Source organism: Massilia frigida, assembly GCF_011682175.1.
Taxonomy (GTDB): domain Bacteria; phylum Pseudomonadota; class Gammaproteobacteria; order Burkholderiales; family Burkholderiaceae_D; genus Telluria_A; species Telluria_A frigida.
On record NZ_WHJG01000024.1, the window covers coordinates 1 to 56,955 of the forward strand.

At 66.0% G+C, this 56,955-nt stretch carries 51 protein-coding genes (1 of these 51 only partly in view); 20 read left to right on the forward strand and 31 right to left on the reverse strand.

Translation table 11 applies throughout. From position 1 onward, the window contains the following. From F2P44_RS20830 to F2P44_RS20905, 15 genes are all read right to left on the reverse strand, one after another. Nucleotides 1–3,360: contractile injection system tape measure protein (locus F2P44_RS20830; RefSeq protein ID WP_167088971.1), on the reverse strand; the 3,360-nt coding region annotated here is incomplete at its 3' end. A gap of 4 nt (nt 3,361–3,364) precedes the next feature. Further along, nucleotides 3,365–5,827, reverse strand: coding sequence for a baseplate wedge protein (locus F2P44_RS20835; RefSeq protein WP_167088972.1), 2,463 nt, complete (start codon nt 5,825–5,827; stop codon nt 3,365–3,367). Further along, the gene (locus F2P44_RS20840; protein WP_167088973.1) at nt 5,824–6,102 is read right to left on the reverse strand and encodes a hypothetical protein; all 279 of its coding nucleotides are present in this window, start codon (nt 6,100–6,102) and stop codon (nt 5,824–5,826) included. Before F2P44_RS20840 ends, F2P44_RS20835 begins: the two co-directional genes overlap by 4 nt. Further along, nucleotides 6,099–6,941 (reverse strand): hypothetical protein, encoded by an 843-nt coding sequence (locus F2P44_RS20845; protein WP_167088974.1) that lies wholly within the window; start codon nt 6,939–6,941, stop codon nt 6,099–6,101. Before F2P44_RS20845 ends, F2P44_RS20840 begins: the two co-directional genes overlap by 4 nt. Then, nucleotides 6,928–10,629, reverse strand: coding sequence for a baseplate J/gp47 family protein (locus F2P44_RS20850; RefSeq protein ID WP_167088975.1), 3,702 nt, complete (start codon nt 10,627–10,629; stop codon nt 6,928–6,930). The genes F2P44_RS20845 and F2P44_RS20850 overlap by 14 nt, the downstream gene beginning before the upstream one ends. Further along, on the reverse strand, nt 10,616–11,050 hold the full coding sequence (locus tag F2P44_RS20855; protein ID WP_167088976.1) for a GPW/gp25 family protein: 435 nt from the start codon (nt 11,048–11,050) through the stop codon (nt 10,616–10,618). Before F2P44_RS20855 ends, F2P44_RS20850 begins: the two co-directional genes overlap by 14 nt. A gap of 7 nt (nt 11,051–11,057) precedes the next feature. Continuing rightward, nucleotides 11,058–11,360, reverse strand: coding sequence for a PAAR domain-containing protein (locus F2P44_RS20860; protein ID WP_167088977.1), 303 nt, complete (start codon nt 11,358–11,360; stop codon nt 11,058–11,060). Nucleotides 11,361–11,418: 58 nt separating this feature from the next. Further along, nucleotides 11,419–13,248: a type VI secretion system tip protein VgrG gene (gene vgrG, locus F2P44_RS20865; protein ID WP_167088978.1), complete on the reverse strand. Its 1,830-nt coding sequence runs from the start codon at nt 13,246–13,248 to the stop codon at nt 11,419–11,421. A 17-nt stretch (nt 13,249–13,265) separates the two neighbouring features. Then, nucleotides 13,266–13,991: a CIS tube protein gene (locus F2P44_RS20870; protein ID WP_167088979.1), complete on the reverse strand. Its 726-nt coding sequence runs from the start codon at nt 13,989–13,991 to the stop codon at nt 13,266–13,268. After that, nucleotides 13,992–14,198 (reverse strand): DUF5908 family protein, encoded by a 207-nt coding sequence (locus tag F2P44_RS20875; RefSeq protein WP_167088980.1) that lies wholly within the window; start codon nt 14,196–14,198, stop codon nt 13,992–13,994. 2 nt (nt 14,199–14,200) lie between these two features. After that, complete coding sequence (locus F2P44_RS20880; protein WP_167088981.1) at nt 14,201–14,677, reverse strand: phage tail protein; 477 nt, start codon at nt 14,675–14,677, stop codon at nt 14,201–14,203. 13 nt (nt 14,678–14,690) lie between these two features. Continuing rightward, nucleotides 14,691–15,149 carry a phage tail protein gene (locus tag F2P44_RS20885; protein WP_167088982.1) on the reverse strand — a complete coding sequence of 153 codons (459 nt, stop codon included), beginning with the start codon at nt 15,147–15,149 and terminating at the stop codon, nt 14,691–14,693. A 49-nt stretch (nt 15,150–15,198) separates the two neighbouring features. Further along, a complete protein-coding gene (locus F2P44_RS35150) occupies nt 15,199–17,430 on the reverse strand; it encodes a phage tail sheath family protein (protein WP_229423660.1) in 2,232 nt (743 codons plus the stop codon). 23 nt (nt 17,431–17,453) lie between these two features. After that, the gene (locus F2P44_RS20900) at nt 17,454–18,311 is read right to left on the reverse strand and encodes a hypothetical protein (protein WP_167088983.1); all 858 of its coding nucleotides are present in this window, start codon (nt 18,309–18,311) and stop codon (nt 17,454–17,456) included. 3 nt (nt 18,312–18,314) lie between these two features. Beyond that, entirely contained in the window at nt 18,315–18,893 is a 579-nt protein-coding gene (locus F2P44_RS20905; RefSeq protein ID WP_229423661.1) for a Pvc16 family protein, read from the reverse strand. A gap of 284 nt (nt 18,894–19,177) precedes the next feature. Between F2P44_RS20905 and F2P44_RS20910 the strand changes: the two genes are divergently transcribed. Then, a complete protein-coding gene (locus tag F2P44_RS20910) occupies nt 19,178–21,082 on the forward strand; it encodes an eCIS core domain-containing protein (protein WP_229423662.1) in 1,905 nt (634 codons plus the stop codon). Nucleotides 21,083–21,103: 21 nt separating this feature from the next. On the opposite strand, the gene F2P44_RS20915 is transcribed toward F2P44_RS20910, so the two are convergent. Together F2P44_RS20915 and F2P44_RS20920 are read right to left on the reverse strand one after the other, a co-directional pair. Further along, nucleotides 21,104–22,252, reverse strand: a complete 1,149-nt coding sequence (locus F2P44_RS20915; RefSeq protein WP_167088984.1) for a branched-chain amino acid ABC transporter substrate-binding protein — start codon at nt 22,250–22,252, stop codon at nt 21,104–21,106. A 112-nt stretch (nt 22,253–22,364) separates the two neighbouring features. Continuing rightward, complete coding sequence (locus tag F2P44_RS20920) at nt 22,365–23,468, reverse strand: HAF repeat-containing protein (protein WP_167088985.1); 1,104 nt, start codon at nt 23,466–23,468, stop codon at nt 22,365–22,367. Between the two features lie 15 nt (nt 23,469–23,483). On the opposite strand from F2P44_RS20920, the gene F2P44_RS20925 reads away from it, so the two are divergent. Next, entirely contained in the window at nt 23,484–23,885 is a 402-nt protein-coding gene (locus tag F2P44_RS20925) for a hypothetical protein (protein ID WP_167088986.1), read from the forward strand. Between the two features lie 300 nt (nt 23,886–24,185). Here F2P44_RS20925 and F2P44_RS20930 read toward each other — a convergent pair whose 3' ends face one another. From F2P44_RS20930 to F2P44_RS20955, 6 genes are all read right to left on the reverse strand, one after another. After that, the gene (locus F2P44_RS20930; RefSeq protein ID WP_167088987.1) at nt 24,186–24,365 is read right to left on the reverse strand and encodes a hypothetical protein; all 180 of its coding nucleotides are present in this window, start codon (nt 24,363–24,365) and stop codon (nt 24,186–24,188) included. Nucleotides 24,366–24,735: 370 nt separating this feature from the next. Beyond that, the gene (locus tag F2P44_RS20935) at nt 24,736–25,125 is read right to left on the reverse strand and encodes a hypothetical protein (protein ID WP_167088988.1); all 390 of its coding nucleotides are present in this window, start codon (nt 25,123–25,125) and stop codon (nt 24,736–24,738) included. Between the two features lie 514 nt (nt 25,126–25,639). Continuing rightward, nucleotides 25,640–25,975 carry a hypothetical protein gene (locus F2P44_RS20940; protein ID WP_167088989.1) on the reverse strand — a complete coding sequence of 112 codons (336 nt, stop codon included), beginning with the start codon at nt 25,973–25,975 and terminating at the stop codon, nt 25,640–25,642. Between the two features lie 407 nt (nt 25,976–26,382). Next, on the reverse strand, nt 26,383–26,679 hold the full coding sequence (locus tag F2P44_RS20945) for a hemolysin XhlA (RefSeq protein ID WP_167088990.1): 297 nt from the start codon (nt 26,677–26,679) through the stop codon (nt 26,383–26,385). Between the two features lie 369 nt (nt 26,680–27,048). Beyond that, entirely contained in the window at nt 27,049–29,145 is a 2,097-nt protein-coding gene (locus tag F2P44_RS20950; RefSeq protein ID WP_167088991.1) for a TonB-dependent receptor, read from the reverse strand. A gap of 116 nt (nt 29,146–29,261) precedes the next feature. After that, nucleotides 29,262–31,601 carry a DNA polymerase II gene (locus F2P44_RS20955; protein WP_370662730.1) on the reverse strand — a complete coding sequence of 780 codons (2,340 nt, stop codon included), beginning with the start codon at nt 31,599–31,601 and terminating at the stop codon, nt 29,262–29,264. Between the two features lie 149 nt (nt 31,602–31,750). Here F2P44_RS20955 and F2P44_RS20960 point away from each other — a divergent pair, with 149 nt between their 5' ends. From F2P44_RS20960 to F2P44_RS21015, 12 genes are all read left to right on the forward strand, one after another. Then, entirely contained in the window at nt 31,751–32,344 is a 594-nt protein-coding gene (locus F2P44_RS20960; RefSeq protein ID WP_229423663.1) for a DUF302 domain-containing protein, read from the forward strand. Nucleotides 32,345–32,438: 94 nt separating this feature from the next. Continuing rightward, nucleotides 32,439–32,807 carry an ArsR/SmtB family transcription factor gene (locus F2P44_RS20965; RefSeq protein ID WP_229423664.1) on the forward strand — a complete coding sequence of 123 codons (369 nt, stop codon included), beginning with the start codon at nt 32,439–32,441 and terminating at the stop codon, nt 32,805–32,807. A 139-nt stretch (nt 32,808–32,946) separates the two neighbouring features. Continuing rightward, complete coding sequence (soxC, locus tag F2P44_RS20970) at nt 32,947–34,308, forward strand: sulfite dehydrogenase (RefSeq protein ID WP_167088992.1); 1,362 nt, start codon at nt 32,947–32,949, stop codon at nt 34,306–34,308. Then, on the forward strand, nt 34,292–35,350 hold the full coding sequence (locus F2P44_RS20975) for a c-type cytochrome (protein WP_167088993.1): 1,059 nt from the start codon (nt 34,292–34,294) through the stop codon (nt 35,348–35,350). The genes soxC and F2P44_RS20975 overlap by 17 nt, the downstream gene beginning before the upstream one ends. Before the next feature lie 74 nt (nt 35,351–35,424). Then, the gene (soxY, locus tag F2P44_RS20980) at nt 35,425–35,886 is read left to right on the forward strand and encodes a thiosulfate oxidation carrier protein SoxY (protein WP_167088994.1); all 462 of its coding nucleotides are present in this window, start codon (nt 35,425–35,427) and stop codon (nt 35,884–35,886) included. Between the two features lie 44 nt (nt 35,887–35,930). Continuing rightward, a complete protein-coding gene (soxZ, locus tag F2P44_RS20985; RefSeq protein ID WP_167088995.1) occupies nt 35,931–36,242 on the forward strand; it encodes a thiosulfate oxidation carrier complex protein SoxZ in 312 nt (103 codons plus the stop codon). Nucleotides 36,243–36,324: 82 nt separating this feature from the next. Beyond that, the gene (gene soxA, locus F2P44_RS20990; RefSeq protein ID WP_167088996.1) at nt 36,325–37,131 is read left to right on the forward strand and encodes a sulfur oxidation c-type cytochrome SoxA; all 807 of its coding nucleotides are present in this window, start codon (nt 36,325–36,327) and stop codon (nt 37,129–37,131) included. A gap of 10 nt (nt 37,132–37,141) precedes the next feature. Beyond that, nucleotides 37,142–37,765, forward strand: coding sequence for a sulfur oxidation c-type cytochrome SoxX (gene soxX / locus F2P44_RS20995; RefSeq protein ID WP_229423665.1), 624 nt, complete (start codon nt 37,142–37,144; stop codon nt 37,763–37,765). Nucleotides 37,766–37,793: 28 nt separating this feature from the next. Beyond that, nucleotides 37,794–39,506, forward strand: coding sequence for a thiosulfohydrolase SoxB (gene soxB / locus F2P44_RS21000; protein WP_167089093.1), 1,713 nt, complete (start codon nt 37,794–37,796; stop codon nt 39,504–39,506). Then, nucleotides 39,503–40,027, forward strand: coding sequence for a thioredoxin fold domain-containing protein (locus tag F2P44_RS21005; protein WP_167088997.1), 525 nt, complete (start codon nt 39,503–39,505; stop codon nt 40,025–40,027). Before soxB ends, F2P44_RS21005 begins: the two co-directional genes overlap by 4 nt. A gap of 22 nt (nt 40,028–40,049) precedes the next feature. Next, a complete protein-coding gene (locus F2P44_RS21010; protein ID WP_167088998.1) occupies nt 40,050–41,042 on the forward strand; it encodes an MBL fold metallo-hydrolase in 993 nt (330 codons plus the stop codon). A gap of 38 nt (nt 41,043–41,080) precedes the next feature. Beyond that, a complete protein-coding gene (locus F2P44_RS21015) occupies nt 41,081–41,491 on the forward strand; it encodes a DsrE family protein (protein WP_370662733.1) in 411 nt (136 codons plus the stop codon). Between the two features lie 35 nt (nt 41,492–41,526). Here the strand turns inward: F2P44_RS21015 and F2P44_RS21020 are convergent, their stop codons facing one another. Both F2P44_RS21020 and F2P44_RS21025 read right to left on the reverse strand, forming a co-directional pair. Beyond that, entirely contained in the window at nt 41,527–41,925 is a 399-nt protein-coding gene (locus F2P44_RS21020; protein WP_167089000.1) for a hypothetical protein, read from the reverse strand. Nucleotides 41,926–41,952: 27 nt separating this feature from the next. After that, nucleotides 41,953–42,585: a response regulator gene (locus F2P44_RS21025; RefSeq protein WP_167089001.1), complete on the reverse strand. Its 633-nt coding sequence runs from the start codon at nt 42,583–42,585 to the stop codon at nt 41,953–41,955. A gap of 190 nt (nt 42,586–42,775) precedes the next feature. Between F2P44_RS21025 and F2P44_RS21030 the strand changes: the two genes are divergently transcribed. Beyond that, nucleotides 42,776–45,787 (forward strand): sensor histidine kinase, encoded by a 3,012-nt coding sequence (locus F2P44_RS21030; RefSeq protein ID WP_167089002.1) that lies wholly within the window; start codon nt 42,776–42,778, stop codon nt 45,785–45,787. Between the two features lie 165 nt (nt 45,788–45,952). On the opposite strand, the gene F2P44_RS21035 is transcribed toward F2P44_RS21030, so the two are convergent. Continuing rightward, the gene (locus F2P44_RS21035; protein WP_229423666.1) at nt 45,953–46,225 is read right to left on the reverse strand and encodes a c-type cytochrome; all 273 of its coding nucleotides are present in this window, start codon (nt 46,223–46,225) and stop codon (nt 45,953–45,955) included. 120 nt (nt 46,226–46,345) lie between these two features. Between F2P44_RS21035 and F2P44_RS21040 the strand changes: the two genes are divergently transcribed. Both F2P44_RS21040 and F2P44_RS21045 read left to right on the forward strand, forming a co-directional pair. Next, nucleotides 46,346–46,924: a 2OG-Fe(II) oxygenase gene (locus tag F2P44_RS21040; RefSeq protein WP_167089003.1), complete on the forward strand. Its 579-nt coding sequence runs from the start codon at nt 46,346–46,348 to the stop codon at nt 46,922–46,924. A gap of 34 nt (nt 46,925–46,958) precedes the next feature. Further along, the gene (locus F2P44_RS21045; protein ID WP_167089004.1) at nt 46,959–47,210 is read left to right on the forward strand and encodes a DUF2164 domain-containing protein; all 252 of its coding nucleotides are present in this window, start codon (nt 46,959–46,961) and stop codon (nt 47,208–47,210) included. A gap of 500 nt (nt 47,211–47,710) precedes the next feature. On the opposite strand, the gene F2P44_RS21050 is transcribed toward F2P44_RS21045, so the two are convergent. After that, nucleotides 47,711–48,118: a response regulator gene (locus tag F2P44_RS21050; RefSeq protein ID WP_167089005.1), complete on the reverse strand. Its 408-nt coding sequence runs from the start codon at nt 48,116–48,118 to the stop codon at nt 47,711–47,713. Between the two features lie 311 nt (nt 48,119–48,429). Between F2P44_RS21050 and F2P44_RS21055 the strand changes: the two genes are divergently transcribed. Both F2P44_RS21055 and F2P44_RS21060 read left to right on the forward strand, forming a co-directional pair. Beyond that, the gene (locus F2P44_RS21055; protein ID WP_167089006.1) at nt 48,430–50,094 is read left to right on the forward strand and encodes a sensor domain-containing diguanylate cyclase; all 1,665 of its coding nucleotides are present in this window, start codon (nt 48,430–48,432) and stop codon (nt 50,092–50,094) included. Nucleotides 50,095–50,152: 58 nt separating this feature from the next. Further along, nucleotides 50,153–50,779 carry a GGDEF domain-containing protein gene (locus tag F2P44_RS21060; protein ID WP_167089007.1) on the forward strand — a complete coding sequence of 209 codons (627 nt, stop codon included), beginning with the start codon at nt 50,153–50,155 and terminating at the stop codon, nt 50,777–50,779. On the opposite strand, the gene F2P44_RS21065 is transcribed toward F2P44_RS21060, so the two are convergent. Beyond that, nucleotides 50,780–51,592, reverse strand: coding sequence for a TlpA disulfide reductase family protein (locus F2P44_RS21065; RefSeq protein ID WP_167089008.1), 813 nt, complete (start codon nt 51,590–51,592; stop codon nt 50,780–50,782). A gap of 80 nt (nt 51,593–51,672) precedes the next feature. On the opposite strand from F2P44_RS21065, the gene F2P44_RS21070 reads away from it, so the two are divergent. Continuing rightward, nucleotides 51,673–53,208: a phospholipase D family protein gene (locus tag F2P44_RS21070; protein ID WP_167089009.1), complete on the forward strand. Its 1,536-nt coding sequence runs from the start codon at nt 51,673–51,675 to the stop codon at nt 53,206–53,208. Here F2P44_RS21070 and dsbD read toward each other — a convergent pair whose 3' ends face one another. The 3 genes in view from dsbD to F2P44_RS21085 are tightly spaced (at most 33 nt apart) and all read right to left on the reverse strand, a layout consistent with a single transcriptional unit that may run on beyond the window. After that, the gene (gene dsbD / locus F2P44_RS21075; protein ID WP_167089010.1) at nt 53,209–55,068 is read right to left on the reverse strand and encodes a protein-disulfide reductase DsbD; all 1,860 of its coding nucleotides are present in this window, start codon (nt 55,066–55,068) and stop codon (nt 53,209–53,211) included. Nucleotides 55,069–55,101: 33 nt separating this feature from the next. After that, nucleotides 55,102–55,992 carry an FAD:protein FMN transferase gene (locus F2P44_RS21080; protein WP_167089011.1) on the reverse strand — a complete coding sequence of 297 codons (891 nt, stop codon included), beginning with the start codon at nt 55,990–55,992 and terminating at the stop codon, nt 55,102–55,104. Next, nucleotides 55,992–56,955: the 3' portion of a DUF3570 domain-containing protein gene (locus F2P44_RS21085; RefSeq protein ID WP_167089012.1), read on the reverse strand. 182 nt of this gene lie beyond the right edge of the window; only the last 964 of its 1,146 coding nucleotides appear in the window; the start codon falls outside the window, past its right edge; the stop codon is at nt 55,992–55,994. The genes F2P44_RS21080 and F2P44_RS21085 overlap by 1 nt, the downstream gene beginning before the upstream one ends.

Below are 56,955 nucleotides of genomic sequence, written 5' to 3' on the forward strand. Positions count from 1 at the left end.
CGCATCGCCGGCCAGCAAGGCCGAGAAAATACGCTGTTCCGTGTCCTCACCACTCGTCAGATGCATGAAGGTGGCGAGCCAGCGGTTCCGGTCATGAACCGGTAACTCGCGCTGCGGTGCCAGCAAGGCCGTCATCCGGCCAAGCACGTCAAGCGGGAAGCGCTGCGCCACGCGCTCCCAGACGTCGCCGCGCGCGCCGATGCGGGCGATGGCAGCGCGTGCCGCTTCGCTGTGCGTACTGAATACATCCGCCGGCAGGAGCGCCGCATCGCCGGCCAGCAAGGCCGAGAAAATACGCTGTTCCGTGTCCTCACCACTCGTCAGATGCATGAAGGTGGCGAGCCAGCGGTTCCGGTCATGAACCGGTAACTCGCGCTGCGGTGCCAGCAAGCCCGTCATCTGGTCGAGTACATCGAGCGGGAAGCGCTGCGCCAAGCCCTCCCAGATGTCGCGGCGGGTGCCGACGCGGGCGATGGCAGCGCGTGCCGCTTCGCTGTGCGTACGGAATATATCCGCCGACAGAAGCGCTGGATCGCCGGCCAGCAAGGCGGAGAGTATGCGCTGTTCCGTGTCCTCACCCTTCGTCAGGTGTATGAAGTTGGCGAGCCAGCGGTTCCGGTCACGCGTCGGTTGCTCTTGCTGAGGTGCCAGCAATGCCGTCATCCGGTCAAGTACCTCGAACGGGGAGCGCTGCGCAACGCGCTCCCAGACGTCGCCGTGCGCGCCGACCCTGGCGATGGCGGAGCGTGCCGCGTCGCTGTGCGTACTGAATATGTCCACCGGCAGGTGCGCCATGTCGCCGGCCAGCAAGGCCGAGAAAATACGCTGTTCCGTGTCATCGCCACTCGTCAGGTGCATGAAGTTGGCGAGCCAACGGTTCCGGTCATGAATCGGCAGCTCGCGCTGCGGTGCCAGCAAGGCCGTCATACTATGAAGTACATCGAGCGGGAAACGCTGCGCCACGCGCTCCCAGACGTCGCCGCGCGCGCCGATACGGGCGATGGCGTCGCGTGCGGCTTCGCTGTGCGTACTGAGCAGGTCTGCTGGCAGATTCGCCGCATCGCCAGCCAGCAGTGCCGAGAAAATGCGCTGTCTGGCGTCCGCACAGGTGTTCATGCCGATTGCGTCGGCGTAGCTGGCGGCGTCGAACGGCATCGCCGTCAGGTGCATGAAGCTGGCAAGCCAGCGCTCCGGCCCGCAGACCGCCAGCTCGCGCAAGATGTCACCGGCCTGCGGCGCCAGCAAAGCCGTCATCCGGTGAAGGATATCGGGCGCGAAGCGTTGCGTTATCCGCTCCCAGACTTCGCGGCGTGCGCCGATGCGGGCAATGGCGTCCCGCGCGGCTTCGCCGTGTGTGACAAAGGCATCCGGCGGGAGGCTTTCCGCGTCCGCAGCCAGCAAGGCCGAAAAAATGCGCGCTTGCGCCGCTGCGCCGACGGCATGCGTCATCGCAGCCGTGTAGCGGTCCGCGTCGAACGGCATGGCCACGAGGTACATCATGCTGGCGAACCAGCAGTCCCGCTCGGCCAGCGCGGCGCCGCCGAGGCGATGCAGGATGGCGGGCGCCTGCGGCGCCATCAGCGCGGTCATCTCATCGAGCAGCGCCATGGGAAAGCGCTGGGCCACGCGCTTCCAGGCGTCCGTATTGGCCCCGATATGCGCAATCGCCGCGCGCGTGGGTTCGCCGGGCAGGTCCGGCAGCGCGGATGCATCGGCATCGAACAGCGCGCGCAGCACGCATGCCGTCGCGGCGCGCGCTTCGACGGCTGCGGGATCGAAGGCCGTGCCCTGGCGCAGATCGTCCCACGCCGCGCGCAGAAAGTCCGCCGGGCTGACGCTGCCGGCCGCATGGGCGGCGATTTCCTGCCTGCGGATGCCGGATAGTTGCTCGCCTTGCGCGCTGGCCAGGCATGCGTCGATCCGCTGCCACAGCTTGACCACGAGTGCGCTCGGGGCGCGCAGCGCGGCGTGGTAGCGCGCGGCGTCGAACGGCACGGCGCTCAGGTGCATCACCCCGGCCAGCCAGGCGCTGCGTGCTTGTGCGGACGGGAGCGCCGCCACGCGGGCTTCTGGAATGGACAATGCCTGCGGCGCCAGGAGCATGGTCAGCTCGTCGAGCAGCGCCAGGGGAAAGCGCTGCGCGACGCGCTGCCAGAGGTCGTGGCGCGCGCCGATCCCGCGCATCGCGTCCGCCAGTGCGCCGGCATGGGCTGCGCGCAGGGCCGTCCACGCGGGTGGCAGGTCGTCCGGATTGGCTTGCGTGAGCATGCGAACGAACTGTTTGACCTTCACGTCTGCGGCGGCGGCGGGCGCCAGCGCCTCGAACATGGCGTCTGCCCAGCCATCGCGCCCGTGACCTGCGGCCGCCGATCCGGCCAGTGCCGCCATGTCGTCCAGCATGGACAGTGGAAAATGCGCGGCGATACGCTGCCATAAGGCCTGGTCCGCGCCCTGGCGCAGCATGACCGCGCGCAGTGCCGGGGCGCGGTGCGCCACCAGCTCGTCCCAGTCGGCGCAGATGGACGCCGCGTCGGTCACCGACAGCGCCTGTGCGAAGCGCGCCTGCGCATCGTCGGCGGGGTGGCCACGCCCGGCACTATCGATGCCGATCGCCCGCAGCAGTGCCGGGGTGTGCGCGCTGGCGCCAGGTTCGAGCGCGGCGGCGGCAGCGCGCAGTGCCGGCGTGGCCGCGCCCGATGCCGCGCCCAGCACCTGCGCCAGCACCAGTTCCCACAGCGTGCGCACTTGGTGACGACGCGCCCCGGCGTCGCCCGGAAGTGCGGCGCCGATCGCGTCCACCAGTGCCAGCCAGGCTTCGGCCTCGTGCGCCAGCAGCGGCAGGAGGCGGCGCAGCTGTTCCCCATCGAACTGCTGCGCCAGGCGCTTGACGGCACTCGGGGCGGCCGCTGCGCGGCGCAGGATGGCCGGCAAGGCCAGGGCCTCGTTGGCCAGCAGGCGCTCAAGCAGTGCGCCCGGGGTGTCGCCACGCCCGTCCATTGCGCCGCTGCGCAGGAAGCGCTCGAATAGCGCGCCATCGCTGCCCGCCGCGCCCGTGTCGGCGGCGACGCCAGGGTTGGCGCGCAAGGCTTCACCGAGCGCGCCGCGCAGCAGCTCGCGCAGGCGTTCGCCCAGTTCCGCGTCGAGCAGGTGCGCGGGGACGTCGCCCAGATCGATGTCGAGCCGCTCGATGCGGTGCAGGCGGCCGTCATCCATTTCGTCGAGCACCGCTTCCAGCTCCGGCAGCATGCGCCCCTTCACCAGTTCCAGCAGGCGCTCGTGCGGCACCGGCTGGGGGCGCGGCGCATCGCTTTCGAATGTCAGCTCGACATGCAGTTCTCCGATGCGGTGGAGGGCGCTCATCGGCTCATACCCAGTGACTGGCGGCGTCACGCTGCTGGCGCAGCAGGAACCTGGTCAGGTAAGCGGAGGCCTTGTCGAGGGCATTGTCGGCGTCCGCCGCGTCGTGGCCGGCCAACGCAGCATGCCGCAGCTTGTCGAGCCAGATGCGAAAATGCGTTTCAAAATCGTCCATCTGCACGTAGCCCAGCCAGTAGAAGGTGGGCAGGATGTGGGCCGGCAGGTTCAGGCTGACGGTTTCCTGCGCCAGCTTCTGGAATTCCGGGTCGTGAAAGCGCGCGGTCCAGTTGGGGAACACGACACTGACGCGGAACGGGTAAAAGTCGTCGCCGGCGGCGCAGGGCTCCGTGTTGCCGGTGCGGCGCGGGCGCAGCAGGGTGTGTTCGATCAGGTGAAAGCCTTCGCAACGCATGTTCAGCGTGCGCAGGGTCTCGCTCAAGTTTTTCAGTTCGCCGGCATCCTCGCCGGATGCGAGCTCGCCCAAAGGCCAGTACTCCAACGGCGCGTTCCTGACCTTGAAACGGACCACGTCGCGTCCCTCCGGGGTGCGGTCGATATCCAGCCGGCCGGGCGCGAAGGCCTTGCGCATCAGGGTCGCGGCGATCCTCATGGTGGCGCCGGGCCGCGCCGCGCGCAGGTGCCTGAACACGCCGGACAGCGCTCCCTGCGCCAGGTGCTCGTCGGGCACGATGCGCAGGCCGGCGCGCCGCATCGGCTCGCACAGCGAGCGGCAGCAGTCATGTTCGTGCAGTCCAAGCAAGATGGCGATCTTGCGCTGGGCGCCGCTGACGTTGTCGCTGTCCCAGGCTGGCAGGTCGTAGCGAAAGCCGGCGGCGCGCTGGCGCAGCAGCACCACGATGCGGGTGAGGAAGGCCAGTTTGTTATCGAGCAGCCAGGCTTGCATCGCCTGGCGCACCGGGAAGTACACATTGAATTTGCGTAGCGCCTGCTGCGTGTAGGACTCGCCGTACATCGCCAGCATGACGTCGATCACGCGCTCGCGCCGGTCTTCGAAGGGATCGAGGCGGCGCCGGATCGCATCGAGTTCCTGCGCCATCTGGTCAGGCTCGCGCGTGTACAGCGGCTCGATATCGGGCAGCATGGCGTTGTTCAGCGCTTGCGAAAAATACGATTGGGCCAGGTCCGTATCGATCGAAAACACGCTGGCGATGCCGGCCAGGTTTTGCAGGTAGTTCGCCATCACCTGCTCGAAGACATACAGGTAGGCCTTGAGCTGGCGCGCGTGGGCGTGGGCTTCGGGCGGGGCGCTGGCCGGCACGCCGTAGGCATTGATGCCGTAGATCGCCGGGAACTGGTGCTGGATCGAGTAGTACGGCGCCAGCGGCTGGCCGGCGCCGGCCGCAACCTCGCCCAGGTGCTCCAGCGAGGCGTGGCGCTGGCGCAGCGCGCGCGCTTCGAACTGCAGTTTGTTCAAATTGATCCTGGCGCTCGAGATCAGTGCGTTCAGGGCGTCGCTGTCACTCTCGGCGGCGCTGTCGGTGGCCATTGTCTGGCCCATGAAATGGACGTGCAGCAGGCGCTTTTGCTGTGCGTTGCCGGGGAAGCACAGGCGCGGTATCAGCCCGCCCGCGCCACCGGGACTGGCCGGCCGGCCGTCGGCGGTGCACAAGCTAAGCGCATGGACCTGGCGCACGCCATCGATGCCGCGTATCAGTCCGATCAGGCGTGGCAGCGAAATGGCGGCGTCGGGCTCGACCTGGAGGCTCTCGGTGATGTGGCCGTGCGTCGTGAACGGACCGGAAAACAGCTGGTCGGGCGGCATGCCGTCGGCCGCCGCATGCTCGTAGCTGTTCAATTGCAGGCCCGAGATGACGTGGTGGGCGCACCGGAAAAAAATGTCGGCGTAGATCGCGGCCGGATCGCGCCGGCTGTGCACTTCGATATCGCCTTTCAAGTAGAAATCCTCGGTCTCGAGTGCGGTGATGCGCCCGATGTCCTGGCACAGCGCGCGCTCGGTGCCGGCCTCGGCGCGGATGCGGCGCGCCACCCCGGCCGCCTGCGCCTGCGCCTGCGCCGGCTCCGTGCGCACGCCGGTGGCGGGATCGCCCAGCTTGAATGCGATGTCGATCAAGCCATCGCCGGCCTCGCTTACCCACACATCCTCGATGCCGGGAATGCGGTCGTACAGCAGGCGGCGCCAGTCGCCGGCGGTGATCGGCTCGCTCGGGAAAATCGCTTGCGGCAGGTGCAGCGCGTGCCGTTCCAGGTCGATCGCGCCATCGCGCCCGGCCAGGTAATCCTCGTGCCGGAAGGCGGAGCGGTAAGCCAGTTCGGTGAGCGCGTAGCTGAGCTGGTCGAGCATGGTCACGCCCGGATCGTGGGCGTTGTAATCGGTCCAGCGCTGCCCGCACAGCGCTTGCAGCAAGGTCGTGCCGGTGCGCTGGAGGGCCTCGAAATCGAGGCCGTCGGGATCTGGCCCGCGACTCGGAATGCTCAGCGCTGCGCTCATGCCTCGCCCATGCCGGCCACCTGCTCTTCCAGCGCGTCCATCAGCAGGTGCACCCGGTGGTAGGGCAGCAGGCGCAGGGCGCCGACGATCAGTTGCAGGTCGGGCAGGCTGACGCTGTAGGCCTGGGCGGCATCCTCGCCGGCGCCAGCGCCGGCATTGGCCTGGCGGTTCAGGCGTCCGATCAGGTCGAACACGGTCTTGAACGGCAGCTCGGCCAGCGCCTCGATCACCAGCGTGCCCTGGTCGGCGCGCAGCGACAGCGTGAGCGCGCTCACGGCTGGCCGCCGCGTGCCGACTTCGGCCAGCCGGCCTTCATCGCCGGGTCGAACCAGAGCTGGGTCAGGTAGACCCGGACCGCGGTGCGCTCGGCCGCCGTGGTGGCGTCGGCGTCGTAGGCGCAGCCGACCCGGATTTGCAGCCGGTAGGGCGAGGTGGCGGCCTTGCCGGCCCCGCTCCAGCGCAGTTCGAGGCGGCTGCATTTGCTGCCGTAGTGGGCCTGGTGATAGGTGATCTCGTTCTTGCCGCCCTGGAAGGCGGACAGCGCAAAGGCGTGCAGCAGCGCGTACTTGCCGGAATCGGGCTTGCCGGCGCCGGCCATCACCTCGAACGCCTGGCAGCCGGTGAGGTCGGAGGTGATGTCGTGCCAGTCGCCGTCGGCCGGCACGCTGGCGCAGGCGCGTCCGAGGCGGCCGTCGGCCACGATCCGCCCTTGCAGGTCGAGCTCGAACTGGCTGGTGGCCGCGCGCGGGGTTCCGGGCAGGGCGGCGAAGCGGACTTCGGCGCCGGCCGGGCTGAGCGCCATCGCCTTGCGGTAGCCGGGCGCGCCGTCCGGGCCGTCCGCCGTTTGCGGGCCGCCGGTGCCGAACACCAGGCTGCCGCCGCCCTTGTCCATGCGCACCGACCAGATCGCGCTCTTGTCGGCGATGTCATGGTAAAAGCTCATCAATCGGCCCTGGCCGATCTGGCCGACCTTGAGCCCGTCGTGGGCATTCTTGTCGAATTGCTGGTCGACGATGTTGAGCATCGATTCGATCAGGGCGCCAAACGCGTCCTGGGCTGGCATCGCGCCTTTCTGGAACAGCCGCTTGAGTGTTTCCCGGCTATGAAGCGCCATTGCTATCCTTTGGTGAAATAATGAAGGTGGAACCGATGTCGAGCGTGTTCAGGTCGGCCGCGCGGGCGGCGTCGCTGCTGCTGGCCATGCCGATCAGGTGGCTGTGCAGCGGCACCGCCACGCTCCACGGATACTGCGGCGTGAGCGCGGCCGCGGCGGCACCGGCGGCATCGACCCCGCTCGCCGTGTCCGACAGCACGAAGCGTGCGGCGCCGGTGGGCGCCACGCGCAGCATCGAGCAGCCGCTGACGTCGGCAATGTAGTCGAGGCCGATGATGAACGATTCGACGTCGTGCATGCGCACGCGCCAGCCGAAATGGGTTTGCGGTCCCGGCGCGCGCCATGGCGACAGGAAAGCGGAAATATCCTGGTTCAGGCGCGTGATGTAGTGGCCGCCGGCCAGCCCTTCCTTGAGGCGGATGCCGCAGCGCACCTGGATTTGCTCGTACACCGGCGGCTTGACCGCGATCGTGGCCGCCGGCGGCGCCACGCTGCGGATGAAGCGCGCGATGTCGTCGACCAGCTTGCCGTTCAGATGGGGCATGGCGTCGAGCGGCGCGCCGTCCGCCACATGCGGCAGCGCGACGATCAGCAGGTGGCCGGGGCGCACCCAGTCGCGCGCCGAGACGCCCTCGGTGACCATATTCGGGAAGCACTTGACCTTGTAGACGTCGGGAAATTGCTGCAGGATCAGCGCTTCGTAGTCGGCCGGCGTCACCGCGCGCCCCTTGTGGCGCAGGCGCTCGGCGATCCGGGTATGCATCTGGGTGCGGCTTTCCGGCAGCGCCCCGCCGGAGGAGGCGGCCACCTGGGTGATCTTGCCCAGGCCGGCAATGACGGTGCGGCTGCGTTCGATGCTGGCGGGCGGCAGGATCATGCTCTCCAGGGGCCCCGCGACGGCGCTCTGGCGCCGGATTTGCAGGGCGTGGGCGTACACCGTGTAGACGCTGCAGAAGTGCTCCAGCGCGGCCGACGCGCCCACCCGCAGCCAGTACAGGCCGGCCGGCATGACGGTATTGTCGAGGCTGATGTCGGGCGGCATCGACAGCGTGACCACGCCCGAGGTCATGAAGGCGCTGGTGCCGTCGGCGATGATATTGCGGCGCGCCAGCGGTTTCCAGCGGTTGCCGCTCAGGTAAGACCAGTTCGGCTCGCCCGGGTGGCCGGGCGCCGAATCGTCGCGCAGGTGGAAGAACAAGGTCAGCGCGGCCTCGAAGCCGCTGGCGGCCAGGCCGATATGCAGGTTGCCCAGGTACTCGCAGTCGGGAATCAGGGTGGCGCCGGTCTCGGTGGCGGCGCCGATCGCTTCCCAGCCGTGCGGGTGCAGGTGGATCAGCAGGTTGTTGGCCAGCGCCTTGGGCTGCGCGCGCTGGTGCAGGTCGATATGGGCGATGGCGCGGTAATTGAGCGCGATGGTGTTGACCAGCGGGGTGTAGGGCAGGTCGGGCACGCCGGCCTGGAAGTGGCGGCTCTTGTCGCGCAGGTTGCGCGTCATGGCGTAGCTGAGTGCGTACGGATACTCGCGGTGGCCGAAGGCGAAGCGCGGCGCGGCCAGGGTGAACTTGAAGAAACCGTTGCGCGCCGTGGCGCTGTAGCTGGTTTCGGGCACGGCCGGCGCGGCGACCGGCTTGACGCGCGCGATCACGCTGTCGCACGGCAAAGTGACGTGGCGCAGCACGCGCTTGCTGGCGCTGCCGTAGTTGGTGCGAAACAGGGGCAGCCAGGGCGCTTCGGTGTCGTCCGGGCCCCAGACGCCGTCGGCCAGGGCCTCGACCCGGGCGACATACTGGTCGCTGTCCTGGGCGCCCGGATAATCGTGGTAGTACTCCAGGAACCCGCCACTGTCGGGCGGCAAGTCGCCCCATTCGAGGTCGATGTCGGCGCTGGTGAGGGTCTTGACGGCCGCTTCGTCGCTGCCGACGATCAGGTAGGAGCCGACCGTGGGCAGGGCGCCGAAGGGCTGGAACGGCAGGGCCGGGCTGAGCATGCCGATGTGGTTGTGCAGCAAGAGCTGGCGGCAGCCGCACACGTGCACCGTTATCGTGGCGGCGGCCAGGTGCAGCGCGCGCAGCAGGCCGAAGGGGTAGACGTAGCTGTCCGGATTGAGGCGCAGGCGCAGCATCGGCACGGCGACCTGGTAATCCTCGCCGTGCAGCGCGGGCGCGTACGGTACCACCGGCGGGGCGTCCAGGCCCAGCTCGAAGTCGATGCGCAGCGTGGGCGGCGTCGCCGCGCCGTCCTGCGCGTCGCCCTCCCAGCAGGGATAGTAGGCCGGCACCGGCAGCCATCCGGCCGGGCCGCTCAGCTCGATCAAGAACAGGCCGCGCAGGATGCGGGCGCGCACATCCTCCTGGTCGATGCGCTCATCGCTGTCGGGGCCGTTCGGGCGCTTGTCGTGCAGCACCCTTTCCAGCGCGCCCAGGCGCTTGCCCAGGGTATCGTCGTCGAAGCGCAAGCCCAGGCTGACCCGGCGTATGCCTTCGCGCATCAGCAGCACCGTGCTGGCCAGGGCCAGCCCGAAGCGCGCATCCTGCACGCCGCGCTTGTCGCCCGGGTTCTTGGGCGCGCCCATCAGCGGCACGGCCGACAGCGGCGCCGGATCGGTGACGACCAGCTTGTCCGGCACGTCGAGCTGGCGGCACCAGATGTTGCTGGGCCAGGCGGCGTGGGGCGGCGCTTCGCCTTTCTGGTCCATGTCGGTTTCGGGGGCGATATCGGGGTCGCGGTGGCAGTACAGGGTGCTCAGCGAGCGCACCCGGGCGTCGCCTACCAGCAGGGCGCGCTCGGTCTGGTACACCAGCTGGGCGCCGGCGCCGCCGGGGCGCGCGAAAAACTCGGCGCCGGCCGGCACCTCCACGTACTGGCCGGGGGCGCACGGTGCCACCACCAGGCAGGCATGGTCGGGCACGGCCGGCAGCGGCTTCATGCGTAGCACGCGCTCGTAATAGAAGTCGAGGTGGGCGCCGGTGAAGCGGTTCAGGCGCCGGTGCAGGCGCTCGGCCATCTTGATGAAAGCGATCAGGAGCGCCACGCCGGGGTCGTGCTCGCCGCTCACCAGCGAGTCGGGCAACAGGCGCGCCGCTTCCTGCTGCACCATCTCGATCGCCTTCACAAAGGCGAAATAGCTGGCGCGCATGCTGGCCCGGCTCAGATGGCCGGCGGGCGCGCCATGCCAGTGCGGCCCCAGGCCCAGTCCGGGGGCCGGCAGGAAAGCGGCAAACCCGCTGCCATCCTCGCACAGGGTGGCGGTCACGCTCGCCAGCAGGGCGTGCAGCTTGCGTCCGGCGTTGCCGGGACTGGTTTCCAGCGCACGCGTCCAGCGGTCGAGAAAATCGGTGGCCAGGGCCGTCATCGGCAGCGTTTCGACGCGCCATTGCGTGATATCGGCGGCGCCGTCCCACCACTGCTCGAAGGCGCTTTGCAGGCGCGCCAGCCTGGTCGAGAGGATGCGCGCGATGACGATGGTTTCGTCGGCCGAAAAATAGGCTTCCCAGTTGCCGTTGACGCTGTTATCGAGCTGGTAGAACTTGACCAGGGCAGCGTACTCGCTGGCCATGGCGAGCAGGTCGGGAAAAGACATTTCGGCCAGCGAAAAATAGCCGTCCTGCAGTGCCGGCAGCAGGCGCTCGGCCTGGCTGGTGCCATCGCGCACGAACAGGCGCGGGGGATCGGCGTCAAAGGGTGGCATTGGTGCCTTCGACGAAGTAGAACGGATAGACCATATTGCTGCGCGTATTGGTCAGGCGCACCGTATAGACCAGGTGGATGTCGAGCCGGCCCTGTTCGATGCCGGCGTCGCTGACCACGATCCGGTCGAGCGTGATGCGCGGCTCGAAAAACAGGATGGCGTGCGCGATCATGCCCTTGATTTCGGTCAGGGTGTTGTAGCTGATGCTGTCGAACACATGCAGCTTGATGCCGCAGCCGAAGGTGGGGCGCATGACCCGCTCGCCCGGCGCGGTCGAGAGCAGGATGTGCAGGCTCTGGCGGATATCGTCGTCGCCCGAGACCATGGCCGCCTGGCCGCCGGCGCTGTACGGCCCCCCCGCTTTGGAGAACGCCGGCGGAAAGGCCCAGCCGCGTCCAAGGAAGGATTGGTCGATGCTCATGGCTGCCTTATCCGCCGATCATGACAGTGAGGCAGCCGAGCACGATGGTGCCGCCATGCTGGCACGGGTCGCCCACGCGCGCGGCCGCCTTGCCGCCGATGAACACAGTCATCGAGCCCTTGGAGATTTCATCCGGCGGGCCGACACAGGTGCATTTGTCGCCCACCACGGAGGCCACCAGTTTGCCGATCAGGACGCTGGGAATGCCGGGGCCGATCACCGGGCCGCCCACGTGCGGAATCGGGGACGGCACGGCGGGCGTCTGCATCGGGCACACATGCATATCAGTCTGGCGGGCGGCGGGCGGCATGGCGGCGTCCTTTCGGGAACGGTGGTCGGGGGCGGCGGATCGGGTCTCGGGCACGCGGTCAGTTGATGTTCACGGTCGCTCCCTTGATGGTGGTCTGGCCGCTGGCCGAAAATTCGGCGCTGGAGGCGCCTTTCGCCACCAGCGCCATGCCGGCCTTGATGGTGATATTCTGGCCATCGCCGGTCAGGTCCTTGGTGGCCTTGAGGGCCATGTCGCTGCCGGCCGTGAGCGTGACCTTGGCCTTGGCGGTGAGCACGATGTCGGAGGCGCTGTCGAGCAGGATGCCTTGTTCGCTGAGCGACACCTTGTTGCCGTTCTGGTCGGTGGCGACGATGGATTTGGCGTCGTCGCTCATGACCACCGTGTTGCCGGCGGGCGTGAGCAGGGTGATGACCTTTTTCTCGTCGTCGAACTCGACCTTGAGCAAGCCCTTGGTGACGATCGCCTTGGTATAGTTTTCGGCGCTCAGCGCGTAGGGCGGGGCGCGCATGCTGCTGTACAGGCTGGCGATGACGACCGGGTTGGACGGGTCGTTGTTGAGATAGGCGACGATCACCTCGTCGCCGATCTCGGGAATGAAGAAGGCGCCCACCTTGTCCGAGCCATAGGCGCTGGCCAGGCGCGCCCAGACGCCGCCGGCGTCGTCCTTGAGCACCGGCAAGGTGACCTGGATGCGGTTTTCGCCGGCCGGGTCTTCATCGAGCTTGGCGACCTTGCCGATGTGCAGGCCGGTCACGCCGGGCATCAGGCCGGAGGCGGCCTCGCCGGGGCCGCCGTGGCGTGCGCCGCCCCACTCGGGGTCGAGGCCGAAGTCGACATCGGTGACCCAGTTGCCGTCGGCGATGTGATGCTCGACCGAACTGACGAATACCTTGCCGCTGAAGCGCGTGCCCACGCCCTTGAGGTCGATCAGGGTGCCGGGCAAGGCCAGTGCGCTGCCCTGGAAAGCCATGCTGCCGCGCACCCGCGCCAGCGCGGCCTTGACCTGGCGCGCCTTGGTCCAGGCCGTCAGCGCCGCCGTTTCCAGCGGCACCGGGGTTTGCAGGCGCAGCGTGGCGCCGCCGCCCACCTTGCCCAGGGTGGCCGCGTCCAGGTTGCCTTGCAAGCCCAGGCTCTCGGGCGAAGCGTCCTGGCTGGCAATGGCCTGGGTGGCCGGGTCCCAGCTGACCCCGGTCACCTGGGTGTACTGGGTGCGGGCATCGATCTCGGCCTCGAAGCGCATGATGTCGGTGCCGTAGGTCAGGCTCAGCACGGCCGTGGCGCTGGTGTCGGGCGCCTTCACCGTAAGGCTCTTGTCGCCGGTGATGACCAGCAGGCCGTTCGCTTCGGCGCGCGCCAGCAGGAAGTCCCAGTCGCTGCTGTAGTACTGCACCAGCCCGTGATACTTGGTGGTGGTGGCGGTGACGTCAACCCCGGTGTAGCCTTTCAGCAATGCCTCGATGGCGTCGCTGTCGGTGCTGTCGACGTGGTTCTTGTTGTTGCGGCTCAAGGTCAGTGCGAAGGCCGCGTGGCGGCATTCGATGCACACGCGCACCCGGTTGCCGGCGTCGATGCGGATCCCGTGCTTGATGACGATGCCGGAAAAAATCGGCGAGGTCTTGTTGCCGTAGCCGGCTTCGATGTCGATGCGCGCTCCCGGCACCAGTTGCTTGGCGTCGCTGACGGCGAAGGTCTTGGCCGCCATGTCGCCGTCGGCCACGTAGACGCGCGCCTGCGCCAGCTTGTTGACGCTGCGCGACACTTCCACCGCGATCACGCGCATGCTGTCGGGCAGCACCGCGCCGTCGCTCTTGACGACCAGCTTGAACACGCCCTTGCTGGCCAGGGCGGGCGAGGGCGGACCACCAGCGGGCGCGGCATCGGGCAGGGAATCGGGCGGGGGACACATCGGCGCGGCCTTGTCCTTCAGTTAATCGGAGGAAAGCGCAGCAGCATGCCGGGCGTCAGGGAGCGAAAGCCGACCAGGCCGTTGACGCGGGCGATTTCCATGTAATAGCCGGGATCGTCGTAGATGCGCTCGCACAGGAGGGGCAGGGTGTCGCCGGCGCGCACGGCCACCAGGTGCGACAGGTCGGGCGAACTCCTGGTCGCGCTTTGTTCGATTTTCTTGGGGCTGGCCATGGCCAGCACGCCCAGCGTGACCTTGGCGCGCAGCGGCTGTCCGCTGGGCTTGAACAGGGTGTAGTCGATGTCCATCGACTCGACCACGCCGACGAAATTCATGTCGCCCCAGACAAAGCGCAGCACGTTCGGCTCGTGGATGTCGCCCTGGTAATCGTAGACCAGGGTGCGCAGGGCGGTGAGCATCTCGGTGACGCTGGGGGCGGCACTGGCGGCCAGGCTGCCGCTGCTCATCATCGCGCTGACGTCCGCATTGACCAGCGACACCACCCCGGTGCCGTCGAGGATCAGTTGGGGCAAGGTCAGCTTTTCCGGATTGACCGCGCTGAACTTGGGCGTGGCGCCCGGCTGGCCCAGGGTCGGGCACTGGTTGTACTGCACGCTGAGGCGATGCTGGTAGCTGGCCGGATTGATTTGCACCTCGAAGAAGGGGCCGGCGATGTCGGTGCCATCCGCATCGCACGGCGAAATCTTGAGCAGGTTTTTCGAGCCGAGGCTGATGCCGCCCATCTAGCGCTCCTGCATCTGGTTGATGGCGTCGCGCAGCAGGCGGGTGCGCTGGGCCACGGTCTTGTCGTCGGCGCCGAGTTGCGGGCCGCCCGGCACGCAGGTATCTTTCTTGACGGGCGCCGCTTCCTGCGCGCGCGCGGCGCCGGCACCGGACGCGCCCTGCACCACGTTCGACTTGATATTCAACTGGGCGATTTCAATAGGCATGGTCAGGTCAGTCGGTTGGAATAGTTATAGCTGAGGGTAATGTTCTCGATCGCGACTTCGTTTTTTTCCGAGCCGAAGGCCTCGACTTCCCATTTGATCGGATAGGCGTTGGCGAAACTCCAGGAGCGGATCGGCAAGCCGTCGGCATTCATCAGGCACACCACGATCGGCTGGGCCAGGATGGGGGTGACGAAATCGGCTTCGAACACCGAACGGCACCATAGCACCAGGGGCGAAGTCATCGGCGCGATGCCGCGCTTGAGCTGCAGGCTGCGCGACTTGTAGTGGGTCGGCAGGGTATGCACGTAGCGGTTTTCGCCGCCCTCGATCACGGTTTCCGTCTCCAGTTCCGCGGAAATGCCCGACACCTCCTTGAAGGAAGTGTCGACCAGACCCAGGGTCGCCCCGAACATGACCTTGAAGTAGAAGGCGGACGGCTGGTAGCCGTCCGACGTCAGCGGCGATAGCGGATTGAGCATGCGCGGGTTCCGCTTAGGCGTTCGCGATGGTCAAGCCCTCGTGCACGATCTCGATCGTCTCGATCGATGCCTCGTTGCCCTCGGCCTTGAGATCGGTGCCGGTGATCTTGGTCGGCCAGGCGTTGGCCAGGGTCCAGACCATGGTCGGGGCGCCGGTCTCGTCGAGCAGGCTGATGGTCACCGGCACGCGCTTGACGGTGTTCATCTTGATCTGGTTGAACCATTCCCAGAACTTGTTGTCCGACTTGAACACCCCTTTTTTCATGGTCACGTTGCCGACCTTTTTCAGGCCGGGCATCTTGATCACCGAAAACTCGGGACTGTCGCCGTGGCGGTACTTGATTTCCTCGGACTGGATATCGAGCCCGCTGACTTCCTGGAACGACATGACCTGGGAATCCCATTTCACCTGGAAATAGAATTTAGGGAGCGGCCATACCGCTGTTGATTGTTTTGAGCCATCATCTGCCATCGCGAACCTCTTTGGTAAGTCACATCAGGAAAGAACTGCCCTTGTTGCGTCAGGATTTTTGCATCTGTTGCTGGAAGGTGATCTCGATGAATTCGGCCGGCCGGCTGACCGCCACCAAAATGGTGACGCGCAGGATGCCTTCGAGGATATCCTCGGCGGTCATGGTTTCGTTCAGGCCGACCGCGACACTGAAGGCATCGTCCGGGCTGGCGCCGGCCAGGCCGCCGCGCTTCCAGATGCCGGTCAGGAAGTTGCGCGCCATGCTCTTGATGGTGACCCAGGTGTTGGCCACGTTCGGCTCGAACACATAGGCCTTGCTGGCCAGACGCAGCGACTCTTCCAGCATGATCATGGTGCGCCGCACGTTGATGTAGCGCCAGTCCAGGCTATTGCCGTCGAGGGTGCGCGCGCCCCATACCAGGGTGCCTTCGCCGATGAAGGTGCGGATCGCATTGATCGATTTGCCGGTGGTGCTGACGTTCAGGTCTTCCTGGTCGTCGTGGGTGATGTTCACCGAGGGCGAGGTCACCGCCGCCAGGCTGACGTTGGCCGGCGCCTTCCAGACCCCGCGCGTATTGTCGACCATGGTGTACAGGCCGGCCATCGCGGCGCTCGGCGGCAGCAGGTTGAGCTTGCGCTGCACGGCCAGCAAGATGCGCGAGTACAGCGGGCTGATCGCCACCAGGGTGTTGTGCACGGTGGCAATCTGGTGCAGCCGGTCGGCGCCGTCCTCGACTGTTTTCCAGTCCTTCACGATGGCGTCCAGGGTCTTGCCCACCTGGTTGGCCTTGATCCGCGCCGCCGGGCTCTTGCTGGTGTCGGCGTACAGCACGCTGGCCAGGTCGTTGCTGAGCAGGTCCTTGAGCTTGAGGCGGTTTTCCGCATCGAAATAAGTGAAATCGAGGTCCTTGGCGGCCACGATGGTGGTGTTTACCCATGGATAGTAGGCGGCGCCGAAGGCCAGGAAACTGGTGCCTACGCCTTCGCGGAACTCGTTGACGGGACCGTCGTTCAATTCCTTGTCGCCGTCGTACACATCGAGGATGGCGAAACGGCTCTTCATCTTGTAGCCGCAATGCATCAGCATCTGGGCTTGCAGGGAGTAGCAGTCATTTTTGGCCAGCAGCACGGCTTCCGGAATGACCAGCATGGTCGGCTCCTGCTCCTTGAGCAAGACATTGATGCCGGCCTGCAAGGCATCGCTATCGGGCATGGCGCTGTAGTCGCCCACCGAGACGATATGGCAGGCGCCGCCGCCGTTCTGGAAGAACAGTTTCATGCTGTGGTACAGCAGGTGCTTGCCGCCGGTCTTGGCCAGCTTGTAAGGTGCAAGCGGGCGCGCTTTTTCCGCTTTCAGTTTCAGCGCGTAGGCGGGGACTGCGACGAGGGCGGCGGCGTCGGCCGCGGCCTGGGCATCCTTGGCGGCCTGGTCCGCTTCCTTGTAGGTTTTTTCCTTGACCACTTTCTCCGCGTCGGTGGCTTTGTCGAACTCGGCCTTGGCAAGGTCCGCCTTCTTGCGCAGATCCGCTGCCTTGTTGGCGGCATTCTCGGCGGCAGTGACGAGGTCGGACGCATCGCCGGGCTGTGCCGGGGCGGCGCCGGACTTGGCGCTATCGCTGGCGGCCGCCTCAGCCTTTACAGCCTTGTCCTCGGCCGCAGCGGACGCGGCTATCTTCTCGGCGTTATCGGCATCGCCCTCTAGCGCGGCCTTGGCCGCGACCGCCTCTTCCCTGGCCTTGGTCGCCAGCTTGGGCAAGTCGGGTTGCACGGGGCTTTTGTCACCGGCGGCGCCGGATTTGGCACTGTTGACGGCGGCCTCCTCAGCCTTTGCCGCTTTGTCCGCAGCTTGTACGGACTTGGTTTTTTTATCGTCATCATCGGGGGCGGCGGCCGACGCGGCCTTGGCCGTTTCCGCATCTGCCTTGGCGGCGTTCGCTTTCTCGCGCAATTCAGGATTTTCGACGCCGGCCGCAGGGGCCGTGCCAAGGCCAGGGGCAGGGGCGGCGCCGTCCGCCGGCAGCGCGGCGGCCGAAAAGTCGGCGTCGTCCTGGAGCTTGGTTATACCGAAGGTAAACACCGGCGCTGGCGGCCCGCCGAAGTGGGCTTCGAATTCGGCCATCGAACTGATCCGCATGGCCTTGTTGGTCAGGGAGGAACCCTTGTAATCGGCAAACTGCGTATGGCCGACGAAGGCGGGCACCGCGGTCGCGACCTCGACCACGGAGTTGGGGAAAGCGTTCTTTTCAACGATGTAGACCCCGGGAGTTTTATATTGCGCCATCTTGCGTCCTTTCTGGTGGGTAATCAGGGGATGTAGATTTCCGACACTAATACTGGTACGGCACTTCCTTCTGTAATTTCCCGCCCGATGGCTGCCACACTGGCATTCGGCAGTCGCTTGATGAGAATTCTTATGCCCAGCTCGCCCTGGTCGCGCAGCTGAAGGCGCTGTTGCGGGGTCTTGCGCATCTCGATGGCCTGTTCGCTGGCAAAGGTCAGGGCCGAGCGGTTGCCGGGCAGCGGCGTGCGCCCGCGCGCGCTGAAGCGCAGTTTGCCGTCGAGGTCGACGATGACCGGATCAGGGGCATCCAGCTCGCTCAAGAAATGGTATGTCCAGACGCTGGCGCGGGCGCCGAAGCGCACCAGCCAGACTGGCGCGGCGGCCTGCGCCAGCGCGGCCGCCACGTCCGCCAGGGCCAGCACCATGAAAAACGCCGGCCTGGCCGGCGCGCCTGGCGCCGCCAGCGCCGCAGCCTTGTCCGGCACGCGCGCACGGCGCCAGGCCGCCGGCCCGGCCAATTGCTCCGGGTGCAGGCGCCAGCGCCCCGGGCCCTCGGCCTGGGCCCTGGCGCTGTGGAAAAACAGGCAGGCGTCGGGCGCGGGCGCATCGAGTCCGGTAAACAGGGAAAAGTGGGGATCGGTCGAGAGCACGCCAAATTCGAGTTCGGCCGCGTGCTCGTGCCCGCCCTGCAGATCGGCGCGGGCCGCGTCCTGGGCGACCAGCGCCAGGCCGTGGGCGGACGGGCGCGTGAGGATGCCGAAGCGGTCGAGCAGGGCGGCGCATTGCGCCGTCGGCACGAAACGGAAATTGCCGCTTGCCCCAGCGGGGAAATACGCATGCTCGGCGCATAATTCCAGGAGGAGGGAATAGGCGCCGCGCATGGCTTAGTGGCTCGCGCTGGTGATCGGTTCGGCCACTGTGCCGACCTGGTGTGTGATGGGGTCGCCGCCCACCGTAATCATGCGCACCTTGTACATGACGGATGGCAGGTAGCGCCCGCTCAGCATGGTCCAGAGATTGCTCAGCTCATGGGTCTTGAGGTTCTCGATATCGAGCAGCAGCCGTTCGATGCGCTCATCGAGATCGGGCGTCACCTGGTGGTCGAACACCGGCGTGCGCTGGAAGAAGGTGATCGCGCTGGAAATGAAGCGCAGCGCCTCGGGATAGTTTTTATCGCTGAAATTGGCGGCCACCACCACGTACAGATTGAGGAACAGCGGCCGGCTGTAGACCGGTGTGCGGCCGGCGCCGGCGCTGGGCGCGAATGCCTGCTGGGGCAGCGTGTCTTTCTCGATATTGGTCAGGCAGATCACCACCTTGTTGGCGATGTGCGGGGCGATGGCGCCATTCTGGCCGATGATATTCGAGACCACCACGATATCGTCGGTGAGCTTGTGGCTACGGCGCAAAAACTGGTTCAGCTGCTGCGCGAGGTGATCGATGGCGGCCTCAATCATCGGCATGCTCCGCGCCTGGAAAGCTTGGGCAAGACGATCGACAGGCTCATTCGAGATATCCCTTTTGTTGTAATTTCGGAAGACTTTATCATAAGACACTCTGTTGTTTTTTTTATTTTTGCGATGTCGCAATTGTCACATCAACGTGGTAATTTATGAGATTGGGAGGGCTATTCGGTGCTCGATATCGCTGGCGGAAACTGTGCCGTCACGACGCGGCGCGCAGGCGAGCGCGGCCGTAACGGCGGGCTCCGCGCCGTTTTCGTGGTTCTGTTCATGCGAGGTGAACGATGAGTTCTGGCGCGCCTTACGACGCGATACAAAGCGGTCCCGGATCGCAGCGAGAACGGCAGGCGCGCGACAGCGCGACGCCGGATCGCGCGGCCGGCATGGGTGTCGCGCAGTTGGTCGATGGACGGGCGCAATCGGCCGCGCACATGCGCTTGCAGGATCTCGCTGACAATCGGTCACAGGCGCGCCAGGGCAAGGCCGTCGGCAGCCTGATACAACATAGTGCGCGCGTACGACAGCTGCATGCGCTGGCCGCCATGGCGCAGCAAGCACCTGCGCAGCGTCAAGCCAGGGCGAACAATTCCGGCCTGCCCGATCAGCTCAAGGCCGGCGTGGAAAGCTTGTCCGGGGTGAGCATGGACCACGTCAAGGTCCACTACAACTCGGCGCAGCCGGCGCAGTTGAATGCGCATGCGTTCGCGCAGGGCAGCGATATCCACGTGGCGCCGGGCCAGGAACGCCATTTGCCGCACGAAGCCTGGCACGTCGTGCAGCAGGCCCAGGGCCGGGTCGGGCCGACGCTGCAGATGAAGGCGGGCGTGGCCGTGAACGACGATGCTGGCCTGGAGCGCGAGGCCGATGTGATGGGAGCGCGGGCTGCCGCGAGCAGTGCATCGCCAGGGCAATACGAAACCGCCACGGCGGCTGGCGGGGGCGCCGGGCTGGTTCAGCGCTATGTGCTCGAGATCGCGGACTACGAGGGTGCGGCGCTCGATACCGATCAAGCCGGCCTGGTGGCCATCAAGGCTTATCTGGAGCGGCTCATCGTTGCCCGCGATTCGGTGCGGATTGCCGGCTTGATGGATCAGCTGCATCAGCACGACCCCGGGCGCGTGGCGGCCGTCGATCAGCACCGGCAGGTGTACGTGGCGGGCTTGATGACGCCCCTGGGGCAGGACGACGATGCGCTGCGGCTGGGCATTCCCGTCGCGCCGAACGCCGCCCATCCCATTCCGCGAGCGATCCACCGGTTCTGGTCGGGCGGGCCGTTGACCGATTCCGCCCTGGCAACCTTGCTGGAATCTGCCGCCAAGACGCACAACACGCCGTGGACCCACACGCTGTGGCATTCGGATGCGTTTGAGGCGGGAATCAGGAAGCCGGAGCCGTCGGCATGGAAGTTCATGGGCGCCGAGCGCGACGCGTACGATGCGGACCAGGCCAAGATCCTTAAAAGGAATCGGCAACGGCAGCGGTTGCGGGACGCCGGCTACCAGACCCGGGCGATCGAGGAATTGGTGGCCAATGGGAATGCGACTTCCGGCGTGACTGCGCAAGAGCTCGGTACGGCATCGCGCATCGCGGCCAATTCGGTCAAGCAGGGCGGGCACGATGCCTGGAATGATTTGAAGTATTTCTCCGATATCGCCCGGCTGATGTATCTGCACGCGGGCGGCGGGCACCACATGGATGTCGATATTGGCTTGGGCGACATGGACATGGAGCGGCAATATACGCACAGCGACGCGGCCGGCGAAGTGCCGCTGATGGGCACGCTGGCGCGCGACATGAGCCTGGGCGGAGGCGGGCAGGAAGTCGCCCCGCGGCTGGAACATGCCAAGGCGTATCGCGACAATCCGTATTCCGGCGGCGTATCGGAAGATGAGTATGCGCAGGACGTCGCCGCGCTGGGCGAGCGCGCCCAGGCTGGCGCCGGCATGTACAACGCCTTGATCGCGACGCGGGCCGGGACCGGCAACGTGCGCGCCGCGGTCGACCGGATCATGCGCAGCATGCGCGTCGCCGGTCCCGGCTTATCGACCGGCATGGTGGCCAACCGGGAGTTGCTGGGCGGTGACAGGGCGAGTGACGGGCACGCGGACAGGCTGCAGGCTGGCTATGCGCAGTCGGTGCCTCCCTATCTGTTGAGGCTGCAACACCTGACCGACGACAGCGATCTCTGATCCGCCTGCCGGCCACGCCGCTTACTGGATGACGCTGAGACGGTGGCGCTTGCCGCCCTTGAAGGTAAACAGCGTCAGGCGGCCATCTTTCACGTCGCCCCGGGCATCGAAGGCGATCACGCCGGTCACGCCCTTGTACTGGCCCTTGGCCAGCGCCGGCAGATACACGGACGGATCGGTGGAGCCGGCCTGCTGCATGGCGGCCACCATGGCGTGCATGGCGTCGTAGGCATACGGCGCGTAGGTCATCACGTCGATGCCGTAGCGGCGCCGGTAGGCTGCGCGGAAATCATCCATGCCTTTCTGCTGTTGCGCGTCCACCCCGCCCGCTTCCGCGCAGATGACCTGGCCATCGGCCATGCCCTCGCCGGCGAGCCTGGCCAGCGAATCGGAACACATGCCGTCGCCGCCCATGAAGCGCAGCGGCATGCCCAGCTGCTTCATCTGGCGCAGCATCGGCCCGGCCACGGCATCCATGCCGCCGAAGAAAATCAGGTCCGGCTTGGTGGCCTTGATGGCGGTCAGGATGGCGCCGAAATCGGTGGCTTTGTCGGTGGTGTACTGTTGCGCGACAATGCGCGCGCCCTGGCCGGCGGTCTTGATGTTCTTGATGAATTCGTCGGTCAGGCCCTTGCCGTAGGCGGTGCGGTCGTCGATCACGGCAATCTGCCTGGCCTTGCCGGTCTGGACCGCGTACCTGGCCAGCGCCGCGCCCAGTTGCTCGTCGTTGGCGACGTTGCGAAACGCCGTCTTGTAGCCCTGGCGCGTGTACTTGGGGTTGCTGGCGGACGGCGAAATTTGCGGAATGCCCGCGTCGTGATAGATTTTCGAGGCCGGGATCGTGGTGCCCGAGGTTTCGTGGCCAATCACGCCGCGCACCTTGGCGTCGACCAGCTTTTGCGCCACGATGGTGCCTTGCTTGGGGTCGCCGGCGTCGTCCTCGGCGAGCATCTCGACGCGGTAGCGCTTGCCGCCGATCAGCACGCCCTTGGCATTGAGCTCATCGACCGCCATGCGCGCGCCGTTTTCATTATCCTTGCCGAGGTGGGCGATGGCGCCCGAGGTGGCCGCCACGTGCCCGATGCGGATCACGTCCTGCGCCTGCGCCACGCCGCCCGACAAGCTGGCCAGCACGGCCGCCCGCAGCACCCATCCAGAATTGAACCGCATAGCTTCCTTTTTTCGTTGACGCGGCCGGTACGCCGCAATGCGGCCAGCATACCATGCAGGGATTGTGCGCGCGCCTGCGGCTTTGCAGCGCAGGCGGGCCGCATCGGCCGTCTCAGTTGCCCGCGCCGGTGAGCTCGATGCCGCGGCTGCGCAAGCGGTACAGCACGGCCAGCCCGGCCATGGTCAACACCGCGGCGATCAGGGTCAGCAGCTCGCTGCCGCCGCGCGTCATGACGGCGGCCGCGTTCGAGGCCATGGTCGCGGCGGTCATGCCGTGGTCATAGGTGGCGCCGATGACGAATTCGCGGTCGTTGATGGCGTTGGTCAGGTGCAGGCCGTGGCCGCTGCGGTGCACGGTCATCTTCTTGTCGCGCCACACGAAGGACATGCGCTCAGTGCCGACCAGCACCGTGCCGACCACGTGGCCGGCGTTGTTGATATCGGTGGCGAAGCTGTTGTAGTTGCCAATCAGCGCACCCAGGTCGACCATGCGCTTGCCATCGTGCACAAAGGCGCGCCAGCGGCGGTCTTTGGTTTCCGACGCGCCGACCACGACGCCATCGTCGTTGATCGCCATGGCCGAGCTTTGGCGGCCACCCAGGGTACCCAGGTCGACCATGCCGCGCTCGGGCGTGTACAGGAAGGCGTGACGGTAGCCATCCGCGTTGGCGGCGGTGCCGGCCACCTGCCTGTGCTTGTTGATGCCACTGGCGTAGCTGATCTTGCCGCCCAGGGTGCCGAGATCCTGCAGTTGGGCGCCGCCGTCGTTGATGAAGGCATGCCAGTCGCCGTTCGGCATGTCGGCAAAGCCGACGCTGATGCCTTCCTGGTTGATGCCCATGCCGTAGCTGCTGGGGCCGCCGAGGGTGCCCATCACGCGCATGCCGCTGCTGCGATGGAACAGGAAGGCATTCCAGCTGCCATCCTTGTTGCGGACCGAACCGATGATCTCGCCGCGGTCGTTGATCCCGCGCGCATCGCTGTGCATGCCGCCGCGCGCGCCGAGGTCGGTGATCTTGCCTTTTTCGAACAGGACGCCGCGCGTGTGGCCGTCGCCGTCTTCCAGCACGGCGGCCACCTGGCCGGCGGCGTTCATGTCGTAGGCGATGGTCGACTCGCCGGGCGGCACGGCGATGCCGAGCGATTGGGGACGGGCACTGGCCTCGCCTCCCAGCAGGAACAGAACGGCGAGGCAGGCAGGCAGGGCAGGGCGCATGCGGAATTCCTTTCGATGATGGGCGTCAGTGTGGCATCCGTTGCAAAACGAATATCGGTAAATATACGCCAACATTGCGATCTTGAGGAATTTGTTTTGCTATGTCATGGCAAATCGATTGCGCAGGCGATGTGGGAAGAAAAAAACCGCGCAGGGCGGGTTGCTGGCGTCGATGGCAGGACAGGCTGGCTGTCAGATGTATTTTTCGATGACGCGGATCATGGCGGGCACCAGCTGGGCCAGGAAAACGAGGCTGGCAACCCAGATGATGATCGACGGTTTCGCCTCGGCTATTTTGGCGTGGACATCGGCGATGTCCGCTTTGGTCGCGCCATTGGCCTTGATCACCGCAACATCGATTTTGATGGCGGCCACATCGGCTTCCAGCTTTGTTATGCGGGCTTCCATGCCCCATGATCACGCAGTTCGTCGCTCATGTCCATACTGTTCCTTGATGAAGTTAAGGTTTTTGCCTGAGGATGACAGTCCGTTGCAAGTCAGACTTGCCGGGAGCCGGATGAACCGCCGCCATGCGATGTGAACAACTCCGTTCCACACGTTGCACAGTCCGCCGGTTCGACGATGCGTTGGTAAAAGTGGTTCCTACGGGGCGGCTTGTTGGTAGCTGGCAGTGCGGATGTCAGATGAGCTTCTCTATGAGGCGTACAACGACCGGCACCACCTGGGCCAGGAACATGAGGCCGGCTAACCAGATGATCATTGCGATTTCGCCTCGGCTACCGTACTGCGTATTTCAGTACCCAAATCGGCGATGTCCGATTTCGTTGCGCCATTGGCCTTGACCACCGCAACATCGATCTTGATGGCGGCAACATCGGCTTCCAGTGCTGTAATGCGGACTTCCATGCCACCATGATCACGTTGTTCGCCGCTCATGTCCATCGTGTTCCTCGAAGGTGTTATGGTTTTTTGCCCGTGGATGAGAGCCCATTTCCAGGACCGGCGTCACGGGAGCCGGATGATCAGCCGCCATTCGATTAGCGTGCGTCCGCTCAATGCCAGGCGGCCCTGCGGGATCGACGTTGGGTTGGTAAAGGTGGCTGGTACGGGGTCCGTACTGCTGATCACAGTAAGACCGCGTCCATCGACATTAGTTCTGTTCTTGCGGCGCAATGAAGCATGGTGTCGCCAGCCTGGCTGTCGAGCGTCAATGACCTTGTGCGCGTCAGCATCAGGTTCAAGGTCAATGTGACATGGATAAAACACCGCCACGGGCGGGTTATCGAGCGCCAACGATGAGCGCGTGTCAGATGTACTTTTCGATGAGATGTACCGCTGCGGGTACCAGCTGAGCCAGGAAAACGAGGCCTGCAACCCACAGGATAATTGCCGACTTCGCTTCGGAAACAGCGCTGCGTATTTCCGAACGTACCTGCGCGATCTCGGAATGCATCTCGGCCCGCACCGCCGCGAACTCGGAACGCATCTCCGCGCGCACTCTGGCGAATTCGGCATGCATCTCGGCCCGCACCTCGGTGAACCCGGAACGCATTTCGGCCCGCACTTCGGCAATATCCGATGTCGTTGCGCCATTGGCCTTGATCACCGCAACATCGATCTTAATGGCGGTGACGTCGGCTTCCAGTCTGGCTACGCGCGCTTCCATGTCACCATGATCGCGCAGATCCTCGTTCATGTCCATTGTGTTCCTTCATGATGTAAAGGATTTCGCCCGGTGATGACAAGCGCATGCATGGACACGGCACGTGGGGGAATAGACAATTGCCACGCTGAAGGCAGGCGCATATTCAGCCAAGGCCGGCTTTGCCGGCGGCGCATTGCGAAACGTGCTCGCACAGCGCCAGTTCCGCTTGTGACAGCAAGACCTCGTCCATTGAAGTTGGTTCAGTTGGCGGGACGCCTGCAAGCAGGGGGCACCCCTCAATCGCTAGTCTGCCGGCCAGCAATAAGCAGGCACGCGCACCGTTCATGTAGGTATGGGATGTGCGCTGCGTGCAGTGAAAGTAATTGGACAGTGCTGGCGCAGCATTGTTCCCCGGACCCGGCCAGCTTTGCGCGGCGTGCTTCCCGAACACACGGAAGACGCCTGCCGTGCATGGCGTCTTGGGCCTGGCCGTCCGGTTCCACGTCACGGATGGATGTGCAAAAACCGGCTTAAGGCGGGGCGTTGGCCGACACGGACGGGCGTGTCAGATGTACTTGTCGATGAGACGTACCGCTGCGGGTATCAACTGAGCCATGAAAACGAGGCCTGCAACCCACATGATAATTGACGACTTCGCTTCGGACACAGCGCTGCGTATTTCCGAACGTACCCCGGCGATCTCGGCCCGCATCTCGGCCCGTATTCCGGCGAACCCGGAACGCATCTCCGTCTGCAGCTCGGCACGCAATTCGGCGACATCCGATTTGGTCGCGCCATTGGCTTTGATCACCGCGACATCGATCTTGATGGCGGTGATGTCAGTTTCCAGTCTGGCTACGCGCTCTTCCATGTCGCCATGATCGCGCAGTTCATCGTTCATGTCCATCGTGTGCCCTCGTGATGTCAAGGATGGCGCCCGGGGATTGCAAGCGCTTGCGTGGACATGCTGCCCAAGGAGAAAAACAACTGAACTGCCACGCCATGCGATAAGGGCAGGCAGATATTGAGCCGGGGCCAGTCCTGACGGCGACGTGTTGCACGACGTGCCCGGACCGGGCCGGTTCCGCGTGTGATGGTAAGACCTCGTCCATTGAAGCTGGTTCTGTCGAGAGGGCGCCAGCATGCACGTTGTCATCTCTCAATCGCGTTGCCCGCCAGCCAGTCAAAAGCAGGCGCGCGCGTCATTCGCGGTGGTATGGGATGCGCGCTGTGTGGCGCAAAATGAAAGCAATTGGGATGTGTAAAAAACCGCCCGAGACAGGCTCGTGACCAGCGACGATGGACGTATCAGATGGTCTTCTCGATCAGGCGTACCGCTGCGGGTATCAACTGAGCCAGGAAAACGAGGCTTGCAACCCACATGATAATTGACGACTTCGCTTCGGACACGGCGCTGCGTATTTCCGAACGTACCCCCGCGATCTCGGAGCGAATCTCGGCCCGCACTTCGGCGATATCCGATTTCGTCGCGCCATTGGCCTTGATCACCGCAACATCGATCTTGATGGCGGTGATGTCAGCTTCCAGTCTGGCTACGCGGGCTTCCATGTCACCATGATCGCGCAATTCATTGTTCATGTCCATCGTGTTCCCTCATGAGGTCAAGGATGTCACCCGGTAATCACAAGCGCCCGCATGGACAGGACACCCGGCGTGATGGGCAAGCGCCACCCCATGCGATGAAGGCAGGCGCTTATGCAGCCGGGGCCGACCCTGCCGGCGCCGCGTTGCAAAACGTGCTCGCACAGCGCCGGTACTGCTTGTCACAGTAAGACCTCGTCTATCGTGTTTGGTTCGCCGCATGGGCGTCGTCACGCGTGCGGCGCCGCGCTGGCTGGCAGCCACCCGGCCAGCGATGAGCAGGCGCTTGCACTGTTCATCGTGGTACCGCTTGGCCTTGCGCGGATGCGCTGGGAAAGCAATCGTCCTGATTGCCTTGAGTTGGCGCAGGCCTCAGAACGCGTAGCGCGCCGTCAACTGGACCGAGCGTGGCGCGCCCGGCAGGTTCAGGTTGCCGTTGCTGCCGTGTCCGGCGACGATGTACTGGCGGTCGGCCAGGTTCATCGCGTTCAGCTGGATGTCGACCTTGCCCTGGCGGTAGTAGGCCATCGCATCGATGGTCGCATAGCCCGGCAGCGTCACGGTATTGCCCGGATTGGCGAAGCGCTTGCCGACGGCATTGGCGCCACCGCCCACGCCAAACCCGTTGCCGAGCGACTTGGTCAGCCACACGTTGGCGCTGTGAACGGGCGTCAGGGTAGGGCGCTTGCCCTGCACCGGCTGTCCGGCATCGACGGCGACCGACGACACCGAGCGCGCATCCAGATACGCGTAGCCCGACCACAGCTGCCAGCCATCGCCCAGCTTGCCGGCGAAGGTCAGCTCGATGCCATCGCTGCGCTGCGTGCCGATCGGAATCAGGCGGTTGGTGGCCGGGTCGGTGGCCTTGATGTTGGTGCGCTCCAGACGGAACAGCGACACCGAGGCGCTCGCATTGCCGTCGAACAGGTCGAACTTGGCGCCGACTTCCTTGTTGGTGGTTTCCTCCGGCGCGATCTGGGCATTGTTCGCAGCCAGCGCAAATGATTCGCCCGACGGCTGGAACGACTTGCTGAACGAGGCGAAGTACGATTGCGTCTCGCCCGGCTGATACACCAGGCCGGCGCGCGGACTCCAGGCACGGTCGACGCGGGCCAGGTTCGACTGGCCGGCACGGCGTTCGCGCGTTTCCTGTTCAAAGCGGTCGAAGCGCACGCCGGCCAGCGCCTTCCATTGGGCCGACAAGGCCGCCATATCCTGCACGTAGGCGCTGGCCACCGTCATCACGCCCAGGTTGTCGGTCGAGGGGGCGGCGCTGACGGTGAACGGCAGCACCGGCGCAACCGGATTGAACAGCTTGACCTTGGCGATATTGTTTTGCGAGCGGAACAGCTGGTCTTTTTCCTGCTTGCCGACTTCCACGCCGTACAGCAACTGATGGCGCATGCCGGCCAGCGTGGCGATCTGTTTCAGCTCGGTCTGGTTGAAATAGCCGCTCTCGTCGCGCAGCACATTGCTGCGGTTCAGCGACGCCGTCAGCGCCTTTTCATCGACCGCGCCGGCCAGCGTGTTGTTGCGGTCGAGCGTGTAGTTGTAGTGGCGGAAGGTATTGCGCAGCGACCAGGCATCGTTGAAACGGTGATCCATGGTGAAGCCGAAGGCCTTCACCTCCGCTTCGGAGTAATCGTTGTCCTTCGCGTTGGCCGCGCCGTAGTAGGTGCCGGCAGGCACATCGACCGGCTTGCCGCGATACGCGGGCACGCCGAAATCGGTCACCCGCTTGTCGTTCAGGTATTCGGCCTGCAGCAGCACCTTGGTGGCGTCGCTGATCTTGAGCGAGACCGATGGCGCGAACGCTTCGCGGTCGAGGAACTGCTGGTCGCGGTAGCTGTCGGCGCGTTCGATGGCGCCGGTCACGCGCAGCGCCACCGGGCTGGCGCTGTCAGCGCGGGCGACGTCGATTTCGGCGCGGCGCTGGTTCCAGCTGCCGACCTGCAAACTCACTTCGTTCTTGTTGATGCCGGGTTTCTTGCTGATGCGGTTGATCAGCCCCCCGGACGAACCGCGTCCGTACAGCACCGAGGCCGGCCCCTTGATGATCTCGACCTGCTCGGTGTTCGACAGGTCGCGGAAGTACAAGGCATCGTCGCGCATGCCGTCGACAAACTGGTCGGCGATGGCGGTAAAGCCGCGGATGGTCACCTGGTCGCGCTGGCCGTCGCCGTGCGACAGGCCGATGCCCGGCACCGCCTTGAGCACGTCCTGCAGCGAGCGCGCGCCCTGGTCGCGCAGCACGGAGAGCGGCACCACGTTGACGGTTTGTGGAATATCGCGCAGCGGCGCGTCGATCTTGGTCGCGCTGGTGGAGGTGGGCGGGTTGTAGCCGGCATCCTGGTCGCGCGTGGCGGTGACGGTGATTTCCTTGAGCGCGGTCTGCGCCAAGGCGGAACTGGACAGCTGGGGAAGTGCGAGCGCGATGATGACGGCCAGCCGGGTCTTTTGCATTGCCATGGTACGTCCTTGTTTTTACGTTGCTTAATAATTACTACGAATGATAATGATTCCTATTACTATTATTGCTGAGCAACGTCAATATGGCAAATTTATGTGAGACGCATGGTTTTTCGTCAGAACAAGGTCTGCTGCAAACTGGTGAGGCTGGCGAAATCGTCGCCCAGGAAGGGCAGGATGGCGTCGGCGATCGGCTGCAGCTGGCGCGTGACGTAATGGTCGTAATCGATGCGCGAGCGTTGCGTTTCCAGCGGTTCGGGGCCGGCCAGCGTCATCACGTACTGGATCCAGCCGCCTTTCTGATACTGGAGCGGACGGCCGTGCAGGCGATTGAAGTCGTCGGCAAGGCGCGCGGCGCGCACCGGCGGCGGCGTGCTGCCCTGGTAGTCCGCCAGCGGGCGGCGGATGCGCTTGCGGTACACCAGCAAGTCGTCGAAGTCGCCGCGCAAGGTGCTGTTGACGTACTCGCGCACATAGTCGCGGTAGCTTTCGCGCCTGAAGATGCGCAGGTACAGCGCTTGCTGGAATTGCTGCGCCAGCGGCGTCCAGTCGCTGCGCACCGTTTCCAGGCCCTTGAATATCATCTCTTCGGCGCCGTCGCTGTTGCCGACCAGTCCCGCATAGCGCTTCTTGCTGCCTTCTTCCGAATTGCGGATGGTCGGCATCAGGAAGCGCCGGTAGTGGGTTTCATACTGGAGTTCGAGCGCGCTGCCGAGGCCGAACTCCTGCTCCAGGTGCGCGCTCCACCACGCGTTGACGTGGACCACCAGCGCGCGCCCGATCTCGCCCGCCTGCGCGTCGTCGTGCGCGTGCTTGAGCCAGACGAAGGTCGAATCGGTGTCGCCGTAGATCACCTGGTAGCCGCGTTCCTCGATCAGCTCGCGCGTGCGGTGCATGATCTCTTGCCCGCGCAGCGTGATCGAGGATGCCAGGCGCGGATCGAAGAAGCGGCAGCCATCCGACCCGAGTACGCCGTAGAAGGCGTTCATGATGATCTTGAGCGCCTGCGACAGCGGCTGGTTGCGTTCGCGCTTGGCCGCCTCGCGCCCCTGCGCGATCTGGCTGACGATGGCCGGCAGGCAGTGCTTCTCGCGCGCAAAGCGCGCACCGCGGAAGCCCGGCACGGTGGCGCCGCTGTCGTCGCGCAAGCCTTCGACCAGGCCGACCGGATCGATCAGGAAGGTGCGGATAATCGAGGGATACAGGCTTTTGTAGTCGAGCACCAGCACCGAGTCGTACAGGCCGGAACGCGAATCCATGACGTAGCCGCCCGGGCTGTTTTCGCCGGCGATATCGCCCAGGTTGGGCGCCACGTAGCCCTGGCGGTGCATGCGCGGCAGGTACAGGTGCTCGAAGGCGGCCACCGAACCGCCGCTGCGGTCCACCGCCAGCCCGGTCACGCTGGCCCGTTCGAGCAGGAAGGGCAGCAGCTCGGTCTTGTCGAAAATGCGCGTGACCAGTTCGCAGTCCTTGAGGTTGTAGTGTGCCAGTGCCGGCTTGTCTTGGTTGAAGCGGCGTTCGATTTCGGCCATGCGCTGGTAGGGATTGTCGATCGCCTTGCCAACGCCGAGCAGGGTGCGCGCCACGTTTTCGAGGCTGAACGAGGAAAAACGCCAGGTCGCCGATTTGAGCGCGTCGATGCCGTCGATGATCAGGCGCCCGGCCGCGCCGGCGAAGAAGTGCTGCTGCTTGCCGTGTTCGCGCCATTCCATCGGGCTGCCGTCGCGCCCCAGGCGCAAGGGCACCTGGCAGCGCTGCGCATGCTGTTGCAGCACGCGCAGGTCGAACTGCACCACGTTCCAGCCGATGATGGCGTCCGGATCGTGCGTTTCAAGCCAGGCATTGAGGCATGCCAGCATGTGCGCGTGGCTGTCGCAGTAGTCGAGGGCGAAGTCGCGTGGCACATCGTTGCCGTTCGGCGGTCCCAGCATGTAGACCTGGCGCTGGCCGCAGCCTTCGAGCGCGATCGAATACAGCTCGCCGCGCGAGGTCGTTTCGATGTCGAGCGAGACCAGTTTCAGGCGCGGGCGGTAGCCCGGCCCCGCTTTCAGGGGGCTGTCGGGCGCATCGTGGAACAGCACCGGCGCGGTGATGAAGCGCTCCATCAGGTAACGCTCGGGCGGGCGGATATCGGCTTCGTAGACATCGATGCCGAACTCGCGCAGGCGCTTGGCCTGCCTGGTCAGCTGGCGGTACTGCTGGCAGTACAGGCCGAACACCGGGCGCTGGCTGAAGTCGCGCAGGTCGAGCGAGCGCAGTTCGCAGCCGCGTTCGCCCTGCAGCAGCGCGGCGACCTGGGTGCGCCACTGTTCCGGAATGAAGGCGACCGAGAGTTGCTTGGACAGGCGGATGCGGCGCGGCCCGGCATCGGTGGCAAGCCAGAAGTCGACCTCGGTGCCGGCGGGGGTGTCGCGCCAGTGTCGGGTCAGGAGAAACCCCTGCTGCGGTGAATTCACAATGCTACCTTGAAAGCGCTTGCCGGATGGCGCGCATATTCTAAGCCATCCCGGGTGCCGGCGGTAAGGGGAGGGCGCGGCGCCGATAAAATCGCGGCCGGCGCCGATCCGCATTATCATGCCTGCGTACCGACCACCTTTCACAGCTTATGTCCGACCACGCGATGACCCCGACCTTCCCGGCCCTGCCCATGCGCCTGCTGCTGGCTGCCGCGCCGCTGCTGCTGGCCGCCTGCGGCACGCTCAACGCCGCCGCGCAGGCCGAGCAGGGCGCCGGCGCCGAGCTCGGGCGGGTATGGGATCGCTGGGTCGACTCCGGCGGCGACATCGCTGCCGCCGTTACGTGGGAACGCAAGGTGCGCGCCGGCGTCAGCGTGGCCGAGATCGAGGATGCCTTCGCCAGCGTCGCCGCCGAAGACAATGTGAAGATGGTCGGCACCCTGCCGCTGTCGACGGAATTGCAGGCGCGCTCCGGCAGGCCGGAGAGGTTCCTGAAAGTCTATTCCTACTGCGACCCGGAGACGGCGCGCGCGATGGTCGATTTCAGCCCGCCCATGGCGGCCTTCCTGCCCTGCCGCATCACGGTGCTGGAAAAGGAGGATGGCTTGTGGCTCTACACCATGAACATGGATATGCTGACCAAAATGGGCCGCACGCTGCCGCCCGAACTCAAACCGCGCGTGACGCGCATGCGCGACGCCATGTGGAAGATGCTGGAGCGCGGTTCACGCGGCGAATTCTAGTGTTGTTTTCCGCATTGCAACATCGAAATCGCTTGTGCGACAGGTGCGGATTTGGTTATATGCGTATATCGGCATAGATAAGACGCATACCAGCATGGATCCGGAACTCGACAGTGAACAGATGAGCGAAGTGTTCGAAGAAGTGTCGAACTATTTTTCGCTGCTGTCCGAGCCGACCCGGCTCAAGATCCTGCACGCGCTGTGCCATGGCGAGCGCTCGGTGGGCGCCATCGTCGGCGAGATCGGCGCCACCCAGGCCAATGTGTCGCGCCAGTTGAACATGCTGTACCGGGCCCGCATCCTGGGACGGCGCAAGGAGGGGGCGCAAGTGTATTACCGCATCGAAGACCAGAATACGATCGCGCTGTGCCGCACGGTGTGCTCCCAGATGGCGGAAAAGGTCAAGAACAGCCGCCGCATGGGGCAGGGCGCGATCCAGGGCTTCATGGGAGCGGACGCCTGACACGGTGGCGCACGCGCAGGTGGCGTGGAGCATATGCGCGCATGGTTATATGCGTATGTGCTCATATAAGTAAGCGATTGTACGGGCGGGTCGGAAGTTCCGATGCCGTTTTCAACAAGGCAAGCGAGAGGCAGCGGCAATGACGACTCCGATACGCAAAAGCGGCCGTGTGCAGGCCGCCCCCGAGCATTTCCTCGACGGCGGCCTGGTCGACGAGATCAACCGCGCCGGCATGGATAGCGCGCGGCGCGGCTTCCTGCGCCGCAGTTTCCTGGCGGCCGCCGGTGCCGCCGGCGCCGCCATGGCGGCGGGATCCGCGCTGGCCCAGGATGGCGCGGGCGATCCCAACATCCTGATCCTGCCCGAGCATTCGCGTACCCTGGGCAAGCCGGTCGTGACCAATCCCTACGGCCAGCCCTCGCAGTACGAGGCCAATCTCCAGCGGCGCGAATCGCCCGGGCTGACCCGGGTGGCGGCGGCCTCGGTCTCGTTCACGCCGCTGCAAGGGCTGTTTGGCATCATCACCCCGTCCGGGCTGCATTTCGAGCGCCATCACCAGGGCTGGCACGATATCGACCCGACCAAACACCGGTTCATGATCAACGGCCTGGTGAAAACCCCCAAGGTCTACAGCATGGATGACTTGATGCGCATGCCGTCGGTGTCGCGCATGCATTTCATCGAGTGCGGCGCCAACACGGCGATGGAGTGGGGCAATGTGGCGGTGCCCTCGGTCCAGTACTCGCACGGCATGCTCAGCTGCAGCGAATTTACCGGCGTGCCGCTGCCGGTCCTGCTGGACGATTGCGGCTACGACAAGCGGCGCGCCAAAGTCGTGCTGGCGGAAGGGGCCGACGGCTCGTCGATGACCCGCACGATCGGGCTCGACCGCGCGCTCGACGACGTCATCGTGGCCTGGGCCATGAATGGCGAAATGCTGCGCCCGGAACACGGTTATCCCTTGCGCCTGGTGGTGCCCGGCGTGCAGGGCGTGTCGTGGGTGAAATGGCTGCGCCGCATCGAGGTGGGCGACCAGCCGTATGCCACCAAGGACGAGGCGCTGCACTACATCGATGCGCTGCCGGACGGCACCTTCCGCCAGTACACTTCGATCCAGGAATGCAAATCGGTGATCACCACGCCGTCGGCCGGCCAGCGCTTGCTCGATACCGGGTATTACAACATCACCGGGCTGGCCTGGTCCGGGCGGGGCAAGGTCAAGCGGGTCGACGTGTCGGTCGACGGCGGGCGCAACTGGCGCACGGCGCGCCTGGAAACGCCGCTGCTGTCGAAATGCCTGACCCGCTTCAATATCGATTGGAACTGGGATGGCGCGCCCGCCGTGCTGCAATCGCGCGCCATCGACGAAACCGGCTATGTGCAGCCGAAAATCAATGAATTGCGTGCCGTGCGCGGCACCCGGTCCATTTATCACAACAATGCAATCCAGTCCTGGCAGGTTGCGCAATCGGGCGAGGTGTCGAATGTCCAGGTCTATTAACGCCGCGCTCGCGCTGGCCATTGCCGTGCTGGCCTGCGGCGCCGGTGCCGCTCCCCCGGCCATGCCCGGCCGCCCGGCCACGGCGCAGGAAGTGGCGGCCTGGGATATCGATGTGCGCCCCGATTTCACAGGCTTGCCCAAGGGTTCCGGCAGCGTGCTGGCCGGCCAGGCCGTCTGGGAAGGCAAGTGCGCCTCCTGTCACGGCACCTTCGGCGAGTCGAACGAGGTATTCACGCCGCTGATCGGCGGCACCACCGCCGCCGACGCGGCCAGCGGCCGGGTAGCCTCGCTCGTGAGCGGCCGCCAGCCCCAGAAAACCACGCTGATGAAGCTCGCCACCGTGTCGACCCTGTGGGATTACATCAACCGCGCCATGCCCTGGACCGCGCCCAAGTCGCTCACCACCGACGAGGTGTACGCGGTCACCGCCTACATGCTGAACATGGGCGAGGTGGTACCGGACGACTTTGTGCTGTCGGACCGGACCATGGCGCAAGCCCAGCAGCGCATGCCGAACCGCAAGGGCATGGTCAGCAAGCACGGCTTATGGGACATCAAGGGCAAGCCCGACGTCAAGAGCGTCGCGTGCATGACACATTGCCCGGTCGAGGCCACGGTGCGCTCGTCGCTGCCGGACGGGGCGCGCAATGCGCACGGCAACCTGGCGCAGCAGACCCGTGGTTTTGGCGCCACCCGTGGCGTCGATACAACGCAGGCGGGACCAACGGCGCGCCTCGCGGCCGTCGCGCCAGCCGTCGCCACGGCGCCCGCAAGCGGACCCGGTAAAGCGACCCTGGCGCTGCTCCAGCAGCACGCCTGCATGGCCTGCCACGCGCTCGATACCAAGGTCGTCGGCCCCAGTTTCAAGGCGGTGCGCGAGAAGTACCAGGGCGACAGTGCGGCCGCCGCCCGGCTGGCGGACAAGATCAGGCAGGGCAGCGCCGGGACCTGGGGCCCGATCCCGATGCCGGCGCAGGGGCAGGGGCAGGTCACGGATGCCGATCTTGCCGCGATGCTAGCCTGGATCCTGGCAACACCCTGATCAACGAACATGGCCAGCGGCGACCCGGATCGGGTAGTCTTGGTGTGAAGCAGTCATATACATTGGAGAAGATGATGAATCAAGATCGACGCAAGCTCATGCGCATTACCGCGGTGCTGGGCGCGGCATTCGCCGCCGGGCTGCTCAAGCCGTCCGACGTGTTCGCTGCCGAATGGAGCCAGAAGGTGTTCGATGCCAAAAGCCTGGAAGCGGCCCTGAAGGAACTCGGCGGCGACAAATTCACCGTCAGCGCCGACGTCACGATCACCGGGCCGGACATTGCCGAAAACGGCGCCGTGGTGCCGGTCTCGGTGGCCAGCAAGGCGCCCAATACGGATTTCATGGCCATCCTGGTCGAAAAGAACCCCAGCAGCATGTCGGCCAGCTTCAACATCCCGCCCGGCACGGAAGCGGCCGTCACCACGCGCGTGAAGATGGGCGGCACCTCCAATGTGCACGCCCTGGCGCGCGCCGACGGCAAATGGCTGCTCGCCTCCAAGGAAATCAAAGTGACGCTCGGCGGCTGCGGCGGCTGACTTGTTTCCCTCATCTTCTCCCCACATCAACAAAGGAAACGATCATGGCTGATCCAATGCGCATTCGCGCCAGCGCCACCGGCGAGCTGGTGGAAGTCAAAATCCTCATGCGGCACGATATGGAAACTGGCCAGCGCAAGGACGCGGCCGGCAAAGTCGTCCCCGCCCATTTCATCAAGACCCTGGTGGCCAAGGTCGGGGAGAAGGTGGTGTTCGACGCCAACTTCGGCCCCTCGGTGTCCAAGGACCCCTACCTGTCGTTCAAGTTCAAGGGCGCGGCCAAGGGCGACAAAGTGAGCGTGACCTGGGTCGACACGGCGGGCGATACGCGCACCGACGAAGGCACGATCACCTGACCGGACGCCTTACCGGACGCCGTACCGGACGCCTGAAGCAAATGCGGCGCAGACCGCCCATGACAACAACAAGGAGACGACCATGATCAACCAGCGCACATTGGTGCTCGCTGCGGGACTGCTGGCCACGACCGGCACGGCGCTCGCGCAGACCTCGGCCACCGACGAGATTGCGAAGTACCGCCAGATGCTGGCCGACGGCAATCCCGCCGAGCTGTGGGAAATGCGCGGCGAAGAGCTGTGGAAAACCAAGACCGGCCCGAACAAGGTATCGCTGGAGCAATGCGACTTCGGCAAGGGGCCGGGCGTGTTGAAAGGTGCCTACACCGAACTGCCGCGCTACTTCAAGGACGTCAACAAGGTCATGGACCTGGAACAGCGCCTGGTGCACTGCCGGGTCACCCTGCAAGGCTTGAGCCCGGCCGAGGCCGTCAAGACGCCGTTCGGCGCGGCCGGCAAGAAATCCGACATCGAAGCGCTGGTATCCTACATTACCTCCGAGTCGCGCGGCATGAAGATGGCGGTCTCGACCGCGCACCCGATGGCGCTGCGCGCTTACGAAACCGGCCGGCAATTGTTTTTCTACCGGGGCGGCTCGCACGATTTTGCCTGCGCCACTTGCCATTCGGTCGACGGGCAGCGCATCCGCCTGCAGGAATTGCCGAACATCCTCAACACGCTCAACGCCCAGGCCGCCTACACCACCTGGCCGGCCTACCGCGTCTCGCAGGGGGAAGTGCGGACCATGCAGCACCGCCTGACCGACTGCTTCCGCCAGCAGCGCTTTCCGGAACCGCTATACGCGTCCGACGTGCTGACGGCGGTGACGATGTTCCTGGCAAAAAACGCGAACGGCGGCGTGTACGCCGGACCGGCCTTGAAACGATAGGGGAGACGAGATGACACCAATCGCACGCATGATTTGCGCCAGCCTGGGCGCCGCCAGCATTGCCGGCTGCGCCACCGTGGCCGCCGATACCGATTACCGCCAGGCTGCGCTCGACATGATCCGCCAGGATTTCCGTTCGGCCGGGCCGGCCACGGTGGAGCGGGTCGCCGTCAGGGACGAGGCGCAGCAACTGTGCAGCCAGTATCCCAAGGAGCGCCCGCCCGAGGTGGCGGCGCGCATCGAGGCGGCCCAACTGGCGGCGGTCAAGCCGCCGGCCGATGGCAAGTACATAGGCAACTGGCAGGAAGGCGAAAAGATCGCGCAAAACGGGCGCGGCATGCAGTCGTCGGACGCGCTGGGCGCGGTCAACGGCGGCAATTGCTATGCCTGCCACCAGATCAGCAAGAAGGAAATTTCGTTCGGCAATATCGGCCCATCCCTGTACCAGTACGGCAAACTGCGCGGCAACAGCGACGCCATCCTGACATACACCTGGAACAAGCTGTATAACGCGCAAGCCTACAGCGCATGCTCGAACATGCCGCGCTTCGGCCACAACGGCGTGCTGACCGAAGCCCAGCTCAAGGACGTGATGGCGCTGCTGCTCGATCCCAAGTCGCCTGTCAACGAGTAGCCGCCCCAACCGAGGAGCCAGCATGGGAATGAACCGGCGCGAATTTGCGCAACTGATGGGCATCGCCGCCGCCGGCGGCATGCTGCTGGGCGCGAAAGGGGCGCTGGGAGCGCCTGCCCCGGGCCACTTGTACGACCTGGCGCGCTTCGGCAACGTGCATTTCCTGCACTTTACGGATTGCCATGCGCAGCTCAATCCGGTGTACTTCCGCGAGCCGAGCGTCAATCTCGGCATCGGCCAGGCGGCCGGCAAGATGCCGCACCTGGTCGGCGAAGCGCTGCTGAAACAGGTGAACATCAAGCCCAACACGGCGCAGGCGCACGCGTTCACCGCGCTCAACTTCGAGCAAGCCGCGCGCACCTACGGCAAGGTGGGCGGCTTCGCCCATCTGGCCACCCTGGTCAGGCAAATGCGCGCCAGCCGTCCCGGCGCGCTGCTGCTCGACGGCGGCGACACCTGGCAAGGCTCGGCCACGGCCTTGTGGACGCGCGGCCAGGACATGGTCGATTGCGGCCTGCTGCTGGGCGTGGACGTGATGACCGCGCATTGGGAAATGACCCTGGGCGAGAAGCGGGTGCGGGAAATCGTCGGCACGGATTTCAAGGGCAAGGTCGATTTCGTGGCGCAGAATGTCAACACCACCGATTTCGGCGATCCGGTGTTCGCTCCATACGTGATCAAGGAAATGAACGGCGTGCCGGTGGCCATCATCGGCCAGGCGTTTCCCTACACGCCGATCGCCAATCCGCGCTACCTGACACCCGACTGGAGCTTCGGCATCCAGGAAGAAAACATGCAGAAGATGGTGGACGAGGCGCGTGCCAAGGGCGCCAAGGTGGTCGTGGTGCTGTCGCACAACGGCATGGACGTGGACCTGAAAATGGCTTCGCGCGTGCGCGGCATCGACGCCATCCTGGGCGGCCACACCCACGACGGCGTGCCCGAACCGGTGATCGTGGCCAACGGCGGCGGCAAGACCCTGGTGACCAACGCCGGCAGCAACGGCAAGTTCCTGGGCGTGCTCGATTTCGACGTGCGCGGCGGCCAGGTGCGCAATTTCCAGTACCGCCTGCTGCCCGTGTTCTCCAACTTCCTCCCGCCCGACAAGGACATGGCCGCGCTCATCGGGAAGATCCGCGCGCCCTACGAAGCGAAGCTGAACGAAAAACTGGCGCGCACCGAAGGCACCCTCTACCGGCGCGGCAACTTCAACGGCACCTTCGACCAGTTGATCATCGACGCGCTGATGGAGGTGAAGGGCGCCGACATCGCGTTTTCGCCGGGCTTTCGCTGGGGCACGTCGCTGTTGCCCGACAGCCCGATCCGGATGGAACACTTGATGGACCAGACCGCCACAACCTACTCGTACAGCACCCTGAACGAGATGAGCGGGAGCACCATCAAGACCATCCTCGAAGACGTGGCCGACAACCTGTTCAATCCCGACCCCTACTACCAGCAGGGCGGCGACATGGTGCGGGTGGGCGGCATGACGTATGCCATCGACCCCGGCGCCGCGATGGGCGCGCGCATCAGCGACATGCGCCTGCACGGCAAGCCGCTCGAGGCCGGCAAGGCGTACAAGGTGGCCGGCTGGGCGCCGGTGGCCGAGGGCGCCAGCGGCGAGCCGGTGTGGGACGTGGTGGCGCAGTGGCTGCGGCAGCAGAAAACCGTCAGCCCGCGCAAGCTCAACACGCCGCGCCTGATCGGCATGCAGGGCAATCCGGGCTTGATGGGATGAGCCAGCGCGGCACGCTGATGCGCCTGCGGGCGGCCGCCGCCTGGCTGCGGCGCAGCGCGGCCGTGCTGGCGGCGCTGGCGCTGCTGGGGACCGATACCATGGCCGCCGGCGCCCAGGCCCTGGATGCGCCGCGCGCGCTGGCTGCCGAGGCGGCGCAGGCGGCGCAGCGCGGCCAGCCGCTGCTGCTGCTGTTTTCGCTGCCCGGCTGCGGCTACTGCGACGTGGTGCGCCGCAATTACCTGCTGCCGCTCACGCGCGACGGCGATGAACAGGCGCGCCCGGTGGTGCGCGAAGTCGGCCTGGCCGGCACGGCGCCGTTCACGGGATTTAATGCGCAAGCGAGCAGCGGCGCCGCGCTGGCCGCCCATTACCAGGTGCGCATCGCGCCGACCGTGCTGCTGCTCGACGCCCGCGGCGCACTGCTGGCGCCACCGCTGGTCGGCGGCGACGTTTCCGGGATGTACGGCGCTTACCTCGACGCGGCGCTGGCGCAGGCCCAGCGCAAGATCGCCAGCCAATAGCCATATCGAGAAAGGACCTGCCATGAACTTCGCTACATCGACCATCGCCTGCCTGTGCGCGGCCTTGCTGGCGCACGCCGCCCCGGCTGCGGCGGCCACGCCGGTGCTGGTGCCAATCAAGGTGTCGCCGCACGTGTATTACTTCCACGGCGACTCGGGCATGGCCGATGCCGCCAACCAGGGATTCATGTCGAATGCGGGCTTCGTGGTCACGCGCGATGGCGTGCTGGTGTTCGATGCGCTCGGTACGCCGGCGCTCGGCGAAGCCATGATCAAGGCGATCCGCAAGGTGACGCCGCAGCCGGTGCGGCGCGTGATCGTCAGCCACTATCACGCCGACCATTTCTATGGATTGCAGGCGTTCAAGGCGCGCGGCGCGCAGATCTGGGCCCACGAACAGGGCCGCAGCTATCTGTCCTCGGACATGGCGGCGACCCGGCTGGCCCAGCGCAAGCAGGCGCTGGCGCCGTGGGTGAACGACGCCACCCGGCTGACCGGCGCCGACCGCTGGCTCAGTTTTGCCGGCGGCAAGAGCATCGCCTTCGAGATGGGCGGCATGCGCTTCCGGATCATCGACATGAGCGGCGCCCACGCGCCGGACGATATCATGCTGGCGGTCGACGACGACAAGGTGCTGTTCGCGGGCGACCTGTTTTTCGGCGGCCGCATTCCTTTCGTGGGCGAGGCCGACAGTCGCGTCTGGCTCGACGCGCTCGAGCGCATGCTGGCGCTGGCGCCGCAGGCCGCCATCCCCGGCCACGGCGAACTGTCGCGCGCGCCCGCCACCGATATCGCGCTGACCCGCGATTACCTGACCTTCCTGCGCCGCGTGATGGGAGAGGCGGTGGCCGAGCTGACCCCGTTCGACGAGGCATACGGTAAGATTGACTGGAGCGCGTTCGACAAATACCCGGCATTTGCGCAAGCCAACCGGCTCAACGCCTACGGCACCTATCTGTTGATGGAAAGGGAAAGCCTGCAGCAACAGCCGCATCCCGGCGCGCCCCCACCTTGATCGTTTTTACAGGAGTTTCTATGCAAATGTTACGCACCATGGCAGCCGTGATGATGGTTGCCGCCGTCGCCAGCACACCGGCCAGCGCCTTCGCGCGCGAAGAAAAAGTGGTCTATCACGTGACCGACAGCAGCAATGCGATGGGCGTGCTCGGCAACGTGCGCAATCACCTCAATGCCAGCCCGAAAGCGAAGATCGTGATCGTCACGCACGGCCCCGGCATCGATTTCCTGCTGGAAGACGCCAAGGACAAGAACGGCAATCCCTACGACGCGGTGGTGCAGGAACTGTCGAACCGCAACGTCAAGTTCAGGGTCTGCAACAACACCCTGGAAGGGCGCAAGATCGACCGCAAGCGCGTGCTGCCCGAAGCAACCATCGTCCCTTCGGGCGTGGCCGAAGTAGCGCGCTTGCAAACGCAAGAAGAGTTCGCCTACATCAAGCCCTGAAGCGGAGCCGCAGGCGTGGCTCCGGCCGCGCTGCGCTAGATCCGGCCCAGCAAGCGGCGCAGCGCGCCGTGCGCCATTGCCACCTCGGGCGAGTCGTGCAGCAACACCAGGTATTTGGTCCGGAACGGCGCTCCTGCCGGCGTGCCGGGCCCCACCAGTTCCTCGATCGCCGCGCGCCATCCGGCGGCGGCTTGCCTGGTCAGCTTGCCGGGTTCGTCCAGCGCCTCGTCCAGCGCGGCCATCAAGGCCGACATCGGCTGCAGCCAGGCGAAGTGGGGGTGATGGGTAATCAGTTGCAGATGCTCCAGGGCACTGCCGAGCGCGCCGAAGTACACCGTTTCCACGTCGATCAATGCCTTGTGCAAGGTGCGCAGGGCGCGCGGCAGCGCCTCCAGGCTGGCGCGCAGGGCGCCGTTGTCATGCTGTTCGTTCATCGTATTTCCGTGTTCCGCACTCATTGATTACAAACTCAGGATGCCGCGCCGTAGTGCGATCGTGGTGGCATGGGTGCGGTCCTTCGCCCCCAGCTTGGACAGCACGGCGCTGACATGCGCCTTGACCGTTTCTTCCTTGATCGCCAGGCGCAGGCCCACTTCGCGGTTGGAATTGCCGTCGGCGACCAGGCGCAGCACTTCCAGTTCGCGTCCCGACAAGTTGTCGCTGCCAAAATAAGCCGCCATCTCGGCCGCCACCTCGGCCGGAATATAGCGGTGGCCCGCATGCACCCGGTGGATAGCATCGGCCAGGTTGAGCCGGATCGCGCATTTGAGCAGGTAGCCGGCGGCACCGGCGCTTAGCGCGCGGGCGATGCGGGCGTCACCCTTGTAGGTGGTCAGCACCAGCACGCGCGCATGGCGGTCGAGCGCGCGCATGGCCAGCATGGCGTCGTACCCGCCCAGCACCGGCATCTGCAAGTCCATCAAGGTCACGTCCGGACGCAGGGAGATGAAGCGCTCGAGCGCTTGCTCGCCGTCGGCAGCCTGGCCGACGATCTCGATGCCGCTGTCGCCGGCCAGCAGCGCTGCGATGCCTTCGCGCAGCAGGCTGTGATCGTCGGCGATCAATACGCGGATGGGAAGGGCGGCGGGAGTCAAGATTAAACTTTCTTTAAGAAAATACTTCCGATGATGCCATGCGGGCCCGCCCGCCGCTTGGATCAGTTTGCTGCGTCAGCTTGCTGCGTCAGCTTGCTGCGTCAGCTTGCTGCGTCAGCTTGCTGCGAAGATATTGCCGCATCGCCACAATCCCGTATCACGCTGGCATTTTTCGCAACATGGAGTAAGTATGAAGGCATTTCCACGCTGGCAGCGGGCGCTGGCGCTGCTGCTGGCACTGGCCGCCGTACTGCCGGCCACGGCCGCCGTTGCCGCCGCGCGGCCCAGCGAGCCCCTGCCGCACGTCAAGCCGGGGCCGGCCCCGGCCCCGGCGATCACCCTGCATCACACCAGCTGGAGCGCGCGCGACGGTGCCCCGACCATCATTTTCGCCATGGCGCAGTCGCCCGACGGCTGGCTGTGGCTGGGCGCCAGTACCGGGCTGTTCCGTTTCGACGGGGTCAGGTTCGAGCGCTACGTGCCGCGCAGCGGCAGCCTGGCCTCGCCGGGCATCTCGTCGCTGCTGGCCCTGCCATCGGGCGAGGTGTGGATCGGTTACCGCAGCGGCGGTGTCGGCCTGCTCAAGAATGGCGTGCTGCGCCATTACGGCAGCGCCGAGGGGATGCCGCCGGCGTCGCCGCACGCGATCCGGCGCGACGCCCAGGGCCGCATCTGGGTGGGCAGCAAAGCCGGCCTGTTCCGGCTGAACGGCGCGCGCTGGGACAAGATGCCCGGCTTCGAGCAACTGGCCAACCAGCCGCATGCAATGATGACGGACAGCCATGGCCGCTTTTGGGTCGGCAACGTCGACACCGCCTTCGTGCTCGAACCGGGCGCCTCCGCATTTCGGCGCCTGCCGAATCTCCTCGACCTGAGCGGCAACCTGATCGAATCGCCCGACGGCACCATCTGGAGCAATGGCGGGCGCAACGACAGCCTGGACATCGTCGACCGGCGGCCGCTGGGGACGGCGCGCTTTCGCCGCGTCGGCGGGGAGTATTCCTCGCACATGCTGTACGACGCCGAAGGCGAGCGCTGGCTGCTGCGGCGCGAAGGCGTGGAGCGCAGCTTCAGCGTCGACGGCCGCACGCTCACCGAGCGCCTCACGCCGCAGCAGGGCTTGAGCGGCTACATCGTGTTCACCGCGCTGGAAGACCGCGAAGGCAATATCTGGGTCGCCAGCAACAGCGGCCTGGACCGCTTCCGCCGCACCAAGCTCGACGCCGCCGCCTTGCCGCTGTACTACGGCGGCGAAGCGCGCGCGCTGGTCGCCGCCGACCAGGGCGCCGTCTGGACCGATGGCTTCTATGTGCCCGGCGCGCGCTCGGTGCCGGTTCCCGCGGCCGAGATGCCCTCGAACGGCATCGCCGAGCTGACCTGCCTGTACCGCGACAACGACGGCATCATTTGGGCGGGCGGCCACCGCGGCGTCTCTTACCTTGACGGCAGCACCTTCAGCAAGCTGGCCGGCCCACCCGACACCGAGGGCCGCCCGGTGCACGCGGTCGCCAAGGAAGCCGACGGCACCATGTGGATCTCGTTCAACGGCGGCGGGGTCTACGAACGGCGCGACGGCGCATGGCGCAAGGTGGTGCCGTACGCCGACTATGCATCGCGCGGCGCGATGAGCGTCACCGCCATGGCCGATGGCCAGTTGTGGCTGGGCTACATCGGCAACCGCATCGCGCTGCGCGAGCAAGGCAAGTTCCGCCTGCTCGGCGCCGCCGAGGGCTTGCAGGTGGGCGTGGTGTTCCAGGTGTACCGGCACGCGGGCCAGACCTGGATCGGTGGCGACAGCGGGGCGGCGTACTTCGATGGCAAGCGCTTCCATCCGCTGCTGGGCGTGAATGACGAAAAATTCATGGGCGTCTCCGGCATCGTGGCGTCCGCCAGCGGCCAGTTGTGGCTCAATGGCAGCGAAGGCATCAGCGTGATCGAAGCCGCCGAGCTCAAGCGCGCTGTGGCCGAGCCCGGCTATCGGGTGCGCTTCGTGCGCTACAACCAGGAAGATGGCTTGACCGGTACCGCGCCGCAAATGGTGCCGGTGCCGTCGGCGGTGGCGGCCAGCGATGGCCGCCTGTGGTTCACCACCGCCAACAGCGTGGTCTCGGTCGACCCGGCCCGGCTGCGCCGCAACCAGCTGGCCCCGCACGTGGAAATGCGCAGCGTCACGGTCGAAGGCCACGACTATGCGGCGCGCGACGGCTTGCGCCTGCCGCCCGGCACGCAGCGTTTGCAGCTCGATTACACGGCCCTGAGCCTGTCGATGCCGGAACGGGTGGCATTCCGCTTCCGCCTGGAAGGGCAGGATGCCGGCTGGACCGATGCCGGCACCCGCCGCAGCGCCTTCTTTACCGGCATGGGACCGGGCCAGTACCGCTTCCAGGTGCAGGCCTCGAACGAAGATGGGGTCTGGAGCGGGACCGGCGCCATCTTCCAGTTCAGCATCGCGCCGACCATGACCCAGACGGTCTGGTTCCGCGCCGCCTGCGTGCTGCTCGCGCTGGCGCTGCTGTGGGCGCTGTACCGCTGGCGCATGCGCCAGCTGGCGGCGCGTATCCAGGGCCGGCTGCAAGTGCAGGTGGACGAGCGCGAGCGCATCGCGCGCGAGCTGCACGATACCTTGCTGCAAGGCGTGCAGGCACTGATCCTGCGCTTCCACATGGCCGCGACCAGGGTTGAGGCGCAGGAACCGGTCCGGCAACTGATGGACAGCGCGCTCGACCAGGCCGAGCTGATGCTGCAGGAAGGGCGCGACCAGGTGCAGGACTTGCGCGCGCATGACCATTTCCAGGCGGGCATGGCCAGCATGCTGGAACGCGAAGGCCAGCGCATGGCCGGGGAGCGCGGGGTGCGCTTTGCGCTGCGCGAGGAGGGCCGCGTGCGCGCGCTGCCGCCGCTGGTGGCGCACGAGGTGTACCGGATCGCCAACGAGGCGATCCTCAATGCCTTCCAGCACGCCAAGGCCAGCAAGATCGAGGTGGAACTGCTGTACGAGCGCAAGGAATTGACGGTTGTGGTGCGCGACAATGGCTGCGGCTTGCCGGCCGACGTGCTGCGCGACGGCGGCTTGCCGGGCCACTGGGGCTTGCCCGGCATCAGCGAGCGCGCCGAGCGCCTGGGCGCGAAGGTGCGCTGGACGTCGGCGCCGGGGCAGGGCAGCGAGATGCGCCTGCGGCTGCCCGGCACGCTCCTGATGTAAGGCGCTTAGTCGCCCTGGCGCGCCTGCGCCGCCAGGTGTTCGCCGATGAACCAGCTGTGCAGTTCATTGCTGCGCACCACCTGGCTGACGATCAGGTCGCTGCTGCCGTCGTCGCCCGCGTCGGCGCTGGCGCGGGCCAGCGGGCGCGCTTCGATCAGGATGGTTTCATGCGCGTCGAGCAGGCGCGCATCTGCGCATGGGGCCGCTCGCCGCTGCGGATTTATTCAATTGCAGTTCGATGTAGGCCGCTGACTGGCCCGCCAGGTTGGGATAGAGCGCGGCCGATGCCGTGTTGCCGCTGGCGCCGTGGCAGGCGGCGCAGCGTTGCAGCAGGGCTGGCGATGGCGCGCCGGCTGCGGCGACGCTGGCCAGCATCAGTCCCAGCGCGGCGGCGAGGGCGCGGGCAGCCGGCCGGCGACGGGGAAGGGAGGTCTGCATGATGGTTCCTTTTCGCCCGCGCGAGGCGCCATGGGTAGCGCCCGAGTATATGGCCGGCGCTGGAAGCGGTTCTTATACTTTGGTATAGTGCATTTCATTCCACCCGCACGGAAACATTGAATGCATATCGAAAAATTTGGGATGGGTGTATTTTATCTCCATGACTTTCTCAGCCCGCAAGAATGCGCGCGGCATATCGCCGAGAGCGAAGCGATCGGCTACACGGCGGCCGGCCTGACCACCAGCGAGGGTGACCGGATCAACCGCGATTACCGCACCAACGACCGCATCATCTATGACAATGCGGCGCTGGCCGACCAGCTGTACCAGCGCGCCGCACCGGAGTTGCCGCCGGCGCAGCGCGACTGGACACTGAGCGGTTTCAACGGGCGCTTCCGCTTCTACCGCTATCAGGGCGAGCAGTTTTTCAGCGCGCACAAGGATGGCAGTTTTGCCCGCAGCCCGTCGGAGGAAAGCTTTCTCACTTTTCTGATCTACCTGAATGACGATTTCACCGGCGGCCATACCGATTTTGCGTGGGAAAGCATCAAGCCCAAGGCCGGTTCCGCGCTGGTGTTTCCTCATCGCCAGATGCATCAGGGGTCGGCGGTGCAAGGCGGTACCAAGTATGTCTTGCGTACCGACGTCATGTATCACGCCCCGGCCGGCTACCTGCCGGAGCAGGATCAAGCCTGCTAAGCTGCGGCTCCCTTTCACACCATATGAAATAACGATGTCCATCAAACTGAACCAGGAAACCGAGGAGCGCCTGCTATCCTCCCTGCAACGCTATTGCATGAAGAATTTGGATGAGGAGGTGGGCGTGCTCAAGGCGCGCCTGCTGCTCGATTTCTGCCTGCGCGAAATCGGCCCGTCGATCTACAACCAGGCGGTCCAGGATGCGCAGGCGGTGATGCAGGAGAAAATCGCCGAGGTCGATACCAACTGCTACGAGACCGAATTTGCCTACTGGCAGAAAAAATAGCGGCTCGCCGCTACCCGCTCAGGCCCGGCGGTCGAAGATTGTTTGCATTGTTGCCGTCAAGGCTAGCATATCGTGGGCCTTGTTGAGCACCAGAGCGCCCGGCGCCACGCCGGGATGGATCTGCCCGGTGGCGAACACCACCGCCAGGCCCGGCACGATGTCGCGCGCATTTGCGCTAATACATTCCGCGGCAAGCCTGGCAGGCCGCGGCCGGCGATCATGACGTCGAAGCGCGTGAGGTCGAAGCCCGTTAGCGCCATCGCTGCCGAGCACCTCGGGTTGGCCGATCAGGTCGAGATACGTCTTGATGGCCGGCGGCCAGCCGTCGATCGGTCCTGCGGCGTGGCGGCCCAGCCGGGCGCGCCTGTAGCCGTTCCCGGAACCGAAAATATTACCTTTTGCAATGATTCTTGACCACGAACACGGTCGTGTTTGTGGTACGGAACATGGCGGCGGCGCGAACGCGCCCCGGCACGGTGGAATGGCCTTGCGCGCCGCTGTCAGGGCATGCGGTCGATCAGGTCCTTGATCGTGCCCGGGTTGACCGGCTTGACGAAATAATGGTCGAAGCCGGCGCCCAGCGAACGCTGCTTGTCGTAGGCCTGGCCGTAACCGGTCAGGGCGATCAGCACCGCGCCCGAGGTATCCGGCAGGCGCCGCAGGTTTTCCGCCAGTACATTGCCGTTCATGCCGGGCAGACCGATGTCGAGCACGCATACCTGGGGGCGCAGCTCGCGCGCCAGTTTCAGGGCCGCGTACGGATCGGTGGCGATGGTCACCGCGTAGCCGGACAGTTGAAGATAGGTGCCGAGCGTATCGGCGGCGTCGGCGTTGTCGTCGACGATCAGTATGCGTGGGCGTTCGGTTGCCGACGGGGTCGGACTTGTGGCAATGGTTTGTGGCTGCACTGTGTACACCTTTTGGTCTTCGGTTCGGTCACGAATCGGTCAGGCAGGGCGTGCTGGTCGCGACGCCATGCGCAGTTCCGTTAGTTGATGTGTCATTGGCGAACTCGCGGCGCGGGGGCTTGGCTTGCAAGCTCAGCCGGCGAGGAACCTCAACAATGTTCATATGTTACGCTTTTTTACAAAATTGTTGCGTTCGCTTGCGCAGCGCCGTCGCGCGCGCCGCCAGCCACACTTGCGGGCGTAGCGCGGTAAAATGGCGGGCGCGCGGAACTCCCTTGCGCCACTGCTTCCACTGCCGGAAAACCACGCCGATGCGCCTGACCCTCAACCCAGCCACGCTGAAATTCCGACTGACGGTGGTGGTCATCGGCCTGGTGCTGCTTGCCACCAGCGTGCTGACCTTCGTTTCCCTGTATCTTGCCGAGCGCCAGATGCGCGACGTGATCGGTTCCCAGCAAGTGGCGCTGCTCTCGAGCGCGGCCGCGTACATCGACGCCGACCTCGAATCGCGCCAATCCCTGCTCAAGACCCTGCGCGAGGAGCTCGGGCGCAGCGGCGGGCGGCCGCCGGGCGGGCTGCAAGCCTTCCTGGAAGCGCACACGACCCTGCGCGACGAGTTTTTCAACGTGCTGGTGCTCGACCATACCGGCACCATGCGGGCCAATATGAACGACCGGCGCACCAACGACACCATCAACTTTGGCAAGCGCGCCTACTTCACCGAGACCGTGGCGGCGCGCGAAGGCGTCATCTCCAAGCCCTTCAAGAGCGTCCTGTCGGGCAAGCCGGTGATCCTGATCACCGAACCGCTGTATGACGACGAGGGCAAGCTGATCTTCATCCTGGGCGGCGGCATCGACCTCCAGCGGCCGCGTTTTTTCGGCCAGCTCGAAGCGCTCGGATCGGGCGCGACCGGCTATCTGTTCATGCTCACCAGCGACGGCACCATCATCCACCATCCCAAGAAAGAGCGCATCTTGCAGCGCGTGCAAGAAGAAGCCGGCGGCGCCGTGGCCTCGACCATGGCGGCGCTGGGCGGCTTCGAGGGCTGGGTCGAAGGGCCGACCAAGCGCGGCGTGCGCGCCCTGATCACCTACAAGCGCTTGCGCAAGACCGACTGGATCCTGGGCGCCGTGTACCCGGTCGAGGAAGCGTTCACGCCCCTGATCCGCATGCGCCCGACCGCGCTGCTGGCCTCGGTGGCAGTGGCGGCGCTGGCCGGACTGGCCGGCTGGCTGGCCATCTTGCGCCTGCTGCGTCCCTTGGGCGGACTGCGCCGCCACGTGGCCGGCATTGTCGACGGCAGCGCCGATATCGAGGTGTTCAATGTACGCCGGCCCGACGAGTTCGGCGAACTCAGCCGAGCGTTCTACACGCTTTCGCAGCAACGCCGCCAGGCCGAGCTGAACCTGGAAGCCCAGGCCCGCACCGATATTCTCACCGGCATTGACAATCGCCGCATGTTCGAGGAAACCTTTGCTGCCGCCCTGGGACGGGCGGCGCGCAGCAACACCGCCATCGCGCTGGCCTACCTCGACATCGACCATTTCAAGGCGATCAACGATACCTACGGGCACAAGGCGGGGGATGAAGTCCTGGTCGAATTCGCCCGCCGCCTGCGCACGGCGGTGCGCTCGACCGACAGCGTGGCGCGCCTGGCCGGCGACGAATTCGTGGCCATCTTCGAGGGCTTGCGCGACGATATCGAACCGACAATCCTGGCTGAAAAGATCCTCGACATGGCGCGCACCCCCTTCCTGGCGGCCGGCGCCAGCTTGCAGGTGAGCACCAGCGTCGGCATCGCCATCGGGCGCGGCGGTGCGGCTGGTGCCGACGAGTATCTCGCGCTGGCGGACGAGGCGCTGTACGCGGCCAAGCAGGCCGGCCGCAACCGCTACGTCATGTGCCGTCTCGGCGCGGCGCCGAAAGGCGCGCCGCAGGCGACATCGCCGCTGCCGGCCACGGATAATGCTTGATTGCAGGTAACTCCGGCGTTAAGCTCTGGCTATCGGACCACCTCTTCAAGGAATTTACATGAGCACAGAATGCGACGGTTGCCCGGCATGCGCGCCCTTGCGCGCCAGGCTGGCTGAAAAAGAACAGGCAATCCTGGACCTGACCGAGTCGCTCACGCGCCACGACATCCTGACCGGCGCGCTGAACCGGCGCGCGCTGACCGAGCTGGTGGCCGAAGAATTGCAGCGCTCCTCGCGCACCGGCCAGCCGTTTTGTTTCGCCATGATCGGCATCGATCACATGAAGGAAGTCAACCACAAGTTCGGGCACGACATCGGCGACGCCGTGTTGCAGGGCATCACGCGCTCGGCCACCGAGTTGCTGCGTACGCTGGACCGCTTCGGCCGCATCGAAAGCGATCAGTTCGGCGTGATCTTGCCGGCCACCTGGCTGCACCAGGGCGTGCTGGCGATGAACCGCCTCACCGCCAAGGTGGCCGCTTTCGGCTGGGATACGCTCACGCCCGGCACCACGGTGACCTTTTCAGCCGGCCTGACCACCAATGCGCCGGCCGAAACGGCCGAGATGATGATCCAGCGCGCCGAAAAAGCCATGGCCGAAGCCAAGCAGGAAGGGCGTAACCGGACCGTGCAAATCGAGCAGGAATTGCCCGCCGGGTTGTTTGCCGCGATGGACGATATGTAATTACTCCGGCTTGCGCAGGCGCGCCAGCTTGCTCTCCAGCGAGGCGGACGACACGGCGCCGAGGTGTGAATCGGCAAGCCGGCCGCTGGCATCAAAAAACAGGGTGGTCGGCAGCGCGCTTGACCCCACCTCGCGTCCCATGCCCGAACTGGCATCGAGCACCACATTGACCAGCGTCGGTGCGCTGCCGTTTACGTACGCCCGCACGGTGTGCGCATCTTCGCCCTGGTTGACGAACACAAACACCACATTGCGCTCACGCTGCTGCGCGGCGGCCAGCAGTGGCATTTCGGCCCGGCAAGGCGGGCACCAGCTGGCCCACAGGTTGACCACCACCGGCCGCCCTTGCGCCAACGCCGCCAGCGTGACCGGCACGCCGGTGGGCGTGACCAGCGTCATCGCCGGCAAGCTCTTGCGTTCGCTTAGCTTGAGCAGCAGCGGCGCCCCCGACGTGAACCAGGCCAGCGCCCCCGCCAGCATGCCGGCCGCCAGCGGATTGCGCAGGCGCGGGTTGCGCAGCATGCGCCAGCTGCCGTAGGCCAGGCCGGCCAGCAGCACCGCCCACGGCGTGAAGCCGCCATCGCGGATATCGATGATCGACAGCGGCGCCGCGCGGTACTGCGTGAACCAGGTGGCCACGAACACGATCCGTCCCGCCACCAGCCCGGCCAGCAGCATGTCGAGCAGCACTTTTCCGGTCCTGACCTTCTGATGGCGCCCAACCCAGTTGCCAAGACCGCATGCTATAAGTAGCGATATCAGCAGCAGCAGGTGGGCGCTCTGGAAGCTGAATGGCCCCAGGCTGGCCGTCATGCTGGTGTATTTTTCATAGAGCGGGTCCGGATAGTTGAATGTCGGTATTATCGGGCACGGACAACAGTCCTGGAGGAAGCATGAAAACACGACCCATCCAGGCGCTGCGCGCGCTGGCGGCCCTGTTGCTGCTGGCGGCCACCCTGTCCGGCTGCGCCGGCCTGCCCGCGCTCGACAGCCGCGCGGCCAGCCAGTATATCGCCGCCACTGGCGACACGCGCCTGGGCGCGGCCATGGCGCCGCTGGGCGCCATGCATCCGGGCATGTCGGGCCTGCACTCGCTGGCCAACGGGCACGACGCCTTCGCCGCGCGCGCCATGCTGGCCGGCGCCGCCGAGCGCACCCTCGACGTCCAATACTATATCTGGCGCAACGATACCACTGGCATCCTGATGCTCAACGCGCTGCGCGCGGCGGCAGCGCGCGGCGTGCGCGTGCGCCTGCTGCTCGATGATAACAACACCAAGGGCCTCGACCCGATGCTGGCCGCGCTCGACGCCGATCCGCATATCGAGGTGCGCCTGTTCAATCCCTTCGCCATGCGCGAACACCGCGCGCTCGGCTTGCTGGGCGCGTTTTCGCGCCTGAACCGGCGCATGCACAACAAGTCCTTCACCGCCGACAACGCGGCGACCATCATCGGCGGGCGCAATATCGGCGATGAATACTTCGGGGTGGAGGGCGGCATGCTGTTCGTCGACCTGGACGTGCTGGCGGTCGGCCCGGTGGTCGACGCCGTCTCGCGCGACTTCGACCGTTACTGGAACAGCCGTTCGGCCTATCCGGTCAGCCTGCTGGTGGGGCCGGCGGCGGGTGGCGCGCAGCGGCTGGCGGCGCAAGGGGACGAGGCGCGCGATTACCTGGCGGCGGTGCGCGCATCGCCGTTCGCGGCGCAGCTGGCCGGGCGCAGCCTGCCGTTCGAGTGGGCCCGCACCACGCTGGTGAGCGACCATCCGGACAAGGTGCTGGGCACGGAAGCGCCGGAAACCCGGGTGGCTTACCAGTTGCGCCGCCTGCTGGGCGAACCGGCCAGCACGGTGGAACTGGTATCGGCGTATTTCGTGCCTGGCAAAACCTGGGCTGCCAATTTCGTGGCGATGGCCGCGCGCGGGGTGGAGGTGCGCATCCTGACCAATTCGCTCGAAGCGACCGACGTGGCGGCCGTCCACGCGGGCTACGCCAAATGGCGCAAGCCTTTGCTGGAAGCGGGTGTGACGCTGTATGAGCTGCACCGTGGCGTCGACGGCGGGCCCGATGCGGCGAAAAAGGGCAAGCTTGGCAGCTCCCGATCGAGCCTGCACGCGAAGACGTTTTCGGTGGACGGCAAGCGCGTGTTTATCGGCTCGTTCAATTTCGATCCGCGCTCGGCCGACCTGAATACCGAAATGGGCTTCGTCATCGAAAGCCCGGCGATGGCTGCGCGCATGGCGCGCGTGCTGCGCGAACAGGTGCCGGCGCGCGCCTACCGGGTGCGCCTGGCGCCTGGCGGTGCGTTGTACTGGACCGAGCGCGTGGGGGATAAGGAAATCCGCCACGACACCGAGCCCGGTACCGGCTTCTGGCAGCGCGCGGCGGTCGGCATCCTGTCGACGCTGCCGATCGACTGGCTGCTGTAATCAGCCGGCCGTGCCGTGCGCCGCCTGCAGGCGCTCGGCGAAGCGCTGGGCCGGCACGAAGCCGATGATGCGCCCTTGCGGCACTTCCTTGCCCTTGGCATCGAACAGGATGATGCCCGGTGGCCCGAACAGGCTGAATTTTTTCATCAGCGCGCGGTCGTCCGCATTGTTGGCCGTCACATCCACCTGGATCAGGCGCATTTTCTTCATCGATGCGGCCACCGCGCCGTCCGGGAAGGTCATGCGTTCCATCTCCTTGCAGGCCACGCACCAGTCGGCGTAAAAGTCGAGCAGCACCGGCGTGCTGGTATCGGCCAGCGCGCGTTCCAGTTCGGCCACGGTGCGGATGCGGGTGAACTGCGGACCGCTCTCGGCATGCGCGAGCGCCGTGCCGCCGGCGCCGCCGCCGCGCAAATGCGCCAGCGGTTGCAGCACATCGCGTCCCGAGCTGGCCGCGCCGGCCAGCTCGAACAGGCCGCCGACCAGCATCAGCACGCCCAGCGCCTTGCCGGCATATGCACCAGCCCCGCTGTGCGGCGGCAGGGCCTGGCCCACGTGCAGGAACAGCGCGCCCAGGATCGCAAAGCCGCCCCACAGCGCCATCATCACCGGCACCGGGAACACCGGCGACACCATCCAGATGGCGACCGCGATGAGCAGCATGCCGAACACCTTTTTCACGCCATTCATCCAGGCGCCGGCGCGCGGCAGCAGGCTGCCGGCCGACAGGCCGGTGAGCAGCAGCGGCACGCTCATCCCGAGCGCCATCGAAAACAGGGCCCAGCCGCCGATCCAGGCGTTGCCGGTCTGGCTGATGTAGAGCAGCGCGCCGGCCAGCGGACCGGCCACGCACGGACCGACGATCAGTGCCGACAGCGCGCCCATGATGAACACGCCCACGAAGCGTCCGCCGCGCACCGCGCCGCCGGTACTGGAGAGGCGCGTTTGCAGTGCGCTTGGCAGTTGCAGCTGGTAGACGTCGAACATCGACAGCGCCAGGCCGACCAGCAGCGCGCCGAAGGTCAGCAGCACCCACGGTTTTTGCAGCGCGCCGGCCAGGCCTTCGCCCGCCAGCCCGGCACCGACGCCCAGCGCCGTGTAGACCAGCGCCATGCCGAGACAATAGGCGCAAGCGAGCAGCAGGCCGCGCCCGCGCGAGACCGAGCCTTCGCCGACGATGATCGACGACAGGATCGGCACCATCGGCAGCACGCACGGCGTGAACGACAGCAGCAGGCCGAATAGAAGGAAAGCGCTGCCGATGCGCCACAGGCTACCGCTTTGCAGGGTGCGCTGGGCGAGGGTGGTGTCGTCTTCGGGTGCGGCGGCGCTGGCCGCTGTATTGCCCGATGCGCTGGCCGCCGGTGGCGCAGCTGCGGCCGGGGGCGGGGCCTCCGTCCGCGCTGCCAGCACGCCGGGTTTGGCCGGATCGACCAGATAGGTCTTGGTGACCGGCGCGTAGCACAGGCCCGCGTCGGCGCAGCCCTGGTAGGCGACGTTCAGGGTGAACGGCTTGCCCGGCGCCGGCGACAGTGCCACGTCGAGCTGGCCCTGGTAGGTTTCCATCTCCTTGTTGAAGTTCTCGTCGAACTTGCGGATGCCGGCCGGCAGTGCCGGTGCGGGGATGGCTGGGTCGCCGGCGGCGCCGGTGAAGGCCAGCCGGTCGCGGTACAGGTGGTAGCCGGGCGCGATGGTCCAGCGCAGGGCTATCGCCCCGCCGTCACGCACCTCGGTGCGCAGCACGAAGGCTTGTTCGGGGTCGAGGAAGTCGTCGGCCGCGGCGGCCTTGCCCGCCCAGCCGGCAAAGGCGAGCATGGCCAGCAGCGAGAGCAGCCATCTCAGGAAGGGTGCGGATGTCATGGTGGTTCTCCAGTAGTTAGTTCGGTAGTTGGCTCAGGCATCCTTGCGGAAGCACTGGCCTTGCTGGTCGATGGCGAGATAGGCCATGCCGGAGTTGTCGAGGAAGGCCAGTCCGTCCTCCTGCATCAGCATGGCGATGGTGGAACAGCTGCCGGCGGCAATGGCCAGGGGCCCGAGCACGCTGACCGAGCGCCAGTGCGACACCGGCATGCCGCTGCGCGGGTCGAGCACATGGCAGTAACGGCGTGCGCCGATGTCGATGAAACGTTCGTAGTCGCCACTGGTGGCCAGCGCACCGCTGGCAATCGGGATCGCGCCAGCCAGGCGTTCGGTGTCGCGCGGGTCTTGCACGCCGATCGACCAGGGGGCGCCGCTGGGCTGCGGCCCGATGATGCGCAGGTCTCCCCCCAGGTTGACGTAGCCGTAACGCACGCCGTTTGCCGCCAGCAGCGCCGCCGCGCGGTCGGCCGCGTATTCCTTGCCGAAGCCGCCGAAGTCGATTTCCATCCCCGCTTTGGCCAGGCGGATGGCGCCATGCTCGCGCTCGACGTGCTGCCAGCCGACCAGCGGCAGCAACGCGTCGAGCGCCGCCTGCGCCGGCAGCTCGGGGCGGCGGAAGTCCCAGGCACGCCGCAGCACGCCCGAGGTGATGTCGAACAGGCCGCCGCTGGTGGTGTGCAGCACGCAGGCGTAGTCCAGCAGGGCATTGGTCTCGTCGTCGCAGGCCACCGGGTCGCGTCCGGCGGCATTGTTGATGCGGGCCACAATGCCGCTGGTGCGGTAGCGCGAATAGGTGTGCTCGATGCGCAGCACCTCGTCGATGGCCAGCTGCGCCAGGCGAGCGCCATCGACGCCCGGCGCGAGCGCCAGGCGCAGCTCGCAGCGGCTGGCCATGGCCTCGAAGGGGAATGCCTGCACGTCCATTACCACTGCCGCGTGAGGCCCAGCTGGATGCTGTGGGCGCGCAACGGCTCCAGTCCCGGGCTGCCTTTGTCGAACAGGCGCCAACTGCCGCGCTGCTGATAGGCTTCCAGCTTGACGTCGACGATCCAGTCGCGGCCGAGCTGCTTGGCGACCTTGATCCCCAAGGTCACGGCGCCGAAACCCGACAGGCGCTGGTCGGCCGACGAGTAGCCATCGGGGTTGCTGGCATAACCGGGCCGGAATGGCTCGCCCAGCACGCCGTCGTACACCGGATCGAAGTAAAAGCGCGCCGCGCGCTGCGAATACAGGCGCGCCGACGGGGTGACGATCCAGCCCTGGCCGACCGGCTGTACGTACTCGCCGCCGAAGGTATGGGCGCGGATGCCGTAGTTATCGGTGTAATAGCGGTAGTTGACGCGGCTGGTGCCGCCGGTGGCGGCGTGGTGATGGTTCCAGCGTCCCATCAGCGTGCTCTGGTTGCGCTGGCGCGGGCGGTTGTCGAACGCCTTGTACGGGTCCGAAAAATAGCCGTGGCCACGGTTGTGGGTCACGGTCAGCTGCGCCAGGTCGTTCGGTCCCATGACCTGCGTGACGCCGGCGAGGAAGTTCACGGTCTGGCGCGATTCGTCGCGCACGATGAAGTTCACCGGATTGATCGAATCGTCCGAGCCGCCCATGCCGAGCGACCAGGTGGTGTTCTTGTCGTCGCTTGACATGGTGCCGGTCACCGACAGGGCGCGCGAGTCGTAGTCATGCTCGGTCGAGTAGGCCGCGCCGACGGTCAGGCTGCCGCGCGAAAAATAGCGCGTGACGGCGGCATCGCCGGCCTTGCGGTCGTCGCTCATGCGCGAGGCGCCCGAGACGGCCGTGTGGTAGCGCGGCGACGCGCCGGAGACATCGTCGGCCGTCAGCGAACCGGCCACCGACCAGACGCCGGCCACCGGAGCGACCACGGAAATCGAT

Coding starts and splice junctions, on each gene's coding strand:
- F2P44_RS20905 (WP_229423661.1), bottom strand. CDS start 18,893: ATGCCGATGATTGAGGCCGCCATCGATCACCTCGCGCAGCAGCTGAAC.
- soxA (WP_167088996.1), top strand. CDS start 36,325: ATGATCAACCAGCGCACATTGGTGCTCGCTGCGGGACTGCTGGCCACG.
- F2P44_RS20855 (WP_167088976.1), bottom strand. CDS start 11,050: ATGAGCATCGACCAATCCTTCCTTGGACGCGGCTGGGCCTTTCCGCCG.
- F2P44_RS20965 (WP_229423664.1), top strand. CDS start 32,439: ATGGATCCGGAACTCGACAGTGAACAGATGAGCGAAGTGTTCGAAGAA.
- soxC (WP_167088992.1), top strand. CDS start 32,947: ATGACGACTCCGATACGCAAAAGCGGCCGTGTGCAGGCCGCCCCCGAG.
- F2P44_RS21055 (WP_167089006.1), top strand. CDS start 48,430: ATGCGCCTGACCCTCAACCCAGCCACGCTGAAATTCCGACTGACGGTG.
- F2P44_RS20900 (WP_167088983.1), bottom strand. CDS start 18,311: ATGCGCGGCGCCTATTCCCTCCTCCTGGAATTATGCGCCGAGCATGCG.
- F2P44_RS20910 (WP_229423662.1), top strand. CDS start 19,178: ATGAGTTCTGGCGCGCCTTACGACGCGATACAAAGCGGTCCCGGATCG.
- soxX (WP_229423665.1), top strand. CDS start 37,142: ATGACACCAATCGCACGCATGATTTGCGCCAGCCTGGGCGCCGCCAGC.
- F2P44_RS20975 (WP_167088993.1), top strand. CDS start 34,292: ATGTCCAGGTCTATTAACGCCGCGCTCGCGCTGGCCATTGCCGTGCTG.
- F2P44_RS20870 (WP_167088979.1), bottom strand. CDS start 13,991: ATGGGCGGCATCAGCCTCGGCTCGAAAAACCTGCTCAAGATTTCGCCG.
- vgrG (WP_167088978.1), bottom strand. CDS start 13,248: ATGTGTCCCCCGCCCGATTCCCTGCCCGATGCCGCGCCCGCTGGTGGT.
- F2P44_RS21070 (WP_167089009.1), top strand. CDS start 51,673: ATGAAAACACGACCCATCCAGGCGCTGCGCGCGCTGGCGGCCCTGTTG.
- F2P44_RS21005 (WP_167088997.1), top strand. CDS start 39,503: ATGAGCCAGCGCGGCACGCTGATGCGCCTGCGGGCGGCCGCCGCCTGG.
- F2P44_RS20940 (WP_167088989.1), bottom strand. CDS start 25,975: ATGAACGATGAACTGCGCGATCATGGCGACATGGAAGAGCGCGTAGCC.
- F2P44_RS20960 (WP_229423663.1), top strand. CDS start 31,751: ATGTCCGACCACGCGATGACCCCGACCTTCCCGGCCCTGCCCATGCGC.
- F2P44_RS20845 (WP_167088974.1), bottom strand. CDS start 6,941: ATGGCGCTTCATAGCCGGGAAACACTCAAGCGGCTGTTCCAGAAAGGC.
- F2P44_RS20860 (WP_167088977.1), bottom strand. CDS start 11,360: ATGCCGCCCGCCGCCCGCCAGACTGATATGCATGTGTGCCCGATGCAG.
- F2P44_RS20880 (WP_167088981.1), bottom strand. CDS start 14,677: ATGCTCAATCCGCTATCGCCGCTGACGTCGGACGGCTACCAGCCGTCC.
- F2P44_RS21065 (WP_167089008.1), bottom strand. CDS start 51,592: ATGACGGCCAGCCTGGGGCCATTCAGCTTCCAGAGCGCCCACCTGCTG.
- F2P44_RS20920 (WP_167088985.1), bottom strand. CDS start 23,468: ATGCGCCCTGCCCTGCCTGCCTGCCTCGCCGTTCTGTTCCTGCTGGGA.
- F2P44_RS20915 (WP_167088984.1), bottom strand. CDS start 22,252: ATGCGGTTCAATTCTGGATGGGTGCTGCGGGCGGCCGTGCTGGCCAGC.
- soxB (WP_167089093.1), top strand. CDS start 37,794: ATGAACCGGCGCGAATTTGCGCAACTGATGGGCATCGCCGCCGCCGGC.
- F2P44_RS21040 (WP_167089003.1), top strand. CDS start 46,346: ATGCATATCGAAAAATTTGGGATGGGTGTATTTTATCTCCATGACTTT.
- F2P44_RS21010 (WP_167088998.1), top strand. CDS start 40,050: ATGAACTTCGCTACATCGACCATCGCCTGCCTGTGCGCGGCCTTGCTG.
- soxZ (WP_167088995.1), top strand. CDS start 35,931: ATGGCTGATCCAATGCGCATTCGCGCCAGCGCCACCGGCGAGCTGGTG.
- F2P44_RS35150 (WP_229423660.1), bottom strand. CDS start 17,430: ATGGCGCAATATAAAACTCCCGGGGTCTACATCGTTGAAAAGAACGCT.
- F2P44_RS21020 (WP_167089000.1), bottom strand. CDS start 41,925: ATGAACGAACAGCATGACAACGGCGCCCTGCGCGCCAGCCTGGAGGCG.
- F2P44_RS20930 (WP_167088987.1), bottom strand. CDS start 24,365: ATGAGCGGCGAACAACGTGATCATGGTGGCATGGAAGTCCGCATTACA.
- F2P44_RS21035 (WP_229423666.1), bottom strand. CDS start 46,225: ATGCAGACCTCCCTTCCCCGTCGCCGGCCGGCTGCCCGCGCCCTCGCC.
- F2P44_RS20950 (WP_167088991.1), bottom strand. CDS start 29,145: ATGGCAATGCAAAAGACCCGGCTGGCCGTCATCATCGCGCTCGCACTT.
- F2P44_RS21015 (WP_370662733.1), top strand. CDS start 41,081: ATGGCAGCCGTGATGATGGTTGCCGCCGTCGCCAGCACACCGGCCAGC.
- F2P44_RS21030 (WP_167089002.1), top strand. CDS start 42,776: ATGAAGGCATTTCCACGCTGGCAGCGGGCGCTGGCGCTGCTGCTGGCA.
- F2P44_RS21045 (WP_167089004.1), top strand. CDS start 46,959: ATGTCCATCAAACTGAACCAGGAAACCGAGGAGCGCCTGCTATCCTCC.
- F2P44_RS20850 (WP_167088975.1), bottom strand. CDS start 10,629: ATGCCACCCTTTGACGCCGATCCCCCGCGCCTGTTCGTGCGCGATGGC.
- F2P44_RS20885 (WP_167088982.1), bottom strand. CDS start 15,149: ATGGCAGATGATGGCTCAAAACAATCAACAGCGGTATGGCCGCTCCCT.
- F2P44_RS20925 (WP_167088986.1), top strand. CDS start 23,484: ATGATGGGCGTCAGTGTGGCATCCGTTGCAAAACGAATATCGGTAAAT.
- dsbD (WP_167089010.1), bottom strand. CDS start 55,068: ATGACATCCGCACCCTTCCTGAGATGGCTGCTCTCGCTGCTGGCCATG.
- F2P44_RS21080 (WP_167089011.1), bottom strand. CDS start 55,992: ATGGACGTGCAGGCATTCCCCTTCGAGGCCATGGCCAGCCGCTGCGAG.
- F2P44_RS21060 (WP_167089007.1), top strand. CDS start 50,153: ATGAGCACAGAATGCGACGGTTGCCCGGCATGCGCGCCCTTGCGCGCC.
- soxY (WP_167088994.1), top strand. CDS start 35,425: ATGAATCAAGATCGACGCAAGCTCATGCGCATTACCGCGGTGCTGGGC.
- F2P44_RS20875 (WP_167088980.1), bottom strand. CDS start 14,198: ATGCCTATTGAAATCGCCCAGTTGAATATCAAGTCGAACGTGGTGCAG.
- F2P44_RS20945 (WP_167088990.1), bottom strand. CDS start 26,679: ATGGACATGAACAATGAATTGCGCGATCATGGTGACATGGAAGCCCGC.
- F2P44_RS20835 (WP_167088972.1), bottom strand. CDS start 5,827: ATGAGCGCAGCGCTGAGCATTCCGAGTCGCGGGCCAGATCCCGACGGC.
- F2P44_RS20935 (WP_167088988.1), bottom strand. CDS start 25,125: ATGAACGAGGATCTGCGCGATCATGGTGACATGGAAGCGCGCGTAGCC.